The organism is Nocardia mexicana NBRC 108244 (assembly GCF_001613165.1).
Lineage (GTDB): Bacteria > Actinomycetota > Actinomycetes > Mycobacteriales > Mycobacteriaceae > Nocardia > Nocardia mexicana.
Window position 1 is genome coordinate 1 of the sequence record NZ_BDBV01000007.1, and the last position, 57,671, is coordinate 57,671.

Below are 57,671 nucleotides of genomic sequence, written 5' to 3' on the forward strand. Positions count from 1 at the left end.
ACGATCTTGATGACGTTGACCAGCTTGTTGAGCTGCTTGGTGACCTGCTCGAGCGGCAGGTCCTCGACCGTCACGACGATCGTCATGCGCGAGATCTCCGGGACCTCGGTGCCGCCGACCGCGAGCGATTCGATATTGAACCCACGCCGGGAGAACAGGCTCGCCACGCGGGCGAGCACGCCCGGCTTGTCCTCCACCAGCACACTCAGGGTGTGGGTCGTACTCATTCTTCGGTCCCCTTCTGGGCGGCCTTCTCGTGGGCGGTCAGCGTGGCCTTCTCGTGCGACATCGCCTCGTGGATGACGGCGGGTTCGGCGACCGCCTCGTCGTCGTCGAACAGCGGGCGGATGCCGCGGGCGGCCATGATCTCGTCATTGGACGTACCGGCGGCGACCATCGGCCACACCTGGGCGTCCTTGCCGACGATGAAGTCGATCACCACGGGCCGGTCGTTGATGGACTGCGCCTCGCGGATGGCGGCCTCCACATCGGCCTCCTTCTCCACCCGAATTCCGTGGCAGCCCAACGCTTCCGCGAGCTTCACGAAGTCGGGGATGCGCAGGGTGTGGGTGCCCAGGTCGGTGTTGGAGTAGCGCTGCTCGTAGAACAGGGTCTGCCACTGGCGGACCATGCCCAGATTGCCGTTGTTGATCAGCGCGACCTTGATCGGCACGCCCTCGACGGCGCAGGTGGCCAGCTCCTGATTGGTCATCTGGAAGCAGCCGTCGCCGTCGACCGCCCAGACCTCCTTGTCGGGGGCACCCATCTTGGCGCCCATGGCCGCCGGGACGGCGTAGCCCATGGTGCCCAGGCCTCCGGAATTCAGCCAGGTGCGCGGCTTTTCGTACTTGACGAACTGCGCGGCCCACATCTGGTGCTGGCCGACGCCCGCGACGTAGACGGCGTCCGGACCGGCCAGCTCGCCCAGCTTCTCGATCACGAACTCCGGCGACAGCGAGCCGTCGGACGGCGGGGTCCAGCCCAGCGGGTACTGCTTGCGGACCCCGTCGAGGTAGGTCCACCAGGTCGAAAGGTCCAGCAGCGGAGCGCCCTTGGCGGCCGGGTCGGCCTTCAGGGTCTCGATCAGCTCGGCGATCACCTCGCGGCAGTCGCCGACGATCGGCACGTCGGCGTGCCGGTTCTTGCCGATCTCGGCCGGGTCGATATCGGCGTGGATCACCTTGGCCTTCGGCGCGAACGAGTCCAGCTGGCCGGTGACGCGGTCATCGAAGCGCGCCCCGAGGGTGACCAGCAGGTCCGAGCGCTGCAGTGCCGCAACGGCTCCCACGGTGCCGTGCATGCCGGGCATGCCCATGTTCAGCTGGTGGCTGTCGGGGAACGCGCCGCGCGCCATCAGGGTGGTGACCACCGGAATGCCGGTCAGCTCGGCGAGTTCCAGCAGTTCCTTGGACGCCTCGGCCTTGATCACGCCGCCGCCCACGTAGAGCACGGGCGACTTCGCCTCCATGATCATGCGGGCGGCCTCGCGCACCTGCTTGCCGTGCGGCTTGGTCACCGGGCGGTAGCCGGGCAGCCGCATCTCCGGCGGCCAGGTGAAGGTGGTCTGCGCCTGCAGCACGTCCTTGGGGATGTCGACCAGGACGGCGCCCGGACGGCCGGTGGACGCCAGGTGAAAGGCCTCCGCGATCACGCGCGGGATGTCGATCGCCTCGTTGACCAGGAAGTTGTGCTTGGTGATCGGCATGGTGATGCCGGAGATGTCGGCCTCCTGGAAGCCGTCCGTGCCGATCAGCGAGCGGGCGACCTGGCCGGTGATGGCGACCAGCGGCACCGAATCCATCTGCGCGTCGGCGATGGGGGTGACCAGGTTGGTCGCGCCCGGACCGGACGTGGCCATGCACACGCCGACCTTGCCGGTGGCCTGCGCGTATCCGGTGGCGGCGTGACCGGCGCCCTGCTCGTGCCGGACGAGGACGTGACGCACCTTGGTGGAATCGAACAGCGGGTCGTAGACCGGGAGTACCGCACCGCCCGGAATGCCGAAGACCGTGTCGACGCCGAGCTCCTCGAGGGAGCGGACGACGGACTGCGCGCCGGTCACCTTCTCGGGCGGGACCTGGCGGCGGGTTCCGGTCGCGGATGTCGGCTGGTTGGCCGAGGGCGCTGGCCTGCGAGCCGAGGGCCCGGGCCGTGCGGTAGGTGCGCTCACCGTCTTTTTCCTTTACTGCTTGTTGTCCTTGTCACAGAACATGCCTGAACATAAAAAAGCCCCCGACAGCCGATGGCTGATCGAGGGTGGCGCGTCGCAGCTGCGAGCTTGACGTTGTCAGGCTCAGCGCTGGACGCGCCGGCCGATTACGAGAAGCTCGATTCGATTCACGTGCACGACGGTATGCGCGCGAGAGTCGATGAGTCAAATTGCTTGACGTGTGGTGTCCCATTATGTGAGACGGGGCGGTTTCCGCTGTCTGTCCACCGTGATGCGAGGATGGGGGTGTGTCATCGCCGCAGCAATCCGTGCCACCTGCTCGATCGTCCCATACCGCCGTCGCGGGATCGGATACGGGTCATGTGATCAGAATCCCCCGGCTAGGTCATATCGGGGTGCTCATGCTGGCGTTCTGCGTGGCCTTCCCGTTCTTCGGGTGGCCGGCCGTGCTGTGGGTGCTGTTCGTGATCCCGGCCGTTGTCGCGGTGTGGATCGAGCGCACCCGCACGACCGTGTCCGAACGCGGGCTGGATCTGCGGACCCTGTTCGGCTCCCGGCACGTCGACTGGTCGCAGATCAAGGGCCTGCGCATCCCCAAGCGCGGATACGTGCGGGTGCACCTGCTCGACGACTCCGAGGTCGCGCTGCCCGCGGTGGGCTACGACCGCCTGCGCACGCTGGTCGAGGCATCGAACGGCCGCATCCCCGACCCGTTCGTACGGCCGGAGGCTGACGACACCGAACTCGACGCCACCCTCCCGGCGGACGAGTCGGGCTCGCCCCATGCCTCGAACGCCGAGGCCGACCAACCGACGCCGTCGGACGAGTCCGGCCCAACCCCGGAGGCCGACACCCCCGATTCGAAGGGCGATACCGAGCCCAACCGCAGCTGACGACACGCAGCACAGGCTCCCTCGCCTCGGTTCACGCACCCCGCATTGGTCCTCGCACCCCCTACAAGCGCTCGTAGGGGGTGCGGGAGCGTGCGCGGGGTGCGGGAATGTGTGGTCTGCCGACCGGTAGGGGCGCGGGGGTTCGGGGTTATGGCGCGCCGTATAACGAGCCACGCCGGATGATTTGGCGAAATCACGGGGGCGGGCCGGTGTGATGGGACAATCGAGTCAGCGCACGGTGTGTGCACGGCGTCCCATCGGCTACGGGGGCGTCGGCGCGCGGTGCGTGGCCGCCGGTCGGACGGGCGGAGAAGGTACGAGGACTGCCATGAAGACCAAAACGGGAACCGTACTTGTCCTCATCTGGCTGATCATCGGCTTCATAGCCGCGGCGCAGCGGCACTACTTCGACAGTGGGCCGATCACGTGCGCCTCCTTCGGCAATATCGCCCTGACGATCGTCTCGGGTCCGCTCAACTACATGGGCGTCAACCCGCATCTGGGCGATTGCCAACTCCCGCAACCCAGTCCGTGATCACCGGCGGTCACCGCAGCTTCCTGAACCCGTCATCGGCGGCCACCGGGCGCCACGAACGGTCACGGTCGGCCACCGTTCCGTTCGGCCGTGCACACCGGACAGATACTCCACCAGGTGGTCCGGCCCTGTTCATTCTCGTCGCCGCGGATGGACCCCACGATCTCGTGGCCGCCGAAGTGGTTGCCGCACAACGGGCACGGCAGCCAGAAGTAGCCGCAGCCGCGGGCGTGCTCCCGGTGCGGTTCGCGTGGCAGGTACGGCCATAGCGACGCCGGGTCGAATCGGCTCCTGGCCGTCGGCGGCGGCAGTCCCCGGCGGAGATACACCTCGGCGTATTCATCCGGCGTCTCGATCATGCCGTGCATGAGCCCAGGAGGCGACTCCACTCGGCCCGGCTCCCGGTGCGAGCCACCGAAGTCCGGAGGCCGAGGCGAGCCGATGAAATCCGGAGGCCTGTGCGGGCCGATGAAATCCGGAGCCGGGCACAGTATCGGCGAATCGTCCTCGCGGTACCGATAGCCGGGGTCCATGAAGCCACGGTGGTGCATGGCCTCGATGCGTTCCGTCACGTGCATCCCGTGCCAGTGTCGCCCGCAGCCGCGCGGACATGCCGGGAACGTCGGATCGTCGAAGTCGTAACCGGTTTCGGGCTCGTCGTCGGGCGAGAGATCCTCGAGCAGGGCGTCGATATCGTCGATCATGAGTGCACGGAGTTCTCGATATCCACCACTTCGATGCTAGGAGGTGCGGCCGGATTTCTCAGCCGTGTTTCCGACGCCCGCACTCATCACGAGTCGCGGCCTCCAGCTGGTCGACCGCAGCGTCTCGGGACAACGCGGCGCCCGCCCCGAAACTCTGCTCGTACGCGTTGTCCCCCAACTCTTTTCGCATTCTCTCAACCAGGTCGCGGAGTTCTGGATTGCCCAGGTCGAAGGCGCCGCGGAGGGCCTGGCTCATACCGAGGGCTCGGGCGGCGGCGTCCGGATTTCCCTCGGCGGCAAGCAATCCGGCCAAGAGTTCGGCGGTGGTCTCCGCGGCGCCCAACGCCTGGTTCGCGGCGACGACCCGGGGATAGATCGATCGGGCCCGCGATACCTGACCGGCGGTCAGCAGGTTCGCCATCCGGGCCCGCGCGACCAGGTCGCGGGCGATGCCGGGCGACGGAAACGATGCGGCCATGGTCGATTCCAGCCGATCGAGAACCTGGTCCGACTGCTTCGTGTCGCCACACCGGCGATACAGGTCGGCGGTGCACAGCAGCAGTTCGATATCGGCCTGCGACCAGCCGCGGCTACGGGAAAGTCGTTGGGCCACCTCGAGATCGCGCCAGGCCCCGGCGGTGTCCCCGGCTCGGACACGCTCGGCCGCCAGCCACGCGCGGTACGAGATCGCGTCCGCCGCATCGAGTTCGCTCGCCAGCGCGACGCTGCGCTCGTATCCCGCGATCGCCTCGTCGTGCTCCCCGCGCACGGAATAGGCACGGGCGCGGGCGGTCAGCGCCATCGACAATGCGATGCGGTCGCCGACGGCCTCGAAGCCGCGCAGGGCCTCGACCAGAGCCGGCTCCGTCGGGCGCCCGTCGCGATCCACACCGAGGAGCCCCCACACCAGATTCGCGGCCGCGCGCGTCCACGTATCCGAATGCTGCTGTGCCCGAGGCCATTCCCTGTCCCACACATCGTCGAATCCGTACACGTGCGCCGCCCCGAGCGTCACCAGCACCGGCATCGGATAGCGTTCCAGCGCACCGGTGCGCACGCACTCCTCGACCACCGAACGCGCCGCCGCGCCGTCGGCGACCGCGCCGCTGTTGCCGGCCAGCACATGCAGCGCGCGGATCGCCGCCCGCGGCTGTGCGGGGAGTGCGTCACCGAATTCGCACACCTCGGCCGTGAAGGCATCGGACCGCGAATCGAATCGCACCATGTGCCAGTAGTAGGTCAGCGGGATGAGCAACCGGTAGGCGGCCTCGACGTCCGAATCCGTTATGGCCGTTCGCAATGCGTCCACCAGGTTGGCGTACTCGGCCTCGATGAGCACCGCCGCCGCTCGTTGTTCGCGGGAGCGCAGCAGCGGCTCGTGCTGCTCGGCCAGGTCGGCGCAGTGGCGGCGGAAGCGGGCCGCGACGACCGCACGCTCCCCGGCCTGATCGAGCCGCTCCGACGCGTAGGCGCGGACGGTCTCCAGCATGCGGTACCGCGGATCGGCGTCCCCCGACCGTTCCACCAGCGACTTCTCGACCAACGACCCGAGCACGTAGACGGGGTCGGCGCCCGGGTCGGCGCACACCGCCGCCATCCCGGCGACGGTCGCCCCGCCCGGGAACAGCGACAGCCGCCGCGCCAGCACCTGCTCCGGTTCCGACAGCAGATCCCAGCTCCATTCGATCACCCCGTGCAGGGTGCGCTGCCGCGGCTGCGCGACGCGGCTTCCCGTGGTGAGCAGGCGGAATCGGTCGTCGAGCCGGCGCGCGATCTGTTCGGCGCTCATGGTGCGCAGGCGGGCGGCCGCCAGCTCGAGCGCCAGGGGCAACCCGTCCAGCCTGCGGCAGATTTCGACGACCGGACCGCTGGTCGACGCGTCGAGCACGAACCCCGGGCGCACCGCCTCGGCGCGGTCGAGGAACAGCCGGACCGCCTCCGATCCGGCCGCCTCAGCCATCGGCGCCCGCGCGGCGGGCAGTTCGAGCGCGCCGAGCGGGCAGAGCGTTTCGCCGATGAGGCCCAGGGGTTCCCGGCTCGTCGCCACGATCGTCAGCGCGGGTAGGCGCTCGAGTAGCCGGTCCACCAGGCGTGCGGCGGCTTCGACGAGATGCTCGCAATTGTCCACGACGAGGACGGCCGGATCACCGCTCAGCAGCACGACCACGCCATCGAGCGGATCCGGCGAACGGTCGGCGGGAACCAGGGTGCGGACGTCGCGGACACCGAGCGCGCCGAGCACCGCGTCGGCGATCCCGTCGGGTGCACGCACCTCCGCCAGCGAGACGAACCAGGCGCGCGCGGAATCACCGCGACGGCTCACCGCCTCCACCGCGAGCCGGGTCTTGCCGACGCCGCCGGGGCCGACCACGGTGCTCAGTCGCGCGGTATCCAGCAGTTCGGCAAGGCGTTTCAGCTCGGCGTCGCGGCCGACGAATCTGGTCAGCCGCACCGGCAGATTGCCCGCGGGCGCCGGGGGCGCGACGGGGTCACGCAATTCGCCGCGGAGCGCGGCGAGGTGCGTCCGCTGCAGTTCGGGGCCGGGGTCGACGCCCAGGCGCTCGCGCAGCGCGGTTCGGGTCGCCTCGTACGCCGCGAGCGCCTCGGCTTGCCTCCCCGCCGCACACAGTGCCCGAATGCGCAAGGCGACCAGGCGTTCTCGCAGCGGATCGGCGGCCGTGTCCAGGTCGGCCAGGATCGCGGCGTGCCTGCCCAGCCGCAGTTCGGCGTCGAACCGATCCTCGACCGTCGCCAGGCGCAGATCGTCCAGTCGTGCGGCCACGGGGTGGACGAACGGGGCGTCCCGAATATCGGCCAGAACGTCGCCGCGCCACAGCCGCAGCGCCGCGCCGAGGACGGCGGCGGCCTCGGCCACTCGCCCGGCGGCCAGCTCTCCCCGGCCACGCGTCACCAATTCTTCGAAACGATGCACGTCCACGTCGGAGCGCGGCACGGCCAACCGGTAGCCGCCCGCGACGGAGTCGATGAGTCCGGCGCCGACGACCTTGCGCAGCCGCGACACGGCCGCCTGCAGCGCGTTGGCGGAAGCCGGCTCGGCGTCCCACAGCCCGTCGACAAGGGTCCCGGCCGCCACCACCTCCCCCGGGACCAGAGCCAGGCGCGCGAGCAGCATCCGTTGCCGCGCACCGCCGATCGCGAGTTCGGCCCCGTCCCCGGAGAACGCCCGAACCGGCCCGAGCAGCTCTACCCGCACCACACCAGCCTCCCGCACACCTGCACCTCGATGCGAGGCACATACCGAGGCTATGCGAGCGACCTTGCGCGGTCACACGTCGAGCATTGTCATTCCTGGCATCCGCTCGACCGGTCTGTACGGTCACAAATCCCGGTGGCGCGGCGGTTTTCCCCGCGCCGAGGCGGATTGTGTCCGCGTAGGCCGGATTCACCACTTACCGGTCGTCCGTGGCGATCGCCGCCGCCGGGCAGTTCTCCACGGCTTCCCGGACCGGCCCGTGCAAGCCCGGCGAGGGCTCCGCGTCAAGCAGGACTACCGGGCCGTCGTCCTCGTCCTGGTCGAAGGCGGCGGGCGCGGTGAGCAGGCACATGCCCGCGCCGATGCAGCGCTGCCGGTCCACGGTGATCTTCACGGCGCTACCACTCGACCGGGAGTTCGTGCACGCCGTAGACGTCGTCCAGGCCGCCGCGCAGGGGCACCTCCGCGGCGGGCACCGCCAGCCGCAGCGTCGGGAACCGTTGCAGCAGAGCAGGAAACGCGATCCGCAGTTCGACCCGGGCCAGCTGCTGACCGAGGCACTGGTGGATGCCGTGGGAGAAGGTGAGGTGCCCGGTCGCCCGGCGGGCCAGGTCGAGGGTGTCGGGGTCGGGGAACTTGCGCGGGTCCCGATTGGCCGCCCCCGTGCAGACGGTGATGGTCTGGCCAGCCTTGATCAGCTGCCCCGCGATCTCGACATCCGCCAGCGCGGACCGAGTTCCGGTGTGCGGCGGGGTCAGGTACCGCAGCAGTTCCTCGACGGCGCCGTCGGTGAGGTCGGGATCGGCCAGCCATGCCGCCCACTGGTCCGGATTCTGCAGCAGCGCAAAGGTTCCCAGCGACACCATGGTCGCGGTGGTATCCAGGCCCGCTCCCAGCAGGAAGGCGCCGATGCCGGAGATCTCGTCGTCGGAGATGTCCGTCCGGGTCAGCGCGCTGAGGATGTCGTCGCCCGGGTCGGCACGCTTGACCGCTACCAGCGTGCCGATGTAGCTCATCATCGCCTGCCAGGCCGCGGCCACCTCCTCCGGTTGTCCAGAACCCGTGACCGCCGTCGCCGCGTTGTCGGCGAACTCCGCACGATCGGCGTAGGGGACGCCGAGCATTTCGCAGATGATGGTGGCCGGGACGGGAAAGGCGAAGGCCTGCACCAGATCCACCGGTGGGCCCTGCGCCGCCATGGCGTCGAGGTACTCCGCGGCGAGTTCCTCGACCCGGTCGGCGAGTTCCCGCACCCGTCGGACGCTGAACCACCCCGCCACCGGTTGGCGCAGCCGCGCGTGCGCGGCGCCGTCGACGTGGTCCATATCGCCCGGGGAGGCCGGGGGCAGCTCGATCCCGGCGTACATCGGGTTGTAGTGATGCACCAGTTCGGTCCGGTTGCTGATCCGCTCGTCGGCGAGTACCGCGCGCACCTCGGCGTGGCCGGTGGCCAGCCAGCCCTCGTGCCCGTCGGGATAGATCATCGGGCGCAGCGGGGCCTCGTCGCGCAGGGCGGCCAGCTCCGGGGGCGGGGCGAACGGATCCTCCGCGGCGCGGGCCGTCGGCAGCTGCGTCACGGGTGGCAGAGATCGGGTCACGACTGTCTCCTCTCGGCGGTTGAACCGTGCCGACGATCCGCCGAGGCGCTGACGAACCGCTGACGACCGCCTGACGACCGCCCGCGGCGCCTACCCGACCAGGCCCCAGACCTCGACGTCGCGCTGCTCGCCCTCCAGGCGGAACGCCCGGCGGTGGGTGCCTTCGTGTGTGAAGCCGAGCCGCTCGGCCGCCGCCCTGCTGGGCCCGTTCCGCGGGTCGCACAGCCACTCGACCCGGACCATGCCGCGCACGTTCATCGCCCAGTCGATGAGCACCCGGCAGCCGCGGGTGATCAGGCCCCGCCCGCGCGCCTCGGGAGCCAGCCACACGCCGATCTCACACACCCGCTGGTCGGCGTCGAAGCGACGAAAGATCAAGCCGCCCTGCAGGACTCCCGAGACATACAGGCCGAACAGGCGTCCGGTGTCGGCGGCCTGCCGGTCGGCGTAGCTCTGCAGGAACTCGCGTGCCGATGCCTCGTCGACGACGGTGTACACCCACGGAATCCAGGGCGTGAGCGAGTCCCGGACCCGGTCCGCGTAGGCGGCGAACTCGGCCGCCTGCCACGGCTCGAGTGGCCGCAGCTCGGCATCGTCCCCGAGCTGCCGGTACAGGAGGGTCTGGAGCATCCGTGGTCCTTTCTCGATGAGCGTCCGACTGTCGTACCCGAGCACCTCGGTGCCCCCGCACCCGCCCTTGGTTCCCGCACGCCTTACAAGTGCTGCAGCGGGTGCGGGAACCAGCAGGGGGTGCGGGAACAATGTCGGGGGTTTCAGCGCTGACCTTGAATACTGCGCGCTGCCGCGGCCCATCGGCTCAGGTCGGCAGCTGATCACGGACATCCACCCGGGATCCGCAAGCGAGGCGCCCACCGGCGCATCCGCCCACATCGCGCGGGAGTACCGTTGAATAGCCGCCGAGATACTCGGCATCGTCGCCGACCAGCCCCGGGCGACCCGAGTCACCGACCGACCTAGGACCCATACCCATGCCACCGCTTCGTTCACGCACCACCACCGCCGGACGCAATGCCGCGGGCGCTCGCGCCCTGTGGCGGGCGACCGGCCTCACCGATTCCGACTTCGGCAAGCCGATCGTCGCCATCGCGAACTCCTATACGCAGTTCGTGCCGGGACACGTGCACCTGAAGGACGTCGGCGAGATCGTGGCGGATGCGGTACGGGCCGCGGGCGGGGTGCCGCGCGAGTTCCACACCATCGCGGTCGACGACGGCATCGCGATGGGGCACGGCGGCATGCTGTACTCGCTGCCGTCCCGCGAGATCATCGCCGACTCCGTCGAGTACATGGCCAACGCCCACACCGCCGACGCGCTGGTGTGCATCTCCAACTGCGACAAGATCACACCGGGCATGCTGAACGCCGCGATGCGGCTCAACATCCCGGCGGTGTTCGTCTCCGGCGGCCCGATGGAGGCCGGGAAGGCCGTGGTGGTCGGCGGCGTCGCGCAGGCCCCGACCGACCTGATCACCGCCATCTCCGCCAGCGCCTCGGCCGCCGTGGACGACGAGGGTCTGTCCGAGGTCGAGCGCTCCGCGTGCCCGACCTGCGGCTCCTGCTCGGGCATGTTCACCGCCAACTCGATGAACTGCCTCACCGAGGCGCTCGGTCTGGCGCTGCCGGGCAACGGCTCCACCCTCGCCACCCATGCGGCGCGGCGCGCGCTGTTCGAGCGGGCGGGCACCACCATCGTCGACATCGCCACCCGCTGGTACCGCGACGACGACGAATCCGTGCTGCCGCGAAATGTGGCGAACGAGAAGGCCTTCCGCAATGCGATGGCCCTCGATGTGGCCATGGGCGGCTCCACCAACACCGTCCTGCACACCCTCGCCGCCGCGCAGGAGGGCGAGATCGACTTCGACCTCGACACCATCGATGAGATCTCCCGCCGCGTGCCGTGCCTGTCGAAGGTCTCCCCCAACTCCGACTACCACATGGAGGACGTGCACCGCGCCGGTGGCATCCCCGCCATCCTGGGCGAGCTGCGCCGCGCGGGGCTGCTGGAGACCGACGTCACCACCGTCCACACCCGCGGCATCGATGAGTGGCTGGATGCCTGGGATATCCGCTCCGGGAAGGCTTCTCAGGAGGCGATCGAGCTGTTCCACGCCGCGCCGGGCGGGGTGCGCACGACCGAGCCGTTCTCCACCAGCAACCGGTGGTCGTCACTGGACACCGATGCCGCGGGCGGATGCATCCGCGACCTGGAGCACGCCTACACCGTCGAGGGCGGGTTGTGCGTGCTCAAGGGCAATATCGCCCCCGACGGCGCCATCCTCAAGACCGCGGGCATCGATGAGGACCTGTTCACCTTCGAGGGCCCGGCCGTGGTGGTCGAATCCCAGGAGGAGGCGGTGTCGGCGATCCTCGGCAAGAAGATCCAGCCCGGCGACGTGGTCGTGGTCCGCTACGAGGGCCCCTCCGGCGGACCGGGCATGCAGGAGATGCTGCATCCCACCTCGTTCCTCAAGGGTCTCGGGCTCGGCAAGCAGTGCGCGCTGATCACCGACGGCCGCTTCTCCGGCGGCACCTCGGGCCTGTCGATCGGCCACATCTCCCCGGAGGCGGCCAGCGGCGGCACCATCGGCTTGATCGAGGACGGCGACCGCATCCGCGTGGACGTGCACACCCGCGCGCTCGAATTGCTGGTCCCCGACGAGGTTCTCGCGGAGCGCCGCGCGAAAATGGAAGCCTCCGAACGGCCTTGGCAGCCGATCGGCCGCGACCGGCCGGTGACGACCGCCCTGCGTGCCTACGCCGCGCTGGCGACATCCGCCGACAAGGGCGCCGTGCGCCGCGTGCCGTAGTCTCTGTCGAACAACGAAAGCCGGGACCCGTACGGGTCCCGGCTTTCGTTGTTCCGGCGGCTGGATCGCGGGCCGGTCAGTCGAAGATGCCTACGAACGGGTTGCCGCCGTGCAGGACCAGCCAGCCTCCGACGGCCGCTGCGAGCGCGAGGATCAGGACCAGGAACGAACCCCATGCCGGGCGGGACGACCAGCCGCGATTGCGGTCGAAGGACAGGCGGCCGGGGCCGACGAGAATGACCACGGCGGCCAGTCCGGCCAGGATCGCCTCCAATTCGATCACCTTGTACTGGAAGCCGGGCGCCATGCCCTCCTTCCACAGCAGGGCGTCGGCGATCGCGGCCAGCACCGCGCCCGCGGCCAGCGGCGTGGCCAGGCCCAGCACCAGCAGCGCGCCGCCGCCGACCTCGGCGACGGTGAGCATGGCGGTGGACAGCTCGATGTGCTTCCAGCCGCCCTGCTCCAGCATCTGCCGCGTGCCGTCCAGCCCCGGGCCGTGAAACCAGCCCGCCAGCTTCTGCGTGCCGTGGTAGAGGAAGGTCACGCCGAGGATCAGACGCAGGATCAGCAGGCCGAGATCCTGTGTCCCCCGGCGAGACTCGCGCCGCCTGCGCAGGGACTCGGTCGGGGCGGTCGTCGACGGCGGAATGGTGGCGAAGGCGTACGTGGGGGCCTCCGACTCGCCGGTCCGGGAGTCGGGCGCGGCGGCCGCTCCGGCGGGCGGGACATCCGGGTCCAGGCCCAGGTCGTCGTCGGTGCGCGGCACATCCTTGCCCGTCGCCGGCCGGACCGGGGGGAACTCGCCGGTCGGATTGTCGAAGGGGCTGGTGGCCGCGTGCTCGGTCGTCTCCTTGACCGGCTTCGCGGGTGGCTCGTTCGACTCCGGTGTCTCATTCGGCTTGTCCGTCACGGGCTCAGAGTATGACGGGTATCCAGTCTGGGCGCTGTCCGACGCGGCGTGTCCACCACACGCGCGCCAACCCCCGTGCAAGCATGCGCGACGGTATTTCCGTAACGTCTGAGCCATGAGTGTGGTTGTCACCGGCGTGGACGGTCAGGGCCCGGAGGCGGCAGCCTGCGTAACCACGCAGGGCCCCCGTCCACGCCGCAGTCGATACAGCCGTGTTGCCATGTGTCTGGCTGTCGCCGCCGGTCTGCTGGCCGGGTGTGCCCGCTTCGACGAATCGGCGAACGACCCGTTCACGCCCGCGCCGACCGTCCGCCCCGAGGGGGTCGAGCCGTCCACACCGCAACCGCCGCCCACGAAGAAGCGGCCGCCGGGACCCTGCGAGGATCCGGACCCGACGGTCGTGGCCAGCTGCGTGAACGAGGCGACGGGCGTAGTCGCCCTGCCGGACGGCACCACCGGGGTGGTCGGCGAGCGCGCCACCGGCAAGATCTTCCTGATCGACACCCAGGACCCGGGACCGTGGCCCTACTACCTCAAGCAGATCGGGCAGGTGGACGTGGACTCCTCCGGCGACGGCGGGCTGCTCGACGTCACGCTGTCGCCCACCTACAGCCAGGACCACCTGCTCTACGCCTACATCACCACCGGCAGCGACAATCGCGTGGTCCGGATCGGCTCCGACGGCACGCCCAAGCCGATCATCACCGGAATTCCCAAGAGCGACACCGGGAACCGGGGTTCCGTCGAGTTCGTCGCGGCCGACAAGATGGTCGTGCTGACCGGTGACGGCGGCGATCCCGGGGCCGCGGCCGATCAGGGTTCGCTGGCGGGCAAGCTGCTGCGGATCAACAACCCGATTCCGGGCAACAACTCACCGGATGTCCTGGCGTCCGGGATCGGGACCGCGGGCGGTGTCTGCCCGGATGCCCAGGGCGATATCTGGTTCACCGACCGCACTCCCGTCGCCGACCGGCTGCAGCGCCTGACGCCGGACGGGACGGTGACCACGGCGTGGAACTGGCCCGATCATCCGGGCGTGGCCGGTTGCGTCGCGGGCGGGGACTTCGTGGCGGTCGCCATGTCCGATGCGAAGGGCATGGCAATGGCCAAGGTGGAGAAGGACTCTCGCGCGATCACCACCGCCCCGGCCCTGCTGTACCAGGACAAGTGGGGCCGGTTGAACGACGCCGCACCCGGGCCGAACGGCCTGATCTGGGCCAGCACCTCCAATAAGTTCGGCGGCCAGCCCACGCCGACCGACGACCGCGTGGTCGTGATCTCGCCGACCGGCGGCGGCGGAGGCGGCCCGGACTAGAGGAGCGAACAACGAGGGCCCGCACTCCGTTCGTGGAGTGCGGGCCCTGTTGTTGTCTTCGACCTACGCCGCCCCGCAGGCGGCGAGGACCAGCTCGCGCACGCGGGCCGCGTCGGCCTGGCCGCGGGTGGCCTTCATGACGTCGCCGACGATCTTGCCCGCGGCTTGCACCTTGCCGGAGCGGATCTTGTCGGCGATATCGGGGTTGGCGGCCAGCGCCTTGTCGACCTCGGTCTGCAGTGCCGAATCGTCGGAGACCATGCCCAGGCCCTTGGCCTCGACGACCTGGCCCGGATCGCCCTCACCGGCGAGCACGAAGTCGACGACCTGCCGGGCCACCTTGCTGTTGATGGTCTTGGCGTCCACCAGCGCGACCACCTCGGCGACCTGCTTCGGGCTGATCGGCAGCTCGTCGAGGGAAACCTCGCGATCCTTCGCCTTCTCCGTCAGATAGTTGACCCACCAGGAGCGGGCGGCGTCCACCGTGGTGCCCGCGTCGACCGTCGCGATGATCAGGTCGAGGGCGTCGGCGTTGATCAGATCGCGGAAGACCTCGTCGGACAGGCCCCAGTCGGACTGGATGCGGGCGCGGCGCAGCCACGGGTACTCGGGGATGGTGCCGCGCAGTTCGTCCACCCAGGCGGCGTCGGGGGCGACGGGCTCGAGGTCGGGCTCCGGGAAGTAGCGGTAGTCCTCGGCGGTCTCCTTGGGGCGGCCGGGCGAGGTGGTGCCGTCGGTCTCGTGGAAGTGCCGGGTCTCCATGACGATGGTGCCGCCCGCGGCGAGCACCGCGGCCTGGCGGCGCATCTCGTAACGCACCGCGACCTCGACGCTGCGCAGCGAGTTGACGTTCTTGGTCTCGGTGCGGGTGCCGAATTCGCCGGCCCCCTTGGGCATCAGCGAGACGTTGGCATCGCAGCGCAGCGAGCCCTGCTCCATCTTGACGTCGGACACCTGCAGCGACTTCAGCAGATCGCGCAGCGCGGTGACGTAGGCGCGGGCCACCTCGGGCGCGCGGTCCCCGGCGCCGGTGATCGGCTTGGTGACGATCTCGATCAGCGGCACCCCGGCGCGGTTGTAGTCCAGCAGCGAGTGGCTGGCACCGTGGATGCGGCCGGTGGCGCCGCCCACGTGCACCGACTTGCCGGTGTCCTCCTCCATGTGCGCGCGCTCGATCTCGACCCGGAAGGTGGTGCCGTCGTCGAGCGGAACCTCCAGGTGGCCGTTGGTGGCGATCGGCTCGTCGTACTGGCTGATCTGGTAGTTCTTCGGCTGGTCCGGGTAGAAGTAGTTCTTGCGCGCGAACCGGCCCCACGGGGTGATCGAGCAGTTGAGCGCCAGGCCGATGCGGATGGCCGCCTCGACGCCCTGCTGGTTCACCACCGGCAGCGAGCCCGGCAGGCCGAGGCAGACCGGGCACACCTGGGTGTTCGGCTCGGCGCCGAACGTCGTCGGGCACCCGCAGAACATCTTCGTCTCGGTACCCAGTTCGACGTGGACCTCCATGCCCAGCACCGGCTCGTACCGGTCGACGACGTCGGCATAGTCCATCAAGTCCACCGTGGGTGCAGTCATGCCCAGAATCTTATTCTGCGACGCGGTGGGCCTACGTAAGGCCCCGAGGCTGGAGACCCTCATCCCCGAGCTCGGCACACTACCCGAAAGCTGGAGACCCTCACCCGCCCGAGCCGGGTGAGGGTTCCCCTCCTACTCCCGATCAGTCGGCCGCGATGGCGTCGACGATCGGCATGCGGGCCGCGCGGAAGGCCGGTGGGATGGAACCCAGCAAGGCCAGGAACAGCGCGGCGACGCCGTACACCAGCAGTATCGGGCTCGGCTCGTAAACCACGTCGATGGTCATGGCCTGGCCCATGGCGAGGCTGGCGAGATACTGGACCGCGGCACCGGTGGCCAGGCCGATGGCGGCGCCGGTCAATCCGATCCCCGCGGCCTCGGTGAGCACGGTGCGGAGCATGAAGCGGCGGCTGGTGCCCATGGCGCGCAGCACCCCCATCTCGCGGCGCCGCTCCAGCACCGACAGCATCAGGGTGTTGAGCAGCGCGGCGGTCGACACCAGCACCACGATCCACAGGATGGAGGCCGACAGCGACGTACCCTGTTGCACGCCCTGGGCTACCGCGGTCACCGCCTCCTGCCCGGTGTCGACGGCCAGGTCCGGTCCGGCGACGGCGCGGACCGCGTCCAGCACGGCGGCCTTGTCCGCGCCGGGCGCGACGTCCAGTCCCAGAATCGTCTCGCCCGGACGCTCGTACCACTGCCGCAGGATGTCGATATCCATCAGGACGATCCCGGAGATCGCCGAGAAGTACGGAATCACCTGCAGCACTTGAACCTTGTGAATGCCCGTGGGGGTGGGCATGTCCAGCTGCGAACCGTCCCGCACGCCCAGCGAACTCGCCACGTCGCGCGACAGCACGACGCCCTCGCCGGTCGACATCTTCTGTTGCGTAGTGGGATTCAGCTCGCCGATCAGCGAGGACCGCACCCCGTTCTCGTACGCCTGCAGCATCACCCGGTCGCGGCCGAGGGTGGCGAACGCCATCTGCGCCGCACCGACGCTCGCGACCCCCGGCACCGCGCTGATGCGATCCCTCAGATCGGCCGGAAGCAGTGGCCCGGTGGGGAATTCGGCCAGCGCGGACGGGCTCACATAGGCATCCCGGTCGCCGAGGTCCTGGAACGACGCGGTCGCCGAATCGACCAGGTTGCTGGAGGCGCCACCCATCGCGACGGTCGCGGTGACGCCGATCATCACGGTCATGACCGTGGCCCACACCCGGCGCGGGGATCGCTCGATCGTGGTGGCCCCCAACGCCCCCGGGGCCCCGAACAGCCGCGCGATACCCGCGGCCAGCCGGATGATGGGCCCGGTCGCGGCGAAGCACAGCGATACCGCACCGGCGATCGACAGCGAGATCGACGCGAGCGACAACCGGCCCAGTTTCGCCTCGGCGATGAACACCGCCGCCACGATCATCACGATGCCGTTGGCCAGGGCGAGCCACCGGATCAGCGGCCGCACCACATCCGCCTTCGACACCCCCACGGGCACCAGCGCCTCGATCGGCTCGACCTTGTAGATCTGCCGGGCGGCGATCGCCGCGGCCGCCACGCTGGCGAGCACACAGGCCGCGATCGCGGTCGGGACCGCGTACCAGGGCACCATGTACTCGGTGCGGGTCTCCACGGCCGCCATCATCGCCGACGGGATCTTGTCGATCGCCGAGCGCCCGGCGAACATTCCGACCACCGCGCCGATGGCCCCGCCGACCACGCCGAGTATCGCGGCCTCCGCGATCAGATCGCGGACCATGGGCCCGCGTTTACCGCCGATCGCGCGCAGCAGCGAGAGCGTCGGGCGACGCTGTGCCACGGCCATACTCATCGCGTTGTAGATGAGGAAGGCCGAAACGATCAGTGCGGCAGCCGATGCCATCGTGGTGGAGAAGCGCACCAGCTGGATCGCGCCGCCCGCCTGGGCGGATCGCAGGCTCGGATCGGCCACCACCGCGCGGCCGTTCACGGTATCGGTCAGCGCCGAACGCAGCTGTCCCACATCGGCGCCCGGGGCGGGCACGATCTGCACCGAGTCCAGCATGCCGGTGCGGTTCACCAGCTTCTGCGCCACCGGCAGCGCCGCGACCACGATATGTCCGCCGTTGATATCCTTCGAGGCGGCCTCGTCGATCACCCCGGCCACTGTGACCTCGGCCGCTCCCAGCCGGAACTTCTCCCCCTCCGCACGCCCCATCGCGGCGCCCACCAGTACGCCGTTGGGCACCGTCAGCAGCTTCGCGGCCTGCCCGCGCATCGGGGCGTCCAGGTCGCTGCCCAGCGCCGCCACGCTCGAATCCGCGCCGAGCAGCAGGGTCCGGTCGGCGGGGTTGCCGACGCGGGTCCGCAACATGGGCACGGCGGCCTCGACCCCCGGGACCGCGCGAATCTGTTGCAGCAGTTGCTGATCGAACCCCGATTCGGTGACCCCGGAGACCTCGAGAGCGGCCTTCCCGCCCAGCGCGTGGGTCAGCTTGTCGACCGAGCCCGTCACCGACCCGGCGATGCTCAGCACCGCCACCAGCAGCGCCGCCGAGACCGCCATCACCGCCATGGACATGGCGGTGCGGCCGCGATGGATCAGCAGCTCCCCGATATTGAACAGCCGCAACCGGTCCCAGCCCGCACCGATCACGCGCGCACCGCCTTGTCCGCGATCTCGGCGGCGTTCGCGCGCCCGCGCTCCACCTTGTCGTTCGAGCCGATCTGGCCGTCGCGCAACGTGATCACCCGGTCGCTGTACTGCACGGCCCCCATGTCGTGGGTGACCATGACGACCGAGCTGCCGGCGCCGGAGATCTCACCCAGCAGCTCCAGAATCGCCGCGCCGGTCTTGGAATCCAGGTTGCCCGTGGGCTCGTCGGCGAGGATCAGCGGGGGATCCATGATCAGCGCCCGCGCCACCGCCACCCGCTGCATCTGACCGCCCGACAGCTCGGCCGGGCGATGTTCGGCGCGGTCGCCGAGGCCGACCAGGTCCAGCAGTTCCAGCGCCCGCGGCTTGGCCTTGCGTAATCCGGTGCCGTCCAACAGCTTCGGGATCGCGACGTTCTCCCAGGCCGACAGCGTCGGCAGCAGGTTGAAGAACTGGAACACGAAACCGACTCGGTGCCGCCGGAATTCGGACTGTCGCTCGTCGTCGAGCGAGCCGATCTCCTCACCCTGGAAGGTGATGGAGCCGGAGTCCGGGGAGTCCAGCGCGCCGAGCATGTGCAGCAGGGTGCTCTTGCCGGAGCCGGACGGGCCGATGATCGCGGTGAATTCGCCCGCCTCGATGCGCAGGCTGACGCCGTCGAGGGCGCGCACCCGCTGCTCCCCCACCCGGTATTCCTTGATGACGTCGGTCAGTTCCAACACGGCGGTCCCCGCCTTCTCTCGTCGATGCTGTCGGTGGCGGCCGAAATCAGGAGGCCAGCACCCGGACGTCACGCCAGCGGCGGACGTCCTGGGCGTCGAGCACGGCCCGCAGCACGGGCTGCTCGGCCGCCAGTTCCAGATAGGCCTCGGCGGCCGATTGCCCCTCCACCTGGGCCTGGTCCAGCTTTGCGCGCAGGTGGTTGTCCCACTGGTACTGCAATGCGGCGAGCACTCCGGCGGGTCCGCCGAAGAGCCGGTCGCAGTCCGGCAGGCCGTAGAACAGTCCCGGACCGGCCGGATCGGCGGCCGCGCGGGCGAGTACCTCGTGCAGGATGTCGGTCCGAGCGTGCAGGTCCTTCCACGTCATCGCTCCCATCCCTTCCGTATGGGCGCCCGGTACCTCACCGCCGGGCACTGTGGAATTCACGCTACGGCCACCCGGGCCCGCTTACGTCGTGCCGCAGACGAGACTTGCGGTCCTACCGTGGTAGGAGCGGGGGTGCGTTCCGAGCACGATGCCGGGGCGCCGACCAGGGGGCTAGCCTTGCAGGATGGGTGCGGCACACGCCACTGAGCAGGGCATGAGGGAACCCGCGTCGCTGCGCGGGTGGCCCCGCCGGGTCCGCGCCCGATTCGGGGAGTTCGTGCGCGATCCCGTGGGTTCGGTGCGGCGCAAGATCGAAGACTCCTCCTACGACTATCCGCCGTCGGTGGTCTACACCGCCGACGCCGCCATGATCATCACCGCGATCACCGCGGCGGCGCTGCGCGGCGACTACTTCGCGACCACGCTGCCGTTCGTGGCGGTGGCCATCATCGCGCTGAGCTATCCGCTCATCTTCCTGCTCGATCTGGAACCGCACCCGGTACTGCTCGCCGGATCCTCGATGCTCGCGGCGGCGCTGTTCCTGGTCCAGCCGGTCTCGCCCGACTGCGCGCCGCTGGTGCTGACGGTGATGGCGGGCGAGATCGCCGCCATCGCACCGAAGAAGATCAGTATCGCCGTCACCGTCCTGGCGATATTGGAGCTGCTCGGCTTCGCCGCACTGGGGAACGCGGACGCGGGCCTGCCGATGTATCTGGTCGGCGTGGTGCTCGGCTGGATGGTCGGCCTCATGCTGCAGTTCCAGCGCCGCTTCCTCTATCAGGAGCGGGAGAATCAGGAGATCCGCGCCGCGCAGGCCGCCGACGAGGAGCGCCGCCGCATCGCCCGCGAGGTGCACGACGTGATCGCGCATTCGCTCAGCATCACCCTGCTGCACCTGACCGCGGCCCGGCACTCGCTGCAGACCGACCGCGACGTCGACGAGGCGGTGGACGCGCTCACCGACGCCGAGCGGCTCGGGCGCCAGGCCATGTCGGATATCCGCCGCACGGTCGGCCTGCTCGACCAGCGGCCCGCCAGCACCAGCCCGGAACCGGGGCTCGACGATATCGCGGGCCTGGTCGAGGACTTCGTCCGCGCGGGCCTGCCGGTCGGCTACGAGCTCACCGGCGACACCGCCGCGGTCTCGGCGACGACGGGTCTGGCGCTGTACCGGATCAGCCAGGAATCGCTGGCCAACGTCGCCAAGCACGCACCCGGCGCCGAGGTCGCGCTGCGCATCGAGGTGACCGAGGCGGAGGTGAACGCCGCGGTCACCAACACCCTGCCCGGCGGCGCCTCCCCGCGCCGCGGCCGCGGCATGGGCATCTCGGGGATGCGGCAGCGCGCCACGCTGCTCGGCGGTGCGTTGACCGCCGGACCGCAGGACGATGCCTGGCTGGTGCGCGCCCGCATCCCGATCGGCGGCACCAAGTCCGCGGGCGGATGCGCGGCCACCGGGGCGGAGGTTCCGCTGCGGGCGGTGCGCGACGCGTTCTCGTCGATGACCCGGAAACTGCAGGAGGGCATGTGATCTCGGGATCGAACATGGCAGACGATACGGCGAAATCCGATACCGGATCGGGACCGGACACCGGCACCATCGCCGTCCTCGTCGTCGACGACCAAGAGCTGGTGCGCGGCGGGCTGCGGCGAATCCTGCGCCGCCGCGACGGATTCCACGTCAGCGAATGCGCCGACGGCGACGAGGTGCCGTCGGCCGTGGCGGCGCAGCGCCCCGACATCGTGCTGATGGACCTGCGAATGAAACGCATCGGCGGCATCGACGCCACCCGGCTGCTGCGCGCCCGTGAGGACGCACCGCCCGTACTGGTGCTGACCACCTTCGACGACGACCAGCTGCTGTCGGGGGCGCTGCGCGCGGGCGCGGCCGGGTTCCTGCTCAAGGACTCCCCCGCCGAAGACCTCATCCGCGCCGTGCGCACGGTCGCCGCGGGCGGCTCCTGGCTCGACCCGTCGGTTACCGGGCGCGTGCTGTCGGCCTACCGATCGGTGCGTCCGCAACCGCCGCGCGCCCGCAACCGCCTCGACGAGCTGACCGCCCGCGAACTCGAGGTGCTGCGGCTGATCGGCCGAGGACGGGTCAACACCGAGATCGCCGGTGAGCTCGGAATCTCGGAGGTAACCGTAAAGAGCCACGTAGGGCACATTTTCGGGAAGCTCGGATTACGAGATCGGGCCGCGGCGATCGTGTACGCGTTTGACCACGGCGTGGTCGCACCCGGAGAATCGGCAGTCTGAGGGGCAGGCAAGACCCCGGTGACCAACCGGGTAGGGGTTCTCGCACACCCTGCCCAGGATGTGGAGGTTGCACCGGTGGACGCACCGCGGTCGCGGGCCGGCGGCAGATTCGGCCCGTACGAGCTGCGCTCGCTGCTGGGCAGAGGCGGCATGGGCGAGGTCTACGAGGCCTATGACACCAGCAAGGATCGTCTGGTCGCGCTCAAGTTGCTGGCGGAGGGGCTGGCGGACGATCCGGCGTATCAGGAGCGGTTCCAGCGCGAATCCCGAGCGGCGGCACGGTTGTCGGAGCCGCACATCATCCCGATCCACGACTGGGGTGAGATCGACGGCGTCCTCTACATCGATATGCGGCTGGTGCGCGGGGAGAATCTGCGCACCCGGCTGCGGCGGCACGGCGCGATGGATCCGGACCGCGCGGTCGACATCATCGAGCAGGCGGCGGCCGCGCTGGATGCCGCGCACACCGCCGGGCTGGTGCACCGCGACGTCAAGCCCGCCAATATCCTCGTCACCGCAGCCGATTTCGCCTATCTCGCCGATTTCGGCATCGCCCGCAGCGAGGGCGACAGCAGCCTGACCATGGTGGGCACGGCGCCCGGCACCTACACCTACATGGCGCCGGAGCGGTTCGACGCGGGTCCGGTCACCGGCCGCGCGGACACCTATTCGCTGGCCTGCGTGCTGCACGAATGCCTCACGGGGGCAACCCCGTTCCCGGTGCACAGCGTGAGCGTCCTGATCCGGGCGCACCTGTCGGACCCGCCGCCGCGGCCCAGCCTGAAGCGCTCGGATGTGCCGCCCGCCCTGGACGCGGTGATCGCGCACGCGATGGCGAAGACTCCCGACGGGCGGTACGGGACCGCGGGTGAATTCGCCGGAGCCGCCCGCGCCGCCCTCGGATTGTCCGTGGGTTACGGCTACGCGGCGGCCGAGACCGGCGTGGTCGGGGAGTCCCCCGACCCGCTCGACGCCGAGGACGATGTCGACGACTACGACCGGACGCCGATGGAGTCCGAGGCGTCGCCCGCCGCGTCGTACGAATACGGCGAGGCCGCAACCGAATCCGGCACGGCGGCCGGACCGCCCGCGGAGCCGACCACGGTCATGCCCTTCGCCCCCGATCCCCGGGCGGCGGAGACCGTCCGCGGATATCTCTCGGAGGACACCGATCCCGGCAAGGCCGCGGCGGCGCGCGCCGGGCAGTCGTCCGGACTTCCGCAGCGGGACAAGCGCACGCTGCTCGGGCAGCCGCCGGGCGGCGCCCCCGCACCGGCTCCGGAGCCGACCACCTTCCAGCCCTTCGGTCCGGAGGGCCCCACCATCCCGGCCCGGTTCCCACCGCGCACCCCGGCACCGCCGCCGGACTCCGACGACACCGCACCGCCCGCCGCACAGCCCACCACGGTGCTGCAGACCGGCGCGGGGACGGGCAGACCGTCCAACGCGGACGAGCCGACCAGCCTGGTGCCGCGCGGCCCGGAGCAGCCCGACGACGCCGACGCGCAGCGGCCGCGCGGCCACGACACCTCGGGGACGCTGCGGATCATCGCGCCCCGCGACCCCGACGAGGATCGCGACACATCCGGCGACCTGCCGGTGATCCGGCCGACGGATCCGACGCTGGTGCGGCCCGACGAATACCGGTTCGCCCCGCTACCGGAGTCCGGGGCACGCGCTCACGACGACTCCGAGGCACGGGCCTACGACGATTACGACCCCGCGGCACCGGCCTACGACAACGACCCCGCTACACGGGCTTACGACGACCCCGCGGCACGGGCTTACGACAACGACCCCGCAGCACGCGCCTACAACGACGAACCTGCGGCACGGGCTTACGACGACGATCCCGCCGCCCCGGCCTACGACGACCATCCCGGGACGCGCGCGTACGACGACTACGACCCAGCCGCACGGGCTTACGACGACTACGACCCAGCCGCACGCGCCTACGACAACGGCCCAGCGGCACGCGACTACGACGACGACCCCGCGGCACGGGCTTACGACGACGAATCCGCCGCACCGGCCTACGACGACCATCCCGGGACGCGCGCGTACGACGACTACGACCCTGCCGCACCGGCCTACGACAACGATCCCGCGGCACGCGGCTACGACGATGACCTCACAGCACGGGCTTACGATGACCATCCCGGGGCGCGTGAGTACGGTCCCTCGGCACGCGCGTACGACTCGGGACGCGAGGAGTACGACTACGCGTTCGGCGGGCAGTCCGAATACGACTCCGCCGCAACGGGTTACGAGGATCCCTACCCGAGTTCCCGGCGCCGCTCGATCGTTCTGCCGATCGTGCTGGGTGTGCTCGCCGTCGCGCTGGCCGCGGTGGCGGGCACGGTCGGGTGGCATGTGGTGAGCAAACCGGGCAGCACCGCGCCGTCGGTGGCGTCCGGCCCGGCCGGATCGAGCATCTCCGTGCCGCAGCAGTCCGCTCCGACCACAGCCACCACCGCGCCGACCACGACGGCCGCCGCGACGCCGCCGCCCGGCGCCACCGCGTGCCAGGGCAGTTCGGCCGCGCAGGGGCCCTTCTCGAAATCCGCCACGGGCTCGTCGGTCACCTCGTGCGCCTTCGCCGAGGAGGTTCGCAAGGCCTATGCCCAGGCAGCGGGCACTTCCGGCGGCTCGGCGTCGGTGGTCGCGGTCAGCCCGGTCACCGGCCGCTCCTACCCCATGGACTGCACCGCGGCGGGCAAGGTGGTCACCTGCACCGGCGGCGAAAACGCGGTGGTGTATGTCTATTGAGGTGAAGCCACTGCGGCGCAAGAACTTTCGATGGACCCTGCTGGTGGTGACGGCGGCGACCGTCACGGCGTGCACCGCGAACGCCGGCACCCCCGTTCCCGTCGAGGCCACACCCCCCGCCGCCCCCGCCCCGCCCGCGAATGCGGTGGCCATGCAGCCCGGGGTGCACGCCAGCGCCGAGACCCTCGGCGTCTCGAGTTCGCTGGCCACCGAATTCGCCGAGCTACAGCGCGAAATGCGGGGCAGCATGGGCATGGCCGTGATGCCGGTCGGCGGCGATCGCGCCATCACCCTGGGCACCTGGACCACCGGGATCGCGTGGTCCACCATCAAGGTGCCGCTGGCCCTGGCCGCGCTGCGCCAGGATCCCGCGGGCCAGGCCGACCTCGCGACGGCGGCCATCACCTCCTCCGACAACGATGCGGCGCAGGAGATGTGGGACGCGCTCGGCGGCGGCGAACGGGCGGCCGAGGCGGTCGAGACGGTGCTGCGCGAAACCGGGGACACCACAACCGATGTCGCGGACCGGCACAATGCGGAGGCCCGGGAGTCGGTCGACGACCCGATGGCGTTCGGCGCCACCGTGTGGACGCTGCTCAACCAGGTTCGCTTCGCCAGCAGGCTCCCGTGCCTGCACTACGCCGCGCGCGTGGTGAACCTGATGAGCGAGATCACCGCCGGCCAGAGCTGGGGCCTGGGCGCCTTCGTCGGTGCGGAGTACAAGGGCGGCTGGGGCCCCGACGACGAGACCGGCGCCTACCTGGTCCGCCAGTTCGGCCTGATCCCGACCTCGTCCGGACAGCTGGCGGTGGCCTTTGCCGCGCAACCGGATTCGGGCAGTTTCGAGGACGGCACCGCGATGCTCGACAAGATGTCCGCCCTGCTCGCCAATCACGGTCGTGAGCTGGGCGGCGGAGAATGCCGGCGGTGAGTGGGATTCGTCTCATATGTGACACCGTGAGATTCGGCATTTGACCGCGCAGCCCGGACGACACAGAATGCCTCGACTGAGGGGTGGCGTGGTACGAACCACCCCGCGATGTTGGAGGTGAACGGGTGGACGCACCACACCGGCGGCCGGGCAACCGGTTCGAGCCGTCCGAAATGCGCCCACTGCCGGGCATTTACGGAGTGACCCGAATCGGCGTCGGCGAAACATCCACGCCGCCATCGGGTCCCGCCCCGGCGACGGCTGTACGTGGACGAAGGCGACTGTTCGGCAACGCGATCCGGCGGCGGCTGACGGCCGCGCTGTGCACCACGCTCGTGCTGGCCGGTGCGGCCTGTTCCTCGGGCACCGACAGCGAACCGCTGCCGACGATGGAGCGGCCCAGCAACCCGACCATCGGCGCGATGGTCGCGCTGCCCGGCACGCTGGCCGCCGACTTCAAGGAGTTGCAGCCGTCCCTGGGCGGGCGCGTCGGCATGGCGATCATGCCCGTCGGCGGCGAGCGGATGACCTCCCTGGGCGATTGGACCACCGGTCCGGCCTGGTCGACGATGAAGGTGCCGCTCACGCTGGCGGCGCTGCGCGCCAACGGCAACTCCGGCACGTATCAGATGTCGGCGGCCATCACCGAATCCGACAACAGCGCCGCCGACGGACTGTGGCAGTCGCTGGGCGCGCCGGCCCAGGCCGCGGGCGCCGTGGAGGCGGTGCTGCGCGAGGGCGGCGACACCACCACCAAGGTGCCCGCCACCCGCGCCCGGCCCGACTATTCCGCCTTCGGCCAGGCCGACTGGTCCCTGGCCGACCAGGTGCGGTTCGCCTCGCGGCTGCCCTGCCTGCCCAATGCCGACACCGTCGTCAATCTCATGGGCAAGGTCGTGTGGGGCCAGCAGTGGGGTATCGGCCACCTCGACGATGCCGAGTACAAGGGCGGCTGGGGCCCGGACCAGGGCGGCGCCTATCTGGTCCGCCAGTTCGGCCTGGTCACCACCCCCACCGGGCAGATGGCGGTCGCCCTTGCCGCGCAAGCCAACTCGGGCGGTTTCGACGACGGCACCCAAATCCTGAACAAGATGATCGCCCTGGTCGGCAAGCACCTGGGCGACCTCCCCGCCGGCCAGTGCCCGGCCCCCCGCTGATCCCGGCCGAAAGCACCCCGGGAAATAGTGTCGGCCCGCCGCACAGCTTTCCGGCAGCCGCACGCCTCCCAGCATTTCCCGGCACGCTTTTGGCCGGGATCGCAGGGCCGGGGCTGCGCTTACTCCGCGCGCCCGGCAAGATAGCGGGCATGCGCATCGGAGTCTTGACCGGAGGCGGGGACTGCCCAGGCTTGAACGCGGTCATCCGAGCGGTCGTTCGCACCGCGAACGGTCGCTACGGGGACGCGATCGTCGGTTTCCAGGACGGCTGGCGCGGACTACTCGAGGATCGCAGAATACGCATCCACAACGACGACCGCACCGATCGGCTGCTCACCAAGGGCGGCACCATGCTCGGCACGGCGCGCACCAATCCCGACGTGCTGCGGGCGGGGCTGGGGCGCATCAAGCAGACCCTCGACGACAACGGCATCGAGGCGCTCATCCCGATCGGCGGCGAGGGCACGCTGACGGCCGCCAGCTGGCTGGCCGAGGAGGGCGTCCCGGTGGTCGGGGTGCCCAAGACCATCGACAACGACATCGACTGCACCGACACCACATTCGGTCACGACACCGCGGTCACCATCGCCACCGACGCCATCGACCGGCTGCACACCACCGCCGAATCGCATCAGCGCGTGATGCTGGTGGAGGTCATGGGCAGGCATGCCGGGTGGATCGCGATGAACGCCGGCATCGCCTCCGGCGCGCACCTCACCCTGGTCCCCGAGGTGCCCTTCGACATCGACGAGGTGTGCGCGATGATGAAACGCCGCTTCCAGCGCGGCGATTCGCATTTCATCTGCGTGGTGGCCGAGGGCGCCAAGCCGGCGGAGGGCTCGTTCCATCTGCGCGAGGGCGGTATCGACGAGTACGGGCACGAGCGGTTCACCGGGGTCGCGCACCAGCTGGGCTTCGAGATCGAGCGGCGCATCGGCAAGGAGGTGCGCACCACCGTGCTCGGCCACGTGCAGCGCGGTGGCAAGCCGACCGCGTTCGACCGCGTGCTGGCAACCCGATTCGGCGTGCACGCCACCGAGGCGGTACACGACGGGCACTTCGGCCAGATGGTCGCGCTGCAGGGCAGCGATATCGAACTGGTACCGCTGGCGGAGGCGACCAAGCAGCTCAAACTGGTTCCGGCGGACCGGTATCGGGAGGCGGCCGCGTTCTTCGGATGAGCCGGTTCACCGAGTCCGAATAGGGACGTAGGGCACTCGTCAACTCCGAGTAACCTATACCGCTCACACCTGGCGATGAACCTGGATAGGCTTACTCGGGTTGGTTCCGCTCGGCCTTTCCCGCGAAGAACGCTGGTAGTCGCCATGATGTTCCTCTTCGACTGCACTGTCGATCCCGGCCCGTTAACCCCCGAACACGCGCACGAGGCCATGCAAATTCATATGTGCTGCACGGTCGACGACTGCGAGGTCCGAAGACGGGCCAGGCAGATCCTCGTCGATGCCGGGCACATGGTGCTCGACGAGCGCGCCACCCCGTAAATGCCCGGCGACTACTCGAATTCGGCGGCGTGGTCGGCGGCCCAGTCGGCGAAGGTCCGGGCGGGTACACCGGTGACTGATTCCGAGGTTGGTTCGATATCGTCCGGCACGTCGCCGCGCTCCGCCCAGAGGTCGAGCATCGGCTTGTACAAGAATTCCGCCGCCTCCTCGTGACTGATCTGCTCGAACGGCAGCGGCTCACCCAGTGCGGCGCTGAGGATTTCCGCCATGCGACGCAGCGACAGCGACTCCGGTCCGGTGATCGGGTAGATGTTGTCGGCGTGGCCGGGCCGGGTCAGCGTCGCGATCGCCGCGTCGGCCAGGTCGGCCTCGTGGATCAGGCTCTGCTGCACCTCCGGATAGGGCAGGCGGACAACTCGTTCCGGCGTCACCCACCAGCGCCAGTTCGTCGCGAAACCACCGGGGCGCAGAATGGTCAGCGGCAGCCCCGATTCCTGCAGAGGCCGCTCCGCCGCCAGGTGGCTGTCACCGATCGGGTTGCCGGGCGCCGCGGCGGCCAGCGACGACAGCAGCGTAATGTGCTGCACACCGGCGGCTTTCGCCGCGTCCGCGAAGGTGCCCATACCGTCGTGCGCGGCATACATGAACACTCGATCGATGCCGTCGAGGGCGGCGGCGACCGACCCTGGATCGGTCATGTCGAGCCCGACAATCTCCGTGCCCGCGGGCAGTGAGGTGTCGCCGGGACTCGAGCTCGCTGCCCGCACCCGCTCCCCTGATGCGCGCAGCCGCTCGATCACGGTGCGGCCGACGGTGCCGCGGGCACCGGTGACGAGGAAGCTCATTGTTGTTCTCCTTCTGCGGTATTCGTTCCTGCTAGGTGAATGAGGATGCGCCGCAACTGCTCCCCGTAGCGTCGCTCGAATTCCGGTGTCTGCGGGTCCATTCCGAACAGCTCGGTCACCACACGCGGCATCAGCACCGGGGCCATCACCATGCCCTGCAGAGCCAGGTGGTAGGCCGCCGGATCCAGATCGGCGGCGATCTCGCCACGTGCCTGCCGGGCCCCGACGTCGGCCAGATCGCCCTCGGCCGTAGACGGCAGGGACGGTGCATGGTCGCTCAGCCCGCGCCACATCAGCATCCGGACCCCGCGCGGGTCCGCCAGCAGTTGCCGCAGGTATCGAACCGCCAGCTCCGCCATGGGCAGTTCCGGGTCGGCGAAGTGCGCCTCGCGCTCCAGCCACTGCTGCTCCAGGGCCTGGTACAGCCCCGCCTTACCGCCGAAGTAGTAGGTGATCAGCTGCTTGTTGACCCCGGCGCGGGCGGCGATCTCGCTCACCCGCGCCCCGGCGAAGCCGCGCGTGGAGAACTCGTCGAAGGCCGCATCGAGCAGGCAGCGCTTGGTGCGCTCGGCATCGCGGACGCGAGCGGCCGGTTCGGGGGTGCGATGGGTGGGCACGGGGCCAGGCTAGCACGGTATTTTACAAACGGGTAATTGAGTTAGACATATGGACAATTAGCTGGGCGAACGCCGTCCTCCCCGCACTGGCAATCCCTTGATTCCGGCATGCTTTCGGCCGGAATCCGCAGCGAGATTCCGGCCGAGCGCGTGCCGGGATGCCGATGGGTGGGTGGCGGGAAGGAGTTCAGATTATTTGAGCGGCAAGGTCTTCCACCATTCGGTGAAGGCCGGGCCGGACAGGCCGCGCTGGACCGCGGGCCAGTAGTCGTTGCTGCAATACAGCAGGTAGTTCGCGCGCACCGGATCGTTCTCGAACGACGTCATCGTGTAGTAGGTCGTCCGCGACTGGTTCTCCGGGGTGTTCCAGCGGTGGTTCGTGTAGGTGGTGCCGTTGTTGGTCTCGACGCTCGTGCGGTTGCCGGGTAAGCGCGCCAGGACGGTGTGCACGTCCGCGGGCGACCGGTACGAGAGCAGTGTGTAGTCCGGCTGATGTCCGGCCCCGGCGCCCCAGCAGTCCCAGGCCGCGACCCAGTTGCCCAGCGACGGATGACCCTCGTTGTGCTGGAACAGGGGGGCACCCGCCTTGGTGGCGTAGCAGGTCTTCCCGCCGAACCCGATGCCGTTGCCGGTGCCGCTGTCGTTCGTCAGCTCGGGGGCCATCTGCGGGAAGGCCGAGTGCAGCTCGCGAAGGTCGCGTATCGGATCGGAATCCGTGGTCACCGTGGTGGTTTCGGCCTCGATGCTCTCCGCGTCGTCGTCCTCGGAACTGATGACGGCGGCCCCGGCGAGCAGCGCCGCCAGCAACACCACGACGGCGAGGACTACCCAGCCGATCCAATTCGACGACCGGCGCGGCGGATAGCCACCCGGCTGCGGTGAATAGGCCGGGGGGACAGCCATGTTCGTCGCCGCGCCGTTTCCGGCGGGGTGCTGCGATGCCGCCACCGGCCTGCCGGCCGACGGCTGTCCAGGGGCGCCCACCGGACCGGCAGCGGCCACCGGCTGACCCGGCACCCCCGCGCCCAGCGGGCCGGTGTATGCACCCGGCCCACCGGGTCCCGGCGAGTATGCCTGCACGGCAGCGGGATTCGAGTGCGCGACGGCATACGACGCACCCTGCGACACCACCACCGGAGCGGGCGCGGTCAGCGCGCGCTTGGCCGCGGTCGCGAAGTCCGTACAGCCGGGGAACCTTTCGGCGGGCCGCTTGGCCATCGCCTTGGAGATCACCGCGTCCATCGCCGGAGACAGCCCCGTCCGCCGCTGGCTGGCCGGTGGCACCGGCAACTGCAGGTGCCCGCGGATCACCTCCGTCGGATGCTCCGAGTCGAAGGGCCCGGTCGCGGTCAGCAGCCAGTACAGCGCGCAGGCCAGCGAATACTGGTCCGATCCGTGATCCAGCTCGGCGCCGGTCATCTGCTCCGGCGACGCGTAGGCCAGTGTGGCGGTGAACATTCCGGCCTGCGTCAGGTGCTGGGTGTCCTCCCGCAGGCGCGCGATGCCGAAGTCGGTGAGGAAGACCCGCTCCCCCTTGCCGCCGCCCGCCCGCGCCAGCATGATGTTGGCCGGTTTGATATCCCGGTGCAGCACGCCGTTGCGGTGCGCGTAATCCAGTGCGGCGGCGACGCCCTCGATGATCTGCACCGCCCGCTCCGGCGGCAGGGTGTGCGGATGCACGGTGGCCGCGTCCACACCGTCCACGTACTGCATGCTGATCCACAGCTGCTCGTCCTCGACGCCACGGTCGTAGACGGCCACGATATTCGGATGGTCCAGCTGCGCGGCCAGATCCGCCTCGCGCTCGAACCGCGCGCGAATCTCGGCGTCGGCGAACAGCTCCCGGTTCAGCAGCTTGAGCGCCGTCAGGCGGGGCAGCCGAGGGTGACGGGCCAGGTAGACCGAACCCATTCCGCCCTGACCGAGCAGGCGCTCGATGGTGAACCCGGCGAACACGTCACCGTTGTGCAACACCTACGGGACCCCTTCCGGCGACGTACAAGTCCGGCGATCGTACCCGCTGCGCACTACCGATTCCTGCCGGTCAGCCGGGGGTGACCAGTCCCGATTCGTAGGCGAGCACCACCGCCTGTGCGCGGTCACGCAATTCGAGCTTCGAGAACACCTTGGACACATGAGTTTTCACAGTCTGCTCGGCGACGAACAGCGCCTCGGCGATCTCCGTATTGGACATGCCCTTGGCGATGAGCTCGAGCACCTCGCGCTCGCGGGGCGTCAGCGCACCCAGGGCGGGCGCCGGTTTGGGGCGGGCCCGGCGCCGGGTGACGTCGGCGATCAGCCGGCGCGTCACCGTCGGGGCCAGCAGGGCCTGGCCCTCGGAGACCACCCGCACCGCGCGCACCAGTTCGTCGGCGGGCGCGTCCTTGAGCAGAAAGCCGCTGGCGCCCAGGCTCAATGCCTCGTAGACGTAGTCGTCGATATCGAAGGTGGTGAGCATCAGCACCCGCACCGGCGGGTCGAGGTGTGCGGCGAGGATGGCGCGGGCGGCGTCCAGGCCGTTCATCTCCGGCATGCGCACATCCATCAGCACCACATCGGGACGCAGCCGCTTGGCCTCCTCGACGGCGATCTTGCCGTTGGCCGCGTCCCCGATGACGCTGATATCGGACTGGGCGGCGAGCAGGGCACCGAAACCCTGCCGCACCATCGCCTGATCATCGGCGATCAACACGGTAATGGGCACGAGACACTGACCTCAGCTGAATCGGACGATCGACGACGGGAACATCCCGACGAGTCTCGCACGCCGCGCCCCGAACCGCCGCACCCGTCCCCGCGCCGACCCACGCCCCCCAACCCTCACCTGCCCCCGCACCCCGTGCACGTTCCCGCACCCGACGCGCGTTCCCCCACCCGGCGCACGTTCCGCGCCAGGCGCACGTTTCCCACCCGGAGCACGTTCCCCCACCCGGGGCACGTTCGCGCACCCGACGCACGTTTCCCACCCGGAGCACGTTCCCCACCCGGAGCACGTTCCCCCACCCGGCGCACGTTTCCCACCCGGAGCACGTTCCCGCGCCAGGCGCACGTTTCCCACCCGGGCACGTTCTCCCACCCGGGGCATTTTCGCGCACCCGGCCCACGTTCCCGCACCCGGCCCACGTTCCTGCACCCGGCGCCGCTGCTGCACGGGGGCGCCGACGAATACCGGGTGCGCGAGCGCGGGCCTGAGGCCCGATCCGGCGGGATCAGGGGGCGTACCGCGCGGGCTATAGGACGGGTGATGCGGTCAGTGGGCCGTTTCGGATGTGGCGCTCGGCTCGATGGCGGCAGTGGTTGTCGAGGGGTCGAGGGCAGGCGGTGGCGTGGCGCCGGTGAGGGAGGGGGAATCGAGGATGGCGGCGGTGAAGGGCAGCACGGCCCGCACCTCGAATCCGCCCTCCGGCCGGGGACCCGCGGTGACGGTGCCGCCGATCGCCTCCGCCCTGGCCTGCATGCCCGAGATGCCGGTCCCGGAGGTGCCGCCCGCCACACTCGCGCCCGGAGCGTTGCCGATCACGGCCTCCACCGAGCCCACATGGACGGTCAGGGCGACCCGCACCGCGGCACCGGGCGCGTGCCGCGAGGCATTGGACAGCGATTCCTGCACGATCCGGTACAGCGCCAGGCCCGCCGTATCGGGGACGGTCGCGAGTTCGCCGTCGATCGTCCAGGCGATCGACACTCCGGCCCGGCGGGCGCCGTCCAGCAGCGCCAGCACGTCGACCGCGGCGGGCTGGGGCGCGTGCTCGGGCAGCTGCCCGTCGCTGCGCAGCACGCCGAGCATGCTGCGGATCTCGTTGAGCGCCTCGCGCGCGGAGGCACCGATCGACTCGAACTCCGCCTGCGCCGCCGGGGAGACGTCGTGCACCCGGTAGGGCGCGGTCTGCGCCTGCACCACCACCATCGACATGTGGTGGGCGACGACGTCGTGCAGGTCGCGGGCGATGCGGGCCTTCTCCTCCAGGATCGCCCGGCGGGCCCGCTCCAGCTCGTTCTGCTCCTCCTGCTGCACCAGCGCCTTGCGCGAGAGCACCAGCCAGCGCACCAGCAGGCCGAACACCACCAGCCCGGTCATCGCGATCGGCCAGCCCAGCCCGGCCTCGGCGAACGAATCGCCGGTCTGCGCCATCGTCGTCGCGAACAGCAGCGCGGAGGCGATCCACGCCACCAGCACGATCTGCATCTGGGCCCGCACCGCCACCGCGAACAGCAGCGCGAAGAAGACCAGGATGTGCACCACCTGGAACGGCAGCGTGTTGTTCGGCTGATTCGGGATGGCCAGCGCGATCAGCAGCGCCGAGCTCGCCGAGATGGCCCAGCCGAGCGCCGGGTTCACCCGGATCAGCGCGAACGGGAAGGCGGCCAGCCCGGCGATGAACGGCTGCGCCGCCGCGGGCACCTGATGGGTCAGGTGCAGCGTCGGCCACGCCACCGCGAAGAAGATCGCCGTGACGAGCGCGGTGAACCCGTCGAAGGCCAATCGCCGCCGACCGGGATTTCGCACCGTCCGAGTCACCTGCCGCGCCGTCCGCGCAATCCGAGCCATGTATAAGACAGTAGAAATCCGCATGACCAGCGTCGTCATACCCCTGGGTGAAATCCGACCCCCTACCCCGGTACGAGCCCACAAGAACCCTCCCCCGGTACTACAGGCGTAAAATCGCACCCCGGCGTGACGCGGGGGTAGGTGGCAATTCATAACCTTGGTGGCCATGAGCGATGCAACGCAGGATCACCCACCCCGCGCAGAGTCGATCAACGGCTCGTCATCTCGGCGGGTTGCGGACGCACCGCAGGGGGTGTCCGGGGACGGCCGCGGGCCGGACTCGGCGCCGCCCGAGAGAACGGGACGCCTACGGCGCGTGGCCGGTGCCGCGGCCGTGGTGGCGATGGTCACGGGGTCGACGGTCGCGCTGGCTCCCGCGGCGGCCGCGGTCGGTGTCGGCAGGGCGCCGATCGAGAGCGCCCCGGCCAGGACCGCGGTCGCGGAGCTGACCGGGGAAATGCCCTGGGATGCCGTGATCCCCGACGACTTCCAGGCACGCCAGGGGTACCGCCCGGTGGTAGCGGACGGGCTGCTGGTGGATCCGCGCGGCGGCTGCTCGTCGCCGATCCCGCTGCCCCCGGAATTCGACAATGCCTGCAAGGCACATGATCTCGGCTACGACATGCTCCGGTACGCCGAACGGGACCACCAGCCGCTGGGCCCCTGGGCACGCCAGGCCGTCGACGCGGCCCTGGAGCAGCGCATGTACACCGCCTGCGCCGCGCACGCCGACCCGCTCACCCGCACCCGGTGCGAGGTGCTCGCCGGCGTCGCGACGACGGCCGTGGACCTGAATTCGCGCCGTCAGAACTACGCCACTCCGCTGCCGGAGTACGTGTTCGGCACCGAACTGTCGGGCAGCGCGCTGGGCGGCCAGGCGCTGCGGATGCTCGCCCCGGCCGCCTCGGCCGTGCTCGCACTCGCAGTCCTGCTCATGGGGATCCGCCGGGCGCGCCGCCGCGGGATCGATCCGACCGTCTTCTTCCGCAGGAGGCCTCGCATTGCCCTGCCGAACTGAACCGCCCCGGCGAACGGAACGGGAACACCGACCGGATGACCCCGTTCGTGACATGCCGGTAGCGCATCCACCTCCCGCCGCGCGTGTGCGGTCCGGCCGGACGCACACAACGCGACACGCACCCCGGGTGCGGCACCTGCCGCACCGGGCTCCCCACCCGTCGGGCGACGACCGTCGCCCGGCCCTGACCGCCGACCGGCGGCACGGCCTCCTCGCCGTGCCCGCAGCGGCGCATCACTTCGCATCGATCGTCACCGAATCGACTGACGCACCGAGGATTTGCCATGACCACAACCCTTGTCAGACCCGAGGACCACCGCGCCGAGCCGGAGCGCCACCGGAGCGCACCACCGCACCACCGACCGGCTCCGCCGCGAAGACGCTTACTGGCCGCCCTCCGCACCCCGCCCCGCATCGGCACCTCGCTCGCCCTCACGCTGGGCACCGCGGCCTCCCTGACTCCCGGACTGCTCCCGCGCACCGCCGCGGCCCAGGCAATCCTCACCGCACTGCTCGTCACGATCGCGCTCACCGTCGCCGGAATCGCGCGAATCATCGGACGGCGCTTGGGATTCGACATCAACCACCGCCTCGCGGCGTACCGGATTCCGGTAGCGCTGACCGGCACGCTGATGGTCTCCGGCGCGGTCGTTCTCGCCCAGCAGTGGCAGAACCGGCTCCGAGACGCCATGGGTGTCGCGGCCGTCGGCGCCGACCACTGGCTGCGCTGCGGGGTCGGCGCCGTGCTGATCGTGGTGGTCCTCGTCGGCATCGCACGCGGAATACGGTGGCTCGTCCGGCGATTGGGCCGGCTGCGGAGCGTCGGGCTGGCCGTCGTGGCGGCGTTGGCCACTCAGGTCGTGCTGCTGCCGACCGTCGTGGACTGGCGCCGTTCGGCCGATGCGACCGCCAATGCCTTCGTCGATTCCACACTGGTGCAACCGGTTTCGCTGACTCGCTCGGGAAGCGCCGCGTCCGAGGTGAGCTGGGCCTCGCTCGGCGCGGAGGGCCGCAAGTTCGTCGCCGGTTCACCCTCCCGCGCGGCCCGCGTCTATGTCGGCCTGAATTCGGCTCCCGACCTGAAATCCCGTGTCGCCCTGGCGATTCGCGAGCTGGATAACTCGGGCGCGTGGAATCGCGCCAACCTGGTCGTGATGATTCCCACCGGTTCGGGCTGGATCGACGCCAATGCCGCGCGGGGACTGGACGAGCGGTTCGGCGGGGACGTCGCGCTGCTCGGCATGCAGTACTCGCAGGCCCCCAGCTGGGCCACCTTCGTCTTCGGCCGCAGCGCCGCGGAGGAGTCCGCCCGCACCCTGTTCACGGCCGTCGAACAACGCATCGCCGCACTGCCGCACAAGCCCCGCCTGTACATCTACGGGCAGAGCCTCGGCGCCACCGCCGGTAGCGCCCTGTTCGCCGACGACGCCGATCAGCAGCGGCGCGTGTGCGCCGCCCTGTGGGCGGGACCGCCCGCCGGGCGCGTACACCACGGCAACGCAACGATTCTCGCCAACTCCTCCGACCCGGTCGTGCAGTGGTCACCCGAACTGCTCTGGCACGCACCCGATCCCGCCGGAACCCGCTCGGATGCCCCACGCCCGCCCTGGATTCCGCTGCTCAGCTTCGTCCAGACGTCCGCCGACCTGCTCACCGCCCTGAACCCGCCCCCGGGCCACGGCCACCGCTACGGCACCGACCAGGGCACCGCCATGGGCAACTGCTGACCCACTCTCACCGGCTTCCGGCCAAGAGCATGCCGGAAACAAGGGGCAGCCAAGTGCCGGAAACAAGGGAGGCAGCCAAGTGCCGGAAGTAGCAGGAAGCCTGCCCGTCCGAAGTCGCCCCCGTCATTCCCGGCCCACCACGTCAGCCCCAGCACACCACCACAGCCCGTCAGCTTCGGCACACCACCACAGCCCATCAGCTCCGGCACACCACCACAGCCCATCAGCTCCGGCACACCACCACAGCCCATCAGCCCCAGCACACCACCACAGACCGGCACACTCCCTCATTCCCGGCATGCTCTTGGCCGGGATCTCCACTGCGCCGCTGGATTCCGGCCGAAAGCGTGCCGGAAATCAGAGGAGGTGTGCCAGGTACCGGGAGGAGCGGCGGCATGCCAGGCGGCCGTGGCACACCACCACAACCCTCATTCCCGGCATGCTTTTGGCCGGGAGGTTCGGTCGCGCATGCTCCCCGGCAAGGCCGCAGGGTATGTGCGGCTCATACAATGTGTAGTGCGCACATGGGTCCGGGTGGCGCACGGCGGCACTGTGGTACCGGGCCCACATGGTTGCGGCGCGAACCGGCGGAAGGACGGCATGGACAAGCCCACGCATCTGGTGGAGTTCGAGACCATGCTGCTCGGCCGCTACACCCTCAATCCGCGCTATCGTCGCGACGGCACCCGCCTGGAACGCAGTGCGTACCTGCTGCTCAGCCGCCTGGCCATCGATGGGCCGATGTCGATCGGACAGCTCAGCGACGCCTTCGGCCTGGACGCCTCGACCCTCAACCGCCAGACCGCCGCCCTGCTGCGCGCCGGGCTCGTCGAACGCATCCCCGACCCGGCGGGCGGCATGGCCCGCAAGTTCCGGATCACCGACGCGGGCGAACAACGACTGGTCACCGAGCGCACCGCCAACGTCGAGGGCCTGAACCGCGTCATGGAAGGCTGGCCCCCCGAAGACGTCGCCGCCTTCGCCGACTACCTCCAGCGCTTCAACACCGACATCGAACGCCTCGACGGCCGCCCCTGGCCCCGCCCCTGACCAACCACGTCATCCCCGCATGCCGCCCTGACCAACCACGTCATCCCGGCATGCCGCCCCGAGCGACCACATCCTCCCGGCATGCCGCCCCGAGCGACCACGTCATCCCAGCATGCCGCCCCGAGTGACCACATCCTCCCGGCATGCCGCCCCGAGTGACCACGTCATCCCGGCATGCCGCCTCGAGTGACCACGTCATCCCAGCATGCCGCCCCGAGCGACCACATCCTCCCGGCATGCCGCCTCGAGCGACCATGTCATCCCGGCATGCTTTTGGCCGGGATCCGCGCGTCGGTCACAGCGGATTCCGGCCAAGAGCGCGCCGGAATGACGTTGAGGCCCCGCGCCGGAATGACGTTGAGCCCGTCGCAGTATCAGGCGATGGGGCCGCGGGCCGCCTCATAGGCCGCGCCGACCCGGTAGAGGCGGTCGTCGGCGAGGGCCGGGGCCATGATCTGGAGGCCGACCGGCATGCCGTCGTCGCCGCTCAGGCCCGACGGGACCGACATGCCGCAGTAGCCCGCCAGGTTGCTCGGCAGCGTGCACAGGTCCGACAGGTACATCGACAGCGGGTCGTCGACCTTCTCCCCCAGCTTCCACGCGGTGAACGGGCTGGTCGGCGAGATCAGCACGTCGACCTGCTCGTAGGCCTTGTCGAAGTCCTGGGCGATGAGCGTGCGGACCTTCAGCGCCTGCCCGTAGAAGGCGTCGTAGTACCCGGCCGACAGCGCGTAGGTGCCGATCATGATGCGGCGCTTGACCTCCGGGCCGAATCCGGCCTCGCGGGTCGCGGCCATCACCTGCTCGGCGCTGTGCTGCCCGTCGTCGCCGACGCGCAGGCCGTAGCGCATGGCGTCGAACCGGGCCAGGTTCGACGACACCTCGCTGGGCAGGATCAGGTAGTAGGCGGGCAGCGCGTACTCGAAGTTCGGGCACGACACCTCGACCACCTCGGCGCCGAGCTCCTTCAGCACCGCGACGGCCGCGTCGAAGGAGGCGATGACGCCCCGCTGGTAGCTGTCGGAGTGCAACTCCTTGACCACGCCGACCTTCACACCGCTCAGATCGCCCTGCGCGCCCTGCCGCGCCGCCTCGACCACCGGGGCCACCGGCGCATTGCGCGAGGTCGAATCCCGCGGGTCGTAGCCCGCGATCACCTCGTGCAGCAGCGCGGTGTCCAGCACGGTCCGGCCGCAGGGGCCGCCCTGATCCAGCGACGAGGCGCAGGCGACCAGGCCGTAGCGCGATACGGTGCCGTAGGTCGGCTTGGTGCCCACGGTGCCGGTCATCGACGCCGGCTGGCGGATGGACCCGCCGGTGTCGGTGCCGATCGACAGCGGCGCCTGATACGACGCCAGCGCCGTCGCCGACCCGCCGCCCGAGCCACCCGGGATCCGCTGCGGGTCCCACGGGTTGAGGGTCGGGCCGTAGGCGGAGTTCTCCGTCGACGAGCCCATCGCGAACTCGTCCATATTGGTCTTGCCGAGGATCGGGATACCGGCCTCGCGCAGCTTCGCGGTCACCGTCGCGTCGTACGGCGGGACCCACCCCTCCAACATCTTCGACCCACAGGTCGTCGGCATGTCGGTGGTGGTGAAAACGTCCTTGAGCGCCAACGGAACTCCCGCCAGCGGCGAGGCCACGGTGCCCGCGGCGATCGCGCGGTCCACCTCGGCCGCCGTCTGCAGGGCCTGTTCGTCGGCGACGTGCAGGAAGGCGTTGAGCTCGCCGTCGACCTCCGCGATGCGCCGCAGGTGCGCCTCGGTGACCTCCACCGCGGACACCTCGCGGGCGTGGATCTTCTCAGCCAGCTCGGCGGCGGTGGCCTTGGTGAGATCACTCATTCGCCCTCTCCCAGGATCTGCGGGACCATGAACCGCTGCTCCTCCACCGCCGGGGCGCCGGACAGCGCCTGTTCCGGCGTCAGACCCTCGACGATGGTGTCGGGCCGGGTCACGTTCGTCGTCGGATTCGGCGACGCGGTGGCGGGGACGTCGGCGGCGACCTCCGAAATGACCCGCACGTGACTGAGGATCGAATCCAGCTGACCGGCATACAGGTCGAGCTCGTCATCGGTCAGGGCGAGCCGGGACAACCGGGCGAGGTGTGCGACCTCGTCGCGGGAGATGGCGGGCACCGCGGGACCCCTTTCGGCAGGTTCGAGCAGATCTCCCTGCGCGGCGTGCGCAGAGACGGAACTAGAAGAGTTTAGTTTCCGTGCAATAGCGTAGTGAACCGGCCGTAGCCCGCCGACTCGACCCGCACCGCCGCGAGTGGGAGCCGCAGCGGCGACCCGATACCGTGAGTCGTCGGGTTACCGCTGGCACGACGAACCGGTCCGTCCGACAATGACCAGTGGCATGCGTCACCACGCGCGCCACGGACCGCTCACCCGAAACCTCCGGGTGTAAGTATTGCGAGACGCGGGTATACGTCCGAAAGTCTCGGTCGCACAGGAAGGGAAGGGACGCACGTGTCATTTCTGCTCCGCGTGCAACTTCCGGATCGCCCAGGAAGTCTTGGTTCACTGGCCGTCGCCTTGGGCTCCGTCGGCGCCGACATCCTCTCGCTGGATGTGGTCGAACGCGGCGCCGGATATGCGATCGATGATCTCGTGGTCGAGGTGCCGCAGGGCGCGCTGCCCGACACCCTGATCACCGCGGCCGAGTCGCTGTCCGATGTGCGGGTGGATTCGCTGCGCCCATACTCCGGCATTCTCGACACCCATCGGGAACTGGAGCTGATCGACCAGGTGGCCGCCGCGCGCGACGACCGGCTGCAGGTACTGGTCGACGGCGTGCCCCGGGTGCTGCGCGTGGGGTGGAGCACCGTGATCGATATGGGCGCCCAGGGCGCCTATCGGGTGGTGGGCAGCACGAGCGCGCCTGAGACACAGGCGGGTTCGGCGCCGTGGATGCCGCTGGAGAAGCCCACGGCGCTCGATCCCGAGGCCGACTGGGTGCCGCAGATCTGGAAGGATATGGACACCAAGCTGGCCGCCGCGCCGCTCGGCAACACCGGCAAGGTGCTGCTACTCGGCCGTCCGGGCGGGCCGGAATTCCGGCCGTCGGAGGTGGCGCGCCTGGGCTACCTGACGGGAATCATCGCCACGGTGCTCGGCTGAGCCGAGCAGCGACCCGGTGTACCCGCACGTCTGCGCCGCGTTCCTGCACGTCTGCGTCGACGGCCCGCGCATCATGGTTGACGGGCCTCGGGACCTATAGGGCCAGCCGCATCACGGTCAGCGGCTTTCCGGTATCCGTCTCCCAATCCCGTTGTGGCACATGGACGAATCCCATGCGTTCGTAGATCCGGCGAGCGTCGCCCATCGTCGGCATGGTGGTCAGCACCACCCCTTCGAATCCCTCGGACCGGCCGGTGTCGACAACAGTGCGCACCAGCGCCGTGCCGACGCCCAGCCCGCGCGCCCGCTTCCCCACCGCGAGCATCCGGAACTCCAACTCTCCGGAGCGGGCGATATCGGCCCAGGGCGTGCCGAACCGCGCCACGGTGAGCGACCCGAGCACTTCGCCGTCACGAACGGCCACCAGCACGTCGGCCTCCCCCGACCGCGTCGCCGTATCGAAAAGCTCTGCCACATACGGACTTTCGGGGTCGACATGCCCCTCGCCCACATACACCTCGACGGTCAGCGCCCCCACCGTCGCGAACTCCTCCGTCCGCGCCTTCCGGATCTCGAACCCCGGCTCCGCCACGCCCACCAGCCCACCTTCCTCACGCACTCAACCACGAACAACTGCCGGACAGCCGTTGGGCACCATAGCCGCCCCCGTCATTCCGGCGTACGCCGGAACCGAGTAGTGACGTGCGTGCCGAAGATCTCGGCGCTCGCCGGACGAAGGAATAGTCCACCGAACCACCCACCTCTACGGGGACCGCTCGCCGACTCTGCCGCCGGACCACCCTCCACGACGGTGATGGCTCGCCTACTCCTCCGCCGGACCACCCTCCTCGACGGCCGACGGCCCACCTTCCTCGACCGCAGCGGGCCCGTCTTCCAGCAACCGCCGGAACGCGTCCTCGTCCAGGATGGGCACGCCCAGTTCCTCCGCCTTGGCGGCCTTGGAGCCCGGCGAATCGCCGATCACCACGTAGGCGGTCTTCTTCGATACCGACCCTGCCGCCTTGCCGCCGCGGACCAGGATCGACTCCTTCGCCTCGTCACGCGAGAAGGTCTGCAGCGAGCCCGTGACCACGATCGACAGCCCCTCGAGGGTGCGTTCGATGGATTCGTCGCGCTCGTCGGCCATGCGGACCCCGGCCGCACCCCACTTCTCCACGATGGTGCGGTGCCAGTCGACGGTGAACCACTCCTTCACCGCGGCCGCGATGGTGGGGCCGACCCCGTCGACGGCGGCCAGCTCCTCCGCCGAGGCGTTCTCGATGCGTTCCATGCTGCCGAGCTCGGCGGCCAGCGCCCGCGCCGCGGTGGGGCCCACGTGCCGGATCGACAGCGCGACCAGCACCCGCCACAGCGGCTGCTCCTCGGCCGAGTCGAGGTTCTGCAGCAGACGCTTGCCGTTGGCCGACAGGCTGCCGTTCTTGTTGACGAAAAGCGTTGTGCCGAGCAGCTTTTCCTCATCCAGGTCGAAAAGGTCGCCCTCGTCGGCGATGACTCCGGACTTCAGCAGGTCGACGGCCGCCTCGTAGCCGAGCGATTCGATATCGAACGCACCGCGCCCGGACATGTGGAATACCCGCTCGCGCAGCTGCGCCGGACAGTACCGCTGGTTGGGGCAGCGGATGTCGGCATCGCTCTCCTTCTCCGGGGCGAGTTCGGTGCCGCACTCCGGACAGCGGGTGGGCATGACGAATTCGCGCTCGGACCCGTCGCGCGCATCGGCCACCGGGCCGAGCACCTCGGGAATGACATCGCCCGCCTTGCGAATGGTGACCGTGTCGCCGATCAGCACACCCTTGCGCGCGACCTCGGAGGCGTTGTGCAGCGTCGCCATCGAGACCGTCGACCCCGCGACGGTGACCGGCGCCATCACCGCGAACGGCGTGACGCGGCCGGTGCGCCCGACATTGACCTGGATGTCGAGCAGCTTGGTGGTGACCTCCTCCGGCGGGTACTTGTAGGCGATCGCCCAGCGCGGCGCGCGCGAGGTGGCGCCGAGACGGCGCTGCAGCACCATCTCGTCCACCTTGATCACCTGGCCGTCGATCTCGTGCTCGATGTCGTGGCGGTGCTCGCCCCAGTAGCGAATGCGCTCGACCACGGCATCGGCGCCCTGCACCCGGACGGTGTGCGCCGACACCGGCAGCCCCCACGCCGCCAGCGCGCGATACGCCTCGTACTGCGACGCCGGGGTGAAGCCCTCCATGCGGCCGAACCCGTGGCAGATCATCCGCAGCCGACGCCGCGATGTCACCGCCGGATCCTTCTGCCGCAGCGAACCCGCGGCGGTATTGCGCGGATTGGCGTACGGCGGCTTGCCCTCGGCGACGATCGCCGCGTTCAGGTTCTCGAAATCCTCGAGCCGGAAGTACACCTCGCCGCGCACCTCGAGCAGCTTCGGCACCGGGAACTCGTCGTTCGCGGCCAGCCGCAGGGGGATGTCGTCGATGGTGCGGGCGTTGAGGGTGACGTCCTCGCCGGTGCGACCGTCGCCGCGGGTCGCCGCGCGGGTCAGGCGGCCGTCCTCGTAGACCAGGTTGAGCGCGACACCATCGATCTTCACCTCGCACACGTAGTGGATATCGGGGCCCGTCTCGGCCTCGACGCGGCTCACCCACACGCGCATCTCGTCCTCGTCGAAGACGTTGTCCAGCGAGAGCATCCGCTCGAGGTGGTCGACCGCGGTGAACTCGGTCGCGAATCCGCCGCCGACCAGTTGCGTCGGCGAATCGGGGGTGCGCAGGTCGGGGTGCGCCTCCTCCAGGGCGAGCAGCCGCTGGAACAGCGTGTCGAATTCGCCGTCGGAGATGATCGGCGCGTCGCGCACGTAGTAGCGGAACTGGTGCTCACGCACCTGCTCGGCCAGCTCCTGCCACTGCGTCCGCTCGTCACCCGTTGCCGGGGTGATCTCGATACCGGATTCACTCACAAAACGCAGATTAGCCGAGCCCCCCGACACCTCCGGGGCACATTCGAGCACGTCGCGCCCATCGATTCGGGGCGCCCGGACACCACCGTGACAGAACCTCCAGCCCGCTACCGCACTCTCGGCGCTGACCATCCGGGCCCGGGTCGGCCACGGCCACACGACGGTGGTCGCCGCCACGTCATGGCTCGAATCGAACCGACACGCACGTGCGGCGTGGCTACCCGAGGGCTGCCGTCACGGCCGCAGATCGTCGTCTATGCGATCGCCGAACCTGTCCTGGCTGTCCTGCGCGGCCGCGAAGACCGAAGCGCCCGACCGTCTTCCGAACTTCAGCTCGTTGAACGCGAGGTTCAGCACGACGGCGACGATGGCGGTGGCGCTGATCCCGGACTCCAGCACCATCGCGACCTTCTCCGGGAACGCTTCCCAAAACGCCGGTGCCGCAATGGGTATCACGCCGACCCCGATGGACACCGCGACGATCACCATATTGAGGTTGTCCTGGTAGTCGACCCGCGACAGCATCCGAATCCCGCTCGCGGCAACGGATCCGAACAACACCAGCCCGGCTCCGCCCAGCACGGGATACGGAACCCCGGCCACCACCGCGCCGACGACCGGCAGCAGTCCCAGCAACAGCAGGATGAATCCGCCGGTGGCCACCACGAACCGGCTCTTGATCCCGGTCAGCGCCACCAGGCCGATGTTCTGCGCGAAGGCGCTGCAGGGAAAGGTGCCGAACAGCGGCGCCACCGCCGAGGAGGCCATATCGGCGCGCAGGCCGTCGGCGACCCGCCGCGTGTCGACCTCGGTCCCCACCACCTCGCCGATCGCCAGGATGTCGGCGGTGGCCTCGGTCATGATCACCAGCATCACGATCGTCATCGCGACGATCGCGCCGATCTCGAAAGTCGGTGTGCCGAAATGGAACAGCTGCGGGGGCGCGATCAGGCGCGCCTCGCCCACGGCGCCGAAATCCGCCTTGCCGGCCAGCGCGGCGATGACGGTCCCGATCACCAGGCCGATCAGGATCGACAGCCGGGAAATCGCCCCCTGGAACAGTCGGCTGATCACCAGGATGATCAACAGCGTCAGGCCCGCGAAGCCGATGTTGGCCATCGAGCCGTAGTCGGCTTTCTCCTTGTCGTTGCCCATCGCCCATTGGAAGGCGACCGGCATCAGCGACAGGCCGATCACCGTGATGAGCGAGCCCGTCACCACCGCCGGGAACAAGCGCACCAACTGCGCGAAGAACGACGACAGCACCAGTCCGATCACCCCCGCGACGATGATGGCGCCGAATACCGGACGCAGCCCGTCCTCGCTGGCGATCGAGACCATCGTCGACACGCTCACGAACGAAATGCCTTGCACGATAGGCAATCTGCTGCCGAACGGCCCGATGCCCAACGTCTGCACCAGTGTCGCCAGGCCCGAGATGAACAGCCCCGCCGTGACCAGCAGCCCCATGTCTGCGGCGGACAGCCCCGCCGCACCGCCGACGATGAGCGGCGGCGCGATCACCCCGCCGTACATGGTCAGAATGTGCTGGGTCCCGTACGCGACCAGCTGTCCCGCGGGATATCTGGCATCCTCCGGACCGCTCGTGCGCGGCCGCCCGCCGAGCCATGTCAACGCCCTCATCGGCATCTTCCTTTCCGATAACGGAACAACTCTTCCGCCACACGGAAGTGTGGCATGAGAAAGAAGGCCCCGTCCCCGATTTCGCGAAGTCGATCGAGAACCCGGCAGCAGCAGATCGCAATCGATCCGGCCGGACCGGGCACAGACAGCGGCGCGTGGCGAAAATTGCCACCCGGCCTCGATCCGTGTCCACGCAGGCCGATCCGAGCGCCCCGGCCACGGTATCCCGGGCGTTCAGACCGCCAGCGGCGGAGCACCCGAAGTTGGCCGCGCGGGCGGATCGTAGGCGCGCCAGGCCTCGGCCAGCCGGTGGGCGGCGGCGCGTAGATCGGCTTGGGAGGCAACGAAACTGATGCGCACGTGGGAGGTGCTGCCGCCGGTGGGGTCCAGGCCGGTGCCGGGGAGTATGGCGGTGCCGTGCCGCAGCGCGCGCTGCGCGAAGGAGGCGCCGTCGCCGTAGGGCAGCCGCACCCACAGGGTTTGACCGCCGCCCACTCGCGGCACATCCCACTCCGGCAGCAGCGCGGCCAGTTCGGATACCAGCAGGTCGTGACATTCCTTGCGCTGCCGGACTATTCGATCGCGCAGGACGTCGAGCCCGGACACCAGTTCGGCGGCGGCCAGCTGTGCCGGAACATTGCCGCCGAGATCGTGCACGGCCCGCAGCCGGGCGAGGCGCGCGATCACCGCGACCGGCGCGCGCACCCAGCCGATGCGGAGCCCGCCCCAGACGATCTTGCTCAGCGATCCGAGCGTGACGACCGCGTCGTCGTGGGCGGCCAGCGGCGGCGGGGCCGGATCGGAGCCGGGAAAGCCGAGATCGGCCAGCACCTCGTCGTCCACCAGCGGCACCCCGGCCGCGGCCGCGGACTCCACCAGGACCTGCCTGGACAGGCCGGAAAGCACTGCGCCCGTGGGGTTCTGATAGGTCGCGACCACGTAGGCGAGTGCCGCCGGCGACACCTTCCCGAGGCCGATCGGGCGACCTTCCAGCACCGCCGCCGACTCCCGGAACGCCTCCAGCGCACCGGGATACGTGGGCGCCTCGACCAGCACCCGGTCCCCGGGCCGCAGGAATGCGCGCGCGATCAGCGACAGCGCCTGCTGCCCACCGCCCGTCACGAGAATCTGCTCCGGTGTGGTCGGCACCCCGCGCGCCCGATATCGATCCGCAATTGCCTTGCGCAGCACCAGATGCCCGTTCGGGTGATAGCCGATGTCGTCGTCGATCGAAGCCAGCCGCGGCAGGATCCGGCGATAGGCGTCGGCCACCTCCGGCGGCGGGTGCTGCGGCGCGGCGCAGGCGAGCGCGATGACGCCCGACTCCGGTTCCAGCAGTTGCAGGAACGCCGGGGAATGCGTGGTGTCCGGCCGCGCGGCGGGACCCGGCCCGGCGACCCGCGTCCCGCTGCCCTGCCGCCGCACCACCCGCCCCTCGGCACCGAGCAGGTCGTACGCGGCGACGACCGTGCTGCGCCCGACGGCGAGGGCCTTCGCGAGTACCCGGTCCGGCGGCAGCGGCGTGCTCGGCGGAAGTTCGCCGTCCTCGATCAGCGTCCGCAGCCGCCCGGCCAGCAGCACGTACAGCGGACCCCGCCCCGCCGACCAGCGGCCGAGGCGGTCGGTCAGCTCAATTGGCTCCATATGCAAACCAATTGTGCCGGATTGGCTCTGGTTCGGCCAGGGCCGCACTTCCAGGATGGAGCCATGAGCAAGGTTTCCATCACCGATACGGTCGCCGCCCTGACCGACCCGTGGCAGCCGCGGGATCTCGCGGTTGCCAACGATGCCGTGGTCCGCATCGCCCGCTTCCACGGCGCCTTCCCCTGGCACCACCACGACGAGGACGAACTGTTCCTGTGCTGGGACGGCACCTTCCGCCTGGAGATGCAGGACCGCGACCCGGTCACCCTGCACCCCGGCGAGATATTCGTCGTCCCGAAGGGCGTCGAGCATCGCCCGGTCGCCGACGAACCGGCCCACGGCCTGATGATCGAACGCCCGGAAACCAAGCAGTACGGCAACTGATCTTCGTACGAGCCGTCACCCCTGCGGCGGCAGCGGAACGATGACCGGCCCCGCGGATCCGCCCGGCCCGCCCGCTCAGGACGACGCGGGCTCCCACGCCGCCGGGTCGAGTTCCGGCAGCGTCTCCCCCGTCTCGAGCAGGGCCTTGAGGTTGGTGATGATGCTCGGCCAGCCGCCGCTGACGCCCTCGAGCAGGCCGCTGCCCGGTTCGAAACCGTCGTGGACCACGGTGAGCTTGACCAGGTCCCCGACCGGCTCCAGTTCGAAGGTCACCTTGGAGCGCGGCTCACTCATCCACTTGCGTGCCGTGTCGTGGTCGATGCCGAACGCGTCGGCGTGGTCGAGGCTGATGGTGTGCCAGGTATAGGACAGCCGGTTGTAGGGGTCGGCCTCCAGCACCTTCTGTTCCGAATCGGTGCTCTGCCAATCCCTTTCGTGCCACGTCATGACAGACCCCGACTGCCAGTCGGTATCGAAGTGGGCGCCCCAGTAGCGCTTGGTGAACGCCGGCTGCGTCAGCGCCTCCCACAACTTCTCCGGCGTGGTCCGAATGTAGGTGGTGTAGACGAATTCGGTAGTGCTCATGGTCGTGGTCTCCAATGCGGTCTTGAGGTCGGCGAGCGCGTGCACTCGCCCGCGGTCGTAGCGGTTGATCCAGCGATCGGCGATGGCGTTGATGGGCTCCGCGTTCAGGTAGTGCAGCTTCTCGCGGCCGCGGCGGCGCGTGGCCACCAGATTCGCCGCCTCCAGCACGGCCAGGTGCTTGCTCACCGCCTGCCGGGACATGTCCAGCCCCGCGCAGAGCTCGCGCAGCGTCTGCCCGTTGTCCGCGTTCAGGCTGTCGAGCAGCAGGCGCCGGCTCGGATCGGCCAGCGCCTTGAACACCTCGTCCACGTCGTCACCTCCATAGGCAACCTTTCGGATGCATATTCAATATAGGCATCCAATTGGTTGCATGTCAACGTTCGGGCGGACCCGAGGCGGCCGGTTCTCGCGTTCCGCTGTGGCGGTCACCCTCCATCACCGAATCTGAGAACATGACCGATCCCACCGCGTATGTGAATCCCTTCGTCGGAACTCAGGACGGCGGCCCCGACTACGGTCACGGTGGTGGCGCGGGCATGACCTTCCCCGGCGCCGTCGCACCGTTCGGAATGCTGCAATGGAGTCCCGATACCGTGCGCACGGCGGGCGGCGGCTACAAGTACGAGGACAACCGGCTATACGGATTCTCGCTGACCCATATCTCCGGCCCGGGATGCACTGGTGCACAGGATATTCCGATCCTGCCGATCTCCGGCGTCATCGGTTCCTCGCCCGCCGAGTCCAGCTATCACCAGACCTTCGACCATCGCGCCGAAGCGGCCGAGCCGGGGTACTACCGTGTCACCACCGACACCGGCGTGACGACCGAGCTGACCGCCTCGACGCGGTCGGGTTCGGCCCGATTCAGCTTTCCGCCAGGCAAACCCGGCACGGTACTCATCGACCTCACCGGCTCGGTGAACGGTGTCGACGACGCCGAGGCGACCATCGACGGCAATACGGTCTCGGGCTGGGCCCACACCGGTGGATTCTGTGCCGCACCGAGCCGCTATCGGGTGTACTTCCACGTCGTCTTCGACCGCCCGGTCACCGGATCCGGTGTGTGGCAGGACAACACCGTGCGCCAGGACACCATGGTGCGCGGCTCGGCACCGACCCGCCGCACCGACTCCGGCGAGCTGGCGGTGCACGGCAAGGGCTGCGGCGTGTATCTGCAGTTCGACGCGGATCGGCCGGTCCACATGCAGGTGGGACTGTCGTACGTGAGCGTCGAAGGCGCCCGGAGGAACCTCGAAACCGAGATCGGCACAACGGATCTGGAGACCCTCCGGGCGGCCACCCGGAACCGGTGGCGGCAACAACTCGAGCGGATCCGCATCGGCGAAGGCGATCCGGAACGGCTGCGCATCTTCTACACCGCGCTGTATCACTGTCTGCTGCAGCCGTATGTCTTCGAGGACGCCGACGGGTCCTACACCGGATTCGACGGGCAGGTGCACCGGGTCCGGCCGGGCCGCCACCACTACGCCACCTTCTCCGGCTGGGACACCTACCGCGGCGAGGCCCAGCTGCTGGCGCTGCTCGTCCCCGACGTGGCCGCCGATATCGCCCAGTCGATGGCCGACGATGCGCGGGCGCTCGGCGACGTGTGGGACCGCTGGTCGCATCAGAACACGATCACCGGCGTCATGAACGGCGACCCGTACCACTCGATCATCGCCAGTACCTACGCGTTCGGGGCACGCGATTTCGACGCCGCCGGGGCCCTGGAATCGATGCGCGCGGGCGCCGATCGCATCGGCGAGAAGTCCGGCTACACCGAACGGCCCGGCAACGAGGAGTACCTGCGCCTCGGCTACGTGCCCGGAAAGGTGTCCGACACCCTCGAATACTGCCTCGCCGACTTCGGCATCGCGCAGCTGGCCGAGCGGCTCGGTGACGCCGAGACACACCGGCGGTTCATGCACCGGGCGCACGGCTGGCAACGGCTGTTCAACCCGCGCACCGGCTGGATCCAACCGCGCAACGCCGACGGCTCGTTTCCCGAGCCGTTCGATCCCGCCGCCACCGACGGTTACGTGGAAGGCAATGGCGCGCAATACCATTGGATGGTCTTCCCGGATGTCGGCGGCCTGGTCGAGCTGATGGGCGGCCGCGACCGGACGACCGCGCGGCTCGACGACTTCTTCACCGAGCTCAACGCCGGCGCGCACCGCCCACACGCCTACCTCGGCAACGAGCCGTCCCTGCAGACCCCCTGGCTCTACGCCTGGGCCGGGCGGCCCGACCGCACCCAGGACGTCGTGCACCGGGTGCGCACCGAGCTGTACCGTCCCACTCCCGACGGCCTCAGCGGCAACGACGACCTCGGCGCGCTGTCGGCGTGGTACGTCTGGTCCGCGCTCGGCTTCTACCCGGTGATTCCCGGACGCGCGGAACTGTTCGTGAACCAGCCCGCGTTCCCGGAGATCGAGGTGACCCGCTCCTCCGGGCAGCAGATCACCGTCTCCGCGCCGGGGGTGTGCGACTCGCTGCGCCATATCCGCTCCCTGAGCGTCGACGGAACGGCCACCACCAGGGCCTGGTTGCCGGAATCGTTCGCTCGCGACGGCGGGCACCTCGATTTCGGCATGGGACCGACGGGCGATCTCGCCTACGGCACAGCCGAATCCGACGCACCGCCCTCCTTCGACACCGGGCGGCTGCCGACGAACGACTGAGGTCGCACCGTCCGCTACGACCGGCCCGATGTCGCGGCGCACCGGACCGGACGGCAGGATGACACGGGTGTTGCGCAGTTTTCAGGTGACGAACCACAGATCGCTGGCCGAGACGCAGGAACTGCGGCTGGTCGGCAGCCGGGCCGGCGCGCTGCCCGCGCCCGTGACCGCGGTGCACGGCACGGCCGCCACCGGCAAGTCCAGCCTCGTCGACGCGCTGGGTCATATGCGCGACGCGGTGCTGAACTCCGTCACCGGGTGGGATCCCTATGCGGGGCCGGTGCGCGCCCCGCATCTCGGATTCGCCGATCGCCCTTCCGAATTCGTCGCCACCTTCGTCGCCGAGGGGGTGCCGTACACCTACGGCTTCCGGCTCGACAACGCCGACGTCACCGCCGAATGGCTGCACAGCCACCCGCGCAACCGCAAGCGCATCGTGTTCGAGCGCGAGGGCGACCACGTCCGCATCGGCCCGATGTTCGAACCGGTCCGCTACGGCATCGGGGCGCTGGTGCCGCTGGTGCGCCCGAATGCGTTGCTGCTCAGCCTGACCGGGCAGATGTACGCCGAGGCCCTGGTCCCGGCCTACCGCTGGTTCTCCGCGCAGCTGGATGTGCAACGCGGGCAAGCGGATCCGCAGAGCATCGCGCATCGACTGGGCAGCCACATCTCCCGGTCCGCCGACAACGCCGCACGCCTGCTCACGCTGCTGCGCTCGGCCGATCTGGGCATCGAGGATCTGCTGATCGCGGAGAACGATCCGATGTACGCCGACTACCTGCGCGACCTGGACGGCGATATCGCCGGGGCGGCAACCGAACTCGACGCCTGCATCGCCTCGCCCGCGCGCGCCGAACAGCTGCAGCACACCCACGGCCTCACCCCGGTCGCGCTGGAACGCGAGCTGAGCAACCTGCGTGCCGCCCGCGACACCCTGTACTCGCGCATGGTGGCTCGCCGGGGTGTCGGCCTCGGCCTGGTGCACGAGGGCATCACCGCCGCCTTCGACATCGCCGACGAGTCCACCGCGACGCTGGCGCTGCTGCGATTGCTGCCGCCGATGCTGGACGCGCTCGACACCGGCCGGGTGCTGGCCGTCGACGATATCGACACCCACCTCACCGGCGACGCGACCGACCGGCTGATCCAGCTGTTCCAGAATCCGGAAACCAACTCCCGGGGCGCCCAGCTGATCTTCACCACCCGCAACCGCACCCTGGTGGACCGCGGCAACGGCCGCTCCCAACACCGCCGCACCACCGTCTGGCAACTGCGCCGCACCCCCGAGGGCACCACCGAACTCACCGCCCACTGAGCGCGGCCGGCAGGTGTGCCGATGCCCGGCGCATAGCATGGGGGCATGCTGGAGATCGCGTTCCTGGTCATGGTCGTCGTGGTGCTGGTGGTGCTGGTCACGTCCTTTCGGCGCGGGCGGGGGAAGGCGGGATCGGCGCCGGGCCGCGGCTGGAACCGGCCGGAGCCCGAGACCGGAACCCTGCACGTCACCGGGGTGAGCCCGCGACCGGCCGCGCAGGGCAGCCAGTACGTCACCATCACCGGCACCCTCTCCGGTCCGTCGGTAGCCGGAGAGAGCGTCTACGGCCGCTTCGCCTGGGATGTCAACCAGTGGCCCTCCCCCGGCGATCAGATCCCGGTCGTGTACCCGCCGGGAAAGCCGCAGCACTGGCAACTCGGTCACCCGGGCGCCCGCCCGCCATTCGGCTGACCGCCGCGACAACCTTCCCGCCCCATATCGGGGATTCCGGCCGAAAGCACGCCGGAAATGCGGGATTGGTTACCTCCTACTCGAAGGTGATCGACTCCGGTTCGTCGGCGAAGACACGAGCGGTTTCGGCGGCCAGTTCGAGGGCGCGGCGGGACCAGGGTGCGGAGGCACCGGCCAGCCCGCAGGCGGGGGTGACGATCACCCGATCGGCGAGCAGGCGGCGCGGGAAGCCGAGGCGGTCCAGCAGCCGCACACCGGGCTCGGCGACATCGCGCCAGGTGACGCGCCCGCCGGGAGCGACGGTCGGCACCAGCCCGAGCGCCAGGTACTTCCCCGAATCCAGCAGTTCACCGATATTGTCGAGATCGCCCGTGCCGATCGCGGCGATATCGAATCCGACTGCGGCGGCGGAACTTCCGCGTAGCAGGCCCAGCGCGGGCGGTTCGGCGCAGGTGTGCACCAGCACGGACGCATCCAGCGCGGTCACCACGGAATCGAGCACGGCCAGCGCCTCGGGCTCCGGCATCGCGCGCACCGTGTGCATCGTGCTCGGCCCACGAATGGACCCGTCGAGAACGGCGGTCAGCGACGGTTCGTCCAGCTGCACCACGACATTCGCACCGAGCCGCTTACCGACCTCGGCGATATGCTGCGCTAGGCCCTCCGCGAGGGATTCCGAAAGATCGCGCACCGCACCGGAATCGGTGAGAACGCGATGTCCGCCGACGAGCTCGACCTGCGCCGCCAGCGTCAGCGGCCCCGCGACCTGCACCTTCACCGCGTGGTTACGCCCGGCCAAACCGGCTGTCTCCCAGGCCTCTTCGAGCGCATCGAGGTCGATTCGCAGCAGATCGAAGGCGCGCCGCGAGACCGTACCGGGCCGCGGCGCCATCCGATAGCCCCGCGGCGTCGTGTCGAACTGCATGTCCACCAGCAGTCCCGACATCCGCCCGATCATGTCCGAACCCGTACCGCGCCCGGGCAATTCGACCAGATGCGGCAGCTCACCCAGCTCGCCGACGATGGTCGCCGCCGCCTCGCGCGGATCGGTGCCCGGCCAGGAGCCGACGCCGGTGGCGATACCGCCGCGCAGCACTACGTCCTTACCCGACGTCATCGTGCACCATCCATCTCGTTCGGCCACGCCGTTCCTCGCACGCGACTGCGCGGCCATTTCGGAAGTCCCGTGCGCGATCCGGGTCCGGATCACCGTCCGGACGACAGACCTCGACGTCCTTGGCGCACGGGTGCGACATCCACAGCCTACGACGCGTCATGGATTGATCACGACCCACCCGAGACGCCGTCGGGGGGACTCGTCGCTCCGCCGCGGACGCTACGGAGACCGCGGCTCACCCGGCCACGTCCGGGACGGACCCGGCCGGTATCCCCGCCCGCTCGCGCCCGGTGTCGCTGATCGTCCCGCTGCCGATCACCTCGTCGCCCGCCGTGTCCGGCCGATACAGCACCACCGCCTGACCACGGGCGACGCCGGTCAGCGGCTCGCGCAGGTGCACCTCGAGACCGCCGTCCACCGCCTCGGCGACCGCCGGGGCGGTGCCGCCGTGGGCACGCACCTGAGCCACGCATTCGATCGGCCCCGACGGCGCGGCCCCGGAGGTCCAGACGGCCCGCTCCGCGCGCACCGTCCACACCTCCAGATCCTCGGCGGCGCCCACGTGAACGGTGCCGGAATCGGGATCGATCTCGGTGACGTAGCGGGGACGGCCGTCGGGTGCGGGGCCCGGCAGGCCCAGCCCCTTGCGCTGGCCGATCGTGAATCCGTGCACGCCTTCGTGATCGCCGAGCTTGTGCCCGTCGGAATCGACGATGGCGCCCGGCCGGATACCGATCTTCGCGCCGAGGAATGCGCGGGTATCGCCGGAGGGAATGAAGCAGATGTCGTGCGAGTCGGGCTTGTTCGCGACCGACAGGCCGCGCTCGGCGGCCTCCTCGCGGATCCGCGGCTTCGGGGTGTCGCCCACCGGGAACATCGCCCGCGTCAGCTGCTCGGCGGTCAGCACGGCCAGCACGTAGGACTGGTCCTTGTCGGCGTCGACCGCGCGGCGCAGCACGCCGTCGTCCAGCCGCGCGTAGTGGCCGGTGACCACGGCGTCGAAGCCGAGCGCCACCGCGCGGTCGGCGAGGGCGGAGAACTTGATCTTCTCGTTGCAGCGCAGGCACGGATTCGGCGTCTCGCCGGCCGCGTAGGCGGCGACGAAATCGTCGATCACGTCCTCCTTGAAGCGGTCGGCGAAATCCCAGACGTAGAACGGGATTCCGAGCACATCCGCGGCGCGGCGGGCGTCACCGGCGTCCTCCTTGGAGCAGCAGCCCCGCGCCCCGGTGCGCAGCGTCCCGGGGTTCGCCGACAGCGCCAGATGCACCCCGACCACCTCGTGGCCGGCGTCCACCGCGCGGGCGGCCGCCACGGCGGAATCCACGCCGCCGCTCATCGCAGCGAGCACTCTCATCGCGTACCTCCTTTCGCACCGGCCAGCCCGGCCGCCTTGGCGCGCTCCACCACCGGCGGCAGCGCCTCCAGCAGTCGTTCTATGTCGTATCCGGTTGTGGTGTGCCCCAACGAGAACCGCAGCGAACCGCGGGCCTGCCGGGCCTCGACGCCCATCGCCAGCAGGACGTGGCTGGGCGCGGCGACCCCCGCGTTGCAGGCCGACCCCGTGGAGCATTCGATCCCCGCGGCGTCCAGCAGCATCAGCAGCGAATCACCCTCGCAGCCGGGGAAGGTGAAGTGCGCATTGCCGGGCAGGCGCCGCCCGTCGGCCGGGCCGTTGAGGACCGCGTCCGGGACCGCGTCGTGCACACCGACGATCAGGTCGTCCCGGAGTCGGCTCAATTCGGCTGTGCGCCTGGGCAACCCGGTCACCGTCTCGCGCAGAGCGGCCGCCAGCCCCAGCGCCGCGGGCACATCCGAGGTACCCGACCGCAGATCGCGCTCGTGACCGCCGCCGTGCACCAGCGGAACACACGACACCTGCCGTCCCAGCAGCAGCACGCCGACGCCGTGCGGACCGCCGACCTTGTGCCCGGCGAAACTGGCCGCCGACAGCCCCGAGGCGCCGAAGTCGATGGGCAGCTGTGCCCCGGCCTGCACCGCGTCGCTGTGCATCGGGACGTCGAATTCCTGTGCCACGGCGGCCAATTCGCCGATCGGCTCGATGGTGCCGACCTCGTTGTTGGCCCACATGACGGTCACCAGCGCGGTGTCGCCGGCATGTTCGGCCAGCGCCGCGCGCAGCGTGCGCGGCGACACCGTGCCCGCCGCGTCGACGTCGAGCAACGTCACCTGCGCACCCTCGTGCTGTTCCAGCCACTCCACGGCGTCGAGCACCGCATGGTGCTCGACCGCGCTCACCAGAATCCTGGTCCGCCGCGGATCGGCGGCCCGGCGCGCCCAGTAGATCCCCTTGACGGCGAGATTGTCGCTTTCGGTGCCACCGGAGGTGAAGATGACCTCCGACGGCCGCGCCCCCAGATCGGCGGCGATCGACTCGCGCGCCTCCTCCAGCATGCGCCGCGCCGCGCGCCCCGAGCCGTGCAGCGACGACGCGTTCCCCGCCGTGCGCAGCGCAGCCGTCATCGCCTCGATCGCGGCCGGGAACATGGGTGTCGTCGCCGCGTGATCGAGGTAGACAGTCTGGGGCACCGCACCGACCGGACCCGGGATAGCCGACTTCATGACCGATAAAGCCTATCCCACCGTTGACCTGCACATCTTGGGGGTATCCCTCCGCACTCTCCGATTTCCCACGAACTCACCCACGATCGGCAACCCACCGACCACCGTCCCGTATTCCCGGTCGGGCACCAACCGCGCCCCGCTACCCCGTGAGCGATTGGGTGCCGAGGACGGTGAGGAGGGCGAGGCGTTCGGCGTCCTCGGTGCCGGGTTCGGCGGTGTCGATCATGATGCGGAGATCGCTGCCCGCGACCGTGAACAGGTCGCAGTCCAGCGTTATCGGGCCGACGCGCGGATGCTCGATCGTCTTGCGGGCAGGCTCGCGGCCGCCGACGGCGCCGGACTCCCACAGTTCGGCGAAGCGGGCGCTGTGGCCGCGCAGGTCCGCGATCAGCTTCCGCAGCTGCCGGTCGGCCGGATAGCGGGCGGCCGCGGTGCGCATATCGGACACCAGTGCCGTCTCGAGTTCGCGCAGGTCCTCCGGCGTGCGGCGGGCCGGACCGCCCGGGCCGACGAACTGCCGCCACACCCGATTGCGTTCGTAGCCGCGCCATCCGGTGTGGTCGCCGACCAGGGCCGCGCACATCGAGTTGGCCAGCAGCAGCGTCCAGGCGGCGTCGTAGACCGCGACGGGCGCGCCGGACAGCCGGTCCAGCACGCGGTGGACGCTCGGGGGGATATAGGTGGGCACGGTCTCCGGTTCCGGCGGGGCCAGCATCGCGAGCCGGAACAGATGCGTGCGGGCCTCCGCCGACAACCGCAGTGCCCGGGCGAGCGCCTCGACGACCTGGGCCGAGGGGTGGACGGCGCGGCCCTGCTCGAGCCTGGTGACGTAGTCGACGGAAATGCCGGTCAGCAGCGCCAGCTCTTCGCGGCGCAGTCCGGGAGCGCGCCGCGGACCACCGACGGGCAGCCCGGCGTCCTGCGGCGAGACCTGGTCGCGCCAGCGGCGGATCGCCTTGCCGAATTCCGTTGTCGCCATGACCTCAGTGTGCCCGGCGGTAAATCGGGCTGCCTGGTATCGGCAGTCCCATGAAGAGCAGACGACTGGTTGGCCGTCCGGGCCGCGGCGAATCTGAGGCCATGACAACAACACTGATCACAGGCGCGAACAAGGGACTGGGCTTCGAGACCGCCCGCCGGCTCGTCGCGGCGGGGCACACCGTGTACGTGGGCAGTCGTGACGCGGACAACGGCCGCCGGGCCGCCGAGCAGCTCGGTGCCCGGACGGTGGTCATCGATGTCACCGACGATGCGTCGGTCGAGGCGGCGGTGCGGACCATCGAGGCCGGCGGCGGGCTGGACGTCCTGATCAACAACGCCGGAATCTCCGGCGCCGAGGCACGCGCCGACGACCGGGACTCGTTCGGCGCCGCCGCGCT

At 70.0% G+C, this 57,671-nt stretch carries 48 protein-coding genes (1 of these 48 running past the window's edge); 20 read left to right on the forward strand and 28 right to left on the reverse strand.

Going from position 1 to position 57,671, the window contains the following annotated elements; translation table 11 throughout:
- On the reverse strand, positions 1-227 hold a 227-nt coding region (ilvN, locus tag NM1_RS03910), incomplete at its 3' end, for an acetolactate synthase small subunit (RefSeq protein ID WP_068013985.1).
- Complete coding sequence (locus NM1_RS03915) at positions 224-2,170, reverse strand: acetolactate synthase large subunit (protein WP_068013986.1); 1,947 nt, start codon at positions 2,168-2,170, stop codon at positions 224-226. The genes NM1_RS03915 and ilvN, both read right to left, overlap by 4 nt.
- 362 nt (positions 2,171-2,532) lie before the next feature.
- Between NM1_RS03915 and NM1_RS03920 the strand changes: the two genes are divergently transcribed.
- Positions 2,533-3,063 carry a PH domain-containing protein gene (locus NM1_RS03920; protein WP_084519138.1) on the forward strand — a complete coding sequence of 177 codons (531 nt, stop codon included), beginning with the start codon at positions 2,533-2,535 and terminating at the stop codon, positions 3,061-3,063.
- A gap of 328 nt (positions 3,064-3,391) precedes the next feature.
- Positions 3,392-3,598 (forward strand): hypothetical protein, encoded by a 207-nt coding sequence (locus NM1_RS03925; protein ID WP_068013990.1) that lies wholly within the window; start codon positions 3,392-3,394, stop codon positions 3,596-3,598.
- A gap of 62 nt (positions 3,599-3,660) precedes the next feature.
- Here NM1_RS03925 and NM1_RS03930 read toward each other — a convergent pair whose 3' ends face one another.
- The 5 genes from NM1_RS03930 to NM1_RS03950 all read right to left on the reverse strand — a co-directional run bounded on the left by NM1_RS03930 (position 3,661) and on the right by NM1_RS03950 (position 9,744).
- On the reverse strand, positions 3,661-4,302 hold the full coding sequence (locus tag NM1_RS03930) for a hypothetical protein (RefSeq protein WP_068013992.1): 642 nt from the start codon (positions 4,300-4,302) through the stop codon (positions 3,661-3,663).
- A gap of 58 nt (positions 4,303-4,360) precedes the next feature.
- Positions 4,361-7,534, reverse strand: a complete 3,174-nt coding sequence (locus tag NM1_RS03935; RefSeq protein ID WP_211339426.1) for an AfsR/SARP family transcriptional regulator — start codon at positions 7,532-7,534, stop codon at positions 4,361-4,363.
- A 178-nt stretch (positions 7,535-7,712) separates the two neighbouring features.
- Positions 7,713-7,910, reverse strand: a complete 198-nt coding sequence (locus tag NM1_RS03940; protein WP_068013993.1) for a ferredoxin — start codon at positions 7,908-7,910, stop codon at positions 7,713-7,715.
- 4 nt (positions 7,911-7,914) lie between these two features.
- Positions 7,915-9,114 carry a cytochrome P450 gene (locus tag NM1_RS03945; protein ID WP_068013996.1) on the reverse strand — a complete coding sequence of 400 codons (1,200 nt, stop codon included), beginning with the start codon at positions 9,112-9,114 and terminating at the stop codon, positions 7,915-7,917.
- A gap of 90 nt (positions 9,115-9,204) precedes the next feature.
- Positions 9,205-9,744 (reverse strand): GNAT family N-acetyltransferase, encoded by a 540-nt coding sequence (locus tag NM1_RS03950; RefSeq protein WP_068013997.1) that lies wholly within the window; start codon positions 9,742-9,744, stop codon positions 9,205-9,207.
- A 359-nt stretch (positions 9,745-10,103) separates the two neighbouring features.
- Between NM1_RS03950 and ilvD the strand changes: the two genes are divergently transcribed.
- A complete protein-coding gene (gene ilvD / locus NM1_RS03955; RefSeq protein WP_068013999.1) occupies positions 10,104-11,945 on the forward strand; it encodes a dihydroxy-acid dehydratase in 1,842 nt (613 codons plus the stop codon).
- A 76-nt stretch (positions 11,946-12,021) separates the two neighbouring features.
- On the opposite strand, the gene NM1_RS03960 is transcribed toward ilvD, so the two are convergent.
- Positions 12,022-12,855 (reverse strand): DoxX family membrane protein, encoded by an 834-nt coding sequence (locus tag NM1_RS03960; protein ID WP_068014000.1) that lies wholly within the window; start codon positions 12,853-12,855, stop codon positions 12,022-12,024.
- 220 nt (positions 12,856-13,075) lie between these two features.
- On the opposite strand from NM1_RS03960, the gene NM1_RS03965 reads away from it, so the two are divergent.
- Entirely contained in the window at positions 13,076-14,170 is a 1,095-nt protein-coding gene (locus NM1_RS03965; protein WP_068014001.1) for a PQQ-dependent sugar dehydrogenase, read from the forward strand.
- Positions 14,171-14,233: 63 nt separating this feature from the next.
- Here NM1_RS03965 and gatB read toward each other — a convergent pair whose 3' ends face one another.
- From gatB to NM1_RS03985, 4 genes are all read right to left on the reverse strand, one after another.
- Positions 14,234-15,745, reverse strand: coding sequence for an Asp-tRNA(Asn)/Glu-tRNA(Gln) amidotransferase subunit GatB (gene gatB, locus NM1_RS03970; RefSeq protein WP_068014002.1), 1,512 nt, complete (start codon positions 15,743-15,745; stop codon positions 14,234-14,236).
- Positions 15,746-15,887: 142 nt separating this feature from the next.
- Entirely contained in the window at positions 15,888-18,380 is a 2,493-nt protein-coding gene (locus NM1_RS03975; RefSeq protein WP_068014003.1) for an FtsX-like permease family protein, read from the reverse strand.
- Positions 18,377-19,102, reverse strand: a complete 726-nt coding sequence (locus NM1_RS03980) for an ABC transporter ATP-binding protein (protein WP_068014006.1) — start codon at positions 19,100-19,102, stop codon at positions 18,377-18,379. Before NM1_RS03980 ends, NM1_RS03975 begins: the two co-directional genes overlap by 4 nt.
- 46 nt (positions 19,103-19,148) lie before the next feature.
- Positions 19,149-19,469 (reverse strand): hypothetical protein, encoded by a 321-nt coding sequence (locus tag NM1_RS03985; RefSeq protein WP_068014007.1) that lies wholly within the window; start codon positions 19,467-19,469, stop codon positions 19,149-19,151.
- A 214-nt stretch (positions 19,470-19,683) separates the two neighbouring features.
- Here NM1_RS03985 and NM1_RS03990 point away from each other — a divergent pair, with 214 nt between their 5' ends.
- The 7 genes from NM1_RS03990 to NM1_RS41885 all read left to right on the forward strand — a co-directional run bounded on the left by NM1_RS03990 (position 19,684) and on the right by NM1_RS41885 (position 28,087).
- Complete coding sequence (locus tag NM1_RS03990; protein ID WP_114699658.1) at positions 19,684-21,000, forward strand: sensor histidine kinase; 1,317 nt, start codon at positions 19,684-19,686, stop codon at positions 20,998-21,000.
- Between the two features lie 14 nt (positions 21,001-21,014).
- On the forward strand, positions 21,015-21,728 hold the full coding sequence (locus NM1_RS03995; protein ID WP_068014132.1) for a response regulator: 714 nt from the start codon (positions 21,015-21,017) through the stop codon (positions 21,726-21,728).
- Positions 21,729-21,803: 75 nt separating this feature from the next.
- Positions 21,804-24,497, forward strand: a complete 2,694-nt coding sequence (locus NM1_RS43765) for a serine/threonine-protein kinase (protein ID WP_246011427.1) — start codon at positions 21,804-21,806, stop codon at positions 24,495-24,497.
- On the forward strand, positions 24,487-25,428 hold the full coding sequence (locus NM1_RS04005) for a serine hydrolase (RefSeq protein WP_068014010.1): 942 nt from the start codon (positions 24,487-24,489) through the stop codon (positions 25,426-25,428). Before NM1_RS43765 ends, NM1_RS04005 begins: the two co-directional genes overlap by 11 nt.
- A gap of 125 nt (positions 25,429-25,553) precedes the next feature.
- The gene (locus tag NM1_RS04010) at positions 25,554-26,585 is read left to right on the forward strand and encodes a serine hydrolase (protein ID WP_246011428.1); all 1,032 of its coding nucleotides are present in this window, start codon (positions 25,554-25,556) and stop codon (positions 26,583-26,585) included.
- 149 nt (positions 26,586-26,734) lie between these two features.
- Positions 26,735-27,766, forward strand: coding sequence for an ATP-dependent 6-phosphofructokinase (locus tag NM1_RS04015; RefSeq protein WP_068014011.1), 1,032 nt, complete (start codon positions 26,735-26,737; stop codon positions 27,764-27,766).
- A 144-nt stretch (positions 27,767-27,910) separates the two neighbouring features.
- Complete coding sequence (locus tag NM1_RS41885) at positions 27,911-28,087, forward strand: hypothetical protein (protein ID WP_157123836.1); 177 nt, start codon at positions 27,911-27,913, stop codon at positions 28,085-28,087.
- 11 nt (positions 28,088-28,098) lie between these two features.
- Here NM1_RS41885 and NM1_RS04020 read toward each other — a convergent pair whose 3' ends face one another.
- From NM1_RS04020 to NM1_RS04040, 5 genes are all read right to left on the reverse strand, one after another.
- The gene (locus NM1_RS04020; protein ID WP_068014012.1) at positions 28,099-28,893 is read right to left on the reverse strand and encodes an SDR family oxidoreductase; all 795 of its coding nucleotides are present in this window, start codon (positions 28,891-28,893) and stop codon (positions 28,099-28,101) included.
- Positions 28,890-29,510 (reverse strand): TetR/AcrR family transcriptional regulator, encoded by a 621-nt coding sequence (locus tag NM1_RS04025; protein WP_068014013.1) that lies wholly within the window; start codon positions 29,508-29,510, stop codon positions 28,890-28,892. Before NM1_RS04025 ends, NM1_RS04020 begins: the two co-directional genes overlap by 4 nt.
- 192 nt (positions 29,511-29,702) lie before the next feature.
- Positions 29,703-31,484: a serine/threonine-protein kinase gene (locus tag NM1_RS04030; RefSeq protein ID WP_068014014.1), complete on the reverse strand. Its 1,782-nt coding sequence runs from the start codon at positions 31,482-31,484 to the stop codon at positions 29,703-29,705.
- A 70-nt stretch (positions 31,485-31,554) separates the two neighbouring features.
- On the reverse strand, positions 31,555-32,214 hold the full coding sequence (locus NM1_RS04035; protein WP_068014016.1) for a response regulator: 660 nt from the start codon (positions 32,212-32,214) through the stop codon (positions 31,555-31,557).
- A gap of 546 nt (positions 32,215-32,760) precedes the next feature.
- The gene (locus NM1_RS04040; RefSeq protein ID WP_068014017.1) at positions 32,761-34,059 is read right to left on the reverse strand and encodes a sensor histidine kinase; all 1,299 of its coding nucleotides are present in this window, start codon (positions 34,057-34,059) and stop codon (positions 32,761-32,763) included.
- Positions 34,060-34,225: 166 nt separating this feature from the next.
- On the opposite strand from NM1_RS04040, the gene NM1_RS41890 reads away from it, so the two are divergent.
- The 3 genes from NM1_RS41890 to NM1_RS04055 all read left to right on the forward strand — a co-directional run bounded on the left by NM1_RS41890 (position 34,226) and on the right by NM1_RS04055 (position 37,854).
- Positions 34,226-35,077, forward strand: coding sequence for a hypothetical protein (locus NM1_RS41890; protein ID WP_147289026.1), 852 nt, complete (start codon positions 34,226-34,228; stop codon positions 35,075-35,077).
- 284 nt (positions 35,078-35,361) lie between these two features.
- Positions 35,362-36,804, forward strand: a complete 1,443-nt coding sequence (locus NM1_RS04050; protein WP_084519143.1) for an alpha/beta-hydrolase family protein — start codon at positions 35,362-35,364, stop codon at positions 36,802-36,804.
- Between the two features lie 600 nt (positions 36,805-37,404).
- The gene (locus NM1_RS04055; RefSeq protein WP_068014019.1) at positions 37,405-37,854 is read left to right on the forward strand and encodes a MarR family winged helix-turn-helix transcriptional regulator; all 450 of its coding nucleotides are present in this window, start codon (positions 37,405-37,407) and stop codon (positions 37,852-37,854) included.
- Positions 37,855-38,228: 374 nt separating this feature from the next.
- Here NM1_RS04055 and gatA read toward each other — a convergent pair whose 3' ends face one another.
- Complete coding sequence (gene gatA / locus NM1_RS04060; protein ID WP_068014020.1) at positions 38,229-39,698, reverse strand: Asp-tRNA(Asn)/Glu-tRNA(Gln) amidotransferase subunit GatA; 1,470 nt, start codon at positions 39,696-39,698, stop codon at positions 38,229-38,231.
- Complete coding sequence (gatC, locus tag NM1_RS04065; protein ID WP_068014021.1) at positions 39,695-39,991, reverse strand: Asp-tRNA(Asn)/Glu-tRNA(Gln) amidotransferase subunit GatC; 297 nt, start codon at positions 39,989-39,991, stop codon at positions 39,695-39,697. Before gatC ends, gatA begins: the two co-directional genes overlap by 4 nt.
- 336 nt (positions 39,992-40,327) lie before the next feature.
- On the opposite strand from gatC, the gene NM1_RS04070 reads away from it, so the two are divergent.
- A complete protein-coding gene (locus tag NM1_RS04070; protein ID WP_068014025.1) occupies positions 40,328-40,978 on the forward strand; it encodes an ACT domain-containing protein in 651 nt (216 codons plus the stop codon).
- Positions 40,979-41,072: 94 nt separating this feature from the next.
- Here NM1_RS04070 and NM1_RS04075 read toward each other — a convergent pair whose 3' ends face one another.
- The 4 genes from NM1_RS04075 to NM1_RS04090 all read right to left on the reverse strand — a co-directional run bounded on the left by NM1_RS04075 (position 41,073) and on the right by NM1_RS04090 (position 47,213).
- On the reverse strand, positions 41,073-41,576 hold the full coding sequence (locus NM1_RS04075; RefSeq protein WP_068014026.1) for a GNAT family N-acetyltransferase: 504 nt from the start codon (positions 41,574-41,576) through the stop codon (positions 41,073-41,075).
- Between the two features lie 225 nt (positions 41,577-41,801).
- Positions 41,802-43,925, reverse strand: a complete 2,124-nt coding sequence (ligA, locus tag NM1_RS04080) for an NAD-dependent DNA ligase LigA (RefSeq protein ID WP_068014146.1) — start codon at positions 43,923-43,925, stop codon at positions 41,802-41,804.
- Between the two features lie 234 nt (positions 43,926-44,159).
- Entirely contained in the window at positions 44,160-45,569 is a 1,410-nt protein-coding gene (locus tag NM1_RS04085; protein ID WP_084519151.1) for a nucleobase:cation symporter-2 family protein, read from the reverse strand.
- Between the two features lie 234 nt (positions 45,570-45,803).
- The gene (locus tag NM1_RS04090; protein WP_068014028.1) at positions 45,804-47,213 is read right to left on the reverse strand and encodes an aminotransferase-like domain-containing protein; all 1,410 of its coding nucleotides are present in this window, start codon (positions 47,211-47,213) and stop codon (positions 45,804-45,806) included.
- Between the two features lie 63 nt (positions 47,214-47,276).
- Between NM1_RS04090 and NM1_RS04095 the strand changes: the two genes are divergently transcribed.
- Positions 47,277-47,597 (forward strand): cupin domain-containing protein, encoded by a 321-nt coding sequence (locus NM1_RS04095; protein ID WP_068014030.1) that lies wholly within the window; start codon positions 47,277-47,279, stop codon positions 47,595-47,597.
- A 75-nt stretch (positions 47,598-47,672) separates the two neighbouring features.
- On the opposite strand, the gene NM1_RS04100 is transcribed toward NM1_RS04095, so the two are convergent.
- A complete protein-coding gene (locus NM1_RS04100; protein WP_068014032.1) occupies positions 47,673-48,491 on the reverse strand; it encodes an ArsR/SmtB family transcription factor in 819 nt (272 codons plus the stop codon).
- A gap of 143 nt (positions 48,492-48,634) precedes the next feature.
- Here NM1_RS04100 and NM1_RS04105 point away from each other — a divergent pair, with 143 nt between their 5' ends.
- From NM1_RS04105 to NM1_RS04115, 3 genes are all read left to right on the forward strand, one after another.
- Positions 48,635-50,863 carry a GH92 family glycosyl hydrolase gene (locus tag NM1_RS04105; protein ID WP_084519144.1) on the forward strand — a complete coding sequence of 743 codons (2,229 nt, stop codon included), beginning with the start codon at positions 48,635-48,637 and terminating at the stop codon, positions 50,861-50,863.
- An 85-nt stretch (positions 50,864-50,948) separates the two neighbouring features.
- Positions 50,949-52,178 (forward strand): AAA family ATPase, encoded by a 1,230-nt coding sequence (locus NM1_RS04110; protein ID WP_246011429.1) that lies wholly within the window; start codon positions 50,949-50,951, stop codon positions 52,176-52,178.
- Between the two features lie 45 nt (positions 52,179-52,223).
- Positions 52,224-52,589, forward strand: a complete 366-nt coding sequence (locus NM1_RS04115) for a hypothetical protein (protein WP_068014035.1) — start codon at positions 52,224-52,226, stop codon at positions 52,587-52,589.
- A 76-nt stretch (positions 52,590-52,665) separates the two neighbouring features.
- Here the strand turns inward: NM1_RS04115 and NM1_RS04120 are convergent, their stop codons facing one another.
- The 4 genes from NM1_RS04120 to NM1_RS04135 form a co-directional block, all read right to left on the reverse strand.
- A complete protein-coding gene (locus NM1_RS04120) occupies positions 52,666-53,706 on the reverse strand; it encodes a methionine synthase (protein ID WP_068014037.1) in 1,041 nt (346 codons plus the stop codon).
- A 235-nt stretch (positions 53,707-53,941) separates the two neighbouring features.
- Positions 53,942-55,063 (reverse strand): tRNA 2-thiouridine(34) synthase MnmA, encoded by a 1,122-nt coding sequence (gene mnmA, locus NM1_RS04125; RefSeq protein ID WP_068014039.1) that lies wholly within the window; start codon positions 55,061-55,063, stop codon positions 53,942-53,944.
- Positions 55,060-56,289, reverse strand: coding sequence for a cysteine desulfurase family protein (locus NM1_RS04130; RefSeq protein ID WP_068014044.1), 1,230 nt, complete (start codon positions 56,287-56,289; stop codon positions 55,060-55,062). The genes mnmA and NM1_RS04130 overlap by 4 nt, the downstream gene beginning before the upstream one ends.
- Positions 56,290-56,431: 142 nt before the next feature.
- Positions 56,432-57,271, reverse strand: a complete 840-nt coding sequence (locus NM1_RS04135) for a helix-turn-helix transcriptional regulator (RefSeq protein WP_068014045.1) — start codon at positions 57,269-57,271, stop codon at positions 56,432-56,434.
- A gap of 101 nt (positions 57,272-57,372) precedes the next feature.
- Here NM1_RS04135 and NM1_RS04140 point away from each other — a divergent pair, with 101 nt between their 5' ends.
- Positions 57,373-57,671, forward strand: the 5' end (the start) of a protein-coding gene (locus NM1_RS04140) for an SDR family NAD(P)-dependent oxidoreductase (RefSeq protein WP_068014049.1). It continues 418 nt past the right edge of the window; the window shows 299 of its 717 coding nt (coding positions 1-299); it begins with the start codon at positions 57,373-57,375; its stop codon lies beyond the right edge, outside the window.

What these genes read in the sequence shown, in the direction of transcription:
- NM1_RS41890 (WP_147289026.1), top strand. Translation starts at nt 34,226, where the DNA reads ATGAGCGATGCAACGCAGGATCACCCACCCCGCGCAGAGTCGATCAAC.
- NM1_RS04005 (WP_068014010.1), top strand. Translation starts at nt 24,487, where the DNA reads ATGTCTATTGAGGTGAAGCCACTGCGGCGCAAGAACTTTCGATGGACC.
- NM1_RS04120 (WP_068014037.1), bottom strand. Translation starts at nt 53,706, where the DNA reads ATGACGTCGGGTAAGGACGTAGTGCTGCGCGGCGGTATCGCCACCGGC.
- NM1_RS04040 (WP_068014017.1), bottom strand. Translation starts at nt 34,059, where the DNA reads ATGGCTCGGATTGCGCGGACGGCGCGGCAGGTGACTCGGACGGTGCGA.
- NM1_RS04135 (WP_068014045.1), bottom strand. Translation starts at nt 57,271, where the DNA reads ATGGCGACAACGGAATTCGGCAAGGCGATCCGCCGCTGGCGCGACCAG.
- NM1_RS04105 (WP_084519144.1), top strand. Translation starts at nt 48,635, where the DNA reads ATGACCGATCCCACCGCGTATGTGAATCCCTTCGTCGGAACTCAGGAC.
- NM1_RS03985 (WP_068014007.1), bottom strand. Translation starts at nt 19,469, where the DNA reads ATGACGTGGAAGGACCTGCACGCTCGGACCGACATCCTGCACGAGGTA.
- NM1_RS03965 (WP_068014001.1), top strand. Translation starts at nt 13,076, where the DNA reads ATGTGTCTGGCTGTCGCCGCCGGTCTGCTGGCCGGGTGTGCCCGCTTC.
- NM1_RS04050 (WP_084519143.1), top strand. Translation starts at nt 35,362, where the DNA reads ATGACCACAACCCTTGTCAGACCCGAGGACCACCGCGCCGAGCCGGAG.
- NM1_RS03995 (WP_068014132.1), top strand. Translation starts at nt 21,015, where the DNA reads ATGGCAGACGATACGGCGAAATCCGATACCGGATCGGGACCGGACACC.
- NM1_RS03930 (WP_068013992.1), bottom strand. Translation starts at nt 4,302, where the DNA reads ATGATCGACGATATCGACGCCCTGCTCGAGGATCTCTCGCCCGACGAC.
- NM1_RS04090 (WP_068014028.1), bottom strand. Translation starts at nt 47,213, where the DNA reads ATGGAGCCAATTGAGCTGACCGACCGCCTCGGCCGCTGGTCGGCGGGG.
- NM1_RS41885 (WP_157123836.1), top strand. Translation starts at nt 27,911, where the DNA reads ATGATGTTCCTCTTCGACTGCACTGTCGATCCCGGCCCGTTAACCCCC.
- NM1_RS03925 (WP_068013990.1), top strand. Translation starts at nt 3,392, where the DNA reads ATGAAGACCAAAACGGGAACCGTACTTGTCCTCATCTGGCTGATCATC.
- NM1_RS03990 (WP_114699658.1), top strand. Translation starts at nt 19,684, where the DNA reads ATGAGGGAACCCGCGTCGCTGCGCGGGTGGCCCCGCCGGGTCCGCGCC.
- NM1_RS03950 (WP_068013997.1), bottom strand. Translation starts at nt 9,744, where the DNA reads ATGCTCCAGACCCTCCTGTACCGGCAGCTCGGGGACGATGCCGAGCTG.
- NM1_RS04055 (WP_068014019.1), top strand. Translation starts at nt 37,405, where the DNA reads ATGGACAAGCCCACGCATCTGGTGGAGTTCGAGACCATGCTGCTCGGC.
- gatB (WP_068014002.1), bottom strand. Translation starts at nt 15,745, where the DNA reads ATGACTGCACCCACGGTGGACTTGATGGACTATGCCGACGTCGTCGAC.
- NM1_RS04130 (WP_068014044.1), bottom strand. Translation starts at nt 56,289, where the DNA reads ATGAAGTCGGCTATCCCGGGTCCGGTCGGTGCGGTGCCCCAGACTGTC.
- NM1_RS04095 (WP_068014030.1), top strand. Translation starts at nt 47,277, where the DNA reads ATGAGCAAGGTTTCCATCACCGATACGGTCGCCGCCCTGACCGACCCG.
- NM1_RS04020 (WP_068014012.1), bottom strand. Translation starts at nt 28,893, where the DNA reads ATGAGCTTCCTCGTCACCGGTGCCCGCGGCACCGTCGGCCGCACCGTG.
- NM1_RS04085 (WP_084519151.1), bottom strand. Translation starts at nt 45,569, where the DNA reads ATGAGGGCGTTGACATGGCTCGGCGGGCGGCCGCGCACGAGCGGTCCG.
- mnmA (WP_068014039.1), bottom strand. Translation starts at nt 55,063, where the DNA reads ATGAGAGTGCTCGCTGCGATGAGCGGCGGCGTGGATTCCGCCGTGGCG.
- ilvD (WP_068013999.1), top strand. Translation starts at nt 10,104, where the DNA reads ATGCCACCGCTTCGTTCACGCACCACCACCGCCGGACGCAATGCCGCG.
- NM1_RS04015 (WP_068014011.1), top strand. Translation starts at nt 26,735, where the DNA reads ATGCGCATCGGAGTCTTGACCGGAGGCGGGGACTGCCCAGGCTTGAAC.
- gatA (WP_068014020.1), bottom strand. Translation starts at nt 39,698, where the DNA reads ATGAGTGATCTCACCAAGGCCACCGCCGCCGAGCTGGCTGAGAAGATC.
- NM1_RS04115 (WP_068014035.1), top strand. Translation starts at nt 52,224, where the DNA reads ATGCTGGAGATCGCGTTCCTGGTCATGGTCGTCGTGGTGCTGGTGGTG.